Annotated in this window: 53 protein-coding genes (2 of these 53 cut by a window edge); 32 read left to right on the plus strand and 21 right to left on the minus strand. The window is 57.8% G+C overall.

Annotated elements, in window-relative coordinates; translation table 11 throughout:
• Positions 1-576, plus strand: the final stretch of a protein-coding gene (locus AC2FJE_RS02345; protein WP_496753754.1) for an MFS transporter. The gene continues 648 nt to the left of window position 1, outside the view; the window shows 576 of its 1,224 coding nt (coding positions 649-1,224); its start codon lies off the left edge, out of view; its stop codon occupies positions 574-576.
• A 32-nt stretch (positions 577-608) separates the two neighbouring features.
• Here AC2FJE_RS02345 and AC2FJE_RS02350 read toward each other — a convergent pair whose 3' ends face one another.
• Together AC2FJE_RS02350 and AC2FJE_RS02355 are read right to left on the minus strand one after the other, a co-directional pair.
• A complete protein-coding gene (locus AC2FJE_RS02350; protein ID WP_058273807.1) occupies positions 609-2,279 on the minus strand; it encodes a flotillin family protein in 1,671 nt (556 codons plus the stop codon).
• Between the two features lie 34 nt (positions 2,280-2,313).
• Entirely contained in the window at positions 2,314-3,069 is a 756-nt protein-coding gene (locus tag AC2FJE_RS02355; RefSeq protein ID WP_496760572.1) for an OB-fold-containig protein, read from the minus strand.
• Positions 3,070-3,286: 217 nt separating this feature from the next.
• On the opposite strand from AC2FJE_RS02355, the gene metG reads away from it, so the two are divergent.
• The 3 genes from metG (at position 3,287) to AC2FJE_RS02370 (ending at position 9,616) form a co-directional block, all read left to right on the plus strand.
• Positions 3,287-5,032 (plus strand): methionine--tRNA ligase, encoded by a 1,746-nt coding sequence (gene metG, locus AC2FJE_RS02360; RefSeq protein WP_282118638.1) that lies wholly within the window; start codon positions 3,287-3,289, stop codon positions 5,030-5,032.
• 276 nt (positions 5,033-5,308) lie between these two features.
• Positions 5,309-6,475, plus strand: coding sequence for an efflux RND transporter periplasmic adaptor subunit (locus AC2FJE_RS02365; protein WP_472723606.1), 1,167 nt, complete (start codon positions 5,309-5,311; stop codon positions 6,473-6,475).
• 3 nt (positions 6,476-6,478) lie between these two features.
• A complete protein-coding gene (locus AC2FJE_RS02370; protein WP_496753749.1) occupies positions 6,479-9,616 on the plus strand; it encodes an efflux RND transporter permease subunit in 3,138 nt (1,045 codons plus the stop codon).
• Between the two features lie 48 nt (positions 9,617-9,664).
• On the opposite strand, the gene glpD is transcribed toward AC2FJE_RS02370, so the two are convergent.
• The gene (glpD, locus tag AC2FJE_RS02375; RefSeq protein WP_496760574.1) at positions 9,665-11,257 is read right to left on the minus strand and encodes a glycerol-3-phosphate dehydrogenase; all 1,593 of its coding nucleotides are present in this window, start codon (positions 11,255-11,257) and stop codon (positions 9,665-9,667) included.
• Positions 11,258-11,450: 193 nt separating this feature from the next.
• Here glpD and AC2FJE_RS02380 point away from each other — a divergent pair, with 193 nt between their 5' ends.
• The 6 genes from AC2FJE_RS02380 to AC2FJE_RS02405 all read left to right on the plus strand — a co-directional run bounded on the left by AC2FJE_RS02380 (position 11,451) and on the right by AC2FJE_RS02405 (position 16,200).
• Positions 11,451-12,212: a DeoR/GlpR family DNA-binding transcription regulator gene (locus AC2FJE_RS02380; protein ID WP_496753747.1), complete on the plus strand. Its 762-nt coding sequence runs from the start codon at positions 11,451-11,453 to the stop codon at positions 12,210-12,212.
• 115 nt (positions 12,213-12,327) lie between these two features.
• Complete coding sequence (locus AC2FJE_RS02385) at positions 12,328-12,483, plus strand: DUF5993 family protein (protein WP_199528470.1); 156 nt, start codon at positions 12,328-12,330, stop codon at positions 12,481-12,483.
• Positions 12,484-12,492: 9 nt separating this feature from the next.
• Positions 12,493-13,062, plus strand: a complete 570-nt coding sequence (locus AC2FJE_RS02390; RefSeq protein WP_496753744.1) for a disulfide bond formation protein B — start codon at positions 12,493-12,495, stop codon at positions 13,060-13,062.
• Positions 13,063-13,096: 34 nt separating this feature from the next.
• Entirely contained in the window at positions 13,097-13,459 is a 363-nt protein-coding gene (locus tag AC2FJE_RS02395; RefSeq protein WP_113788976.1) for a DUF3302 domain-containing protein, read from the plus strand.
• A gap of 21 nt (positions 13,460-13,480) precedes the next feature.
• On the plus strand, positions 13,481-14,626 hold the full coding sequence (locus AC2FJE_RS02400) for an HlyD family secretion protein (protein WP_058273814.1): 1,146 nt from the start codon (positions 13,481-13,483) through the stop codon (positions 14,624-14,626).
• Positions 14,627-14,637: 11 nt separating this feature from the next.
• Entirely contained in the window at positions 14,638-16,200 is a 1,563-nt protein-coding gene (locus AC2FJE_RS02405; protein WP_496753742.1) for an efflux transporter outer membrane subunit, read from the plus strand.
• 3 nt (positions 16,201-16,203) lie between these two features.
• Here AC2FJE_RS02405 and mprF read toward each other — a convergent pair whose 3' ends face one another.
• Both mprF and AC2FJE_RS02415 read right to left on the minus strand, forming a co-directional pair.
• Positions 16,204-18,813, minus strand: coding sequence for a bifunctional lysylphosphatidylglycerol flippase/synthetase MprF (gene mprF, locus AC2FJE_RS02410; protein WP_496760576.1), 2,610 nt, complete (start codon positions 18,811-18,813; stop codon positions 16,204-16,206).
• A gap of 98 nt (positions 18,814-18,911) precedes the next feature.
• Positions 18,912-19,340 (minus strand): Lrp/AsnC family transcriptional regulator, encoded by a 429-nt coding sequence (locus AC2FJE_RS02415; RefSeq protein ID WP_058277712.1) that lies wholly within the window; start codon positions 19,338-19,340, stop codon positions 18,912-18,914.
• A gap of 86 nt (positions 19,341-19,426) precedes the next feature.
• Here AC2FJE_RS02415 and rocF point away from each other — a divergent pair, with 86 nt between their 5' ends.
• From rocF to ocd, 3 genes are read left to right on the plus strand one after another with little or no spacing between them, the layout of a single operon-like run.
• Positions 19,427-20,347: an arginase gene (gene rocF / locus AC2FJE_RS02420; RefSeq protein ID WP_282118648.1), complete on the plus strand. Its 921-nt coding sequence runs from the start codon at positions 19,427-19,429 to the stop codon at positions 20,345-20,347.
• Entirely contained in the window at positions 20,347-21,267 is a 921-nt protein-coding gene (gene ctlX / locus AC2FJE_RS02425; protein WP_496753736.1) for a citrulline utilization hydrolase CtlX, read from the plus strand. Before rocF ends, ctlX begins: the two co-directional genes overlap by 1 nt.
• Before the next feature lie 6 nt (positions 21,268-21,273).
• Entirely contained in the window at positions 21,274-22,317 is a 1,044-nt protein-coding gene (gene ocd / locus AC2FJE_RS02430; protein WP_282151014.1) for an ornithine cyclodeaminase, read from the plus strand.
• A gap of 52 nt (positions 22,318-22,369) precedes the next feature.
• On the opposite strand, the gene AC2FJE_RS02435 is transcribed toward ocd, so the two are convergent.
• From AC2FJE_RS02435 to dctP, 3 genes are all read right to left on the minus strand, one after another.
• The gene (locus AC2FJE_RS02435; protein ID WP_058273820.1) at positions 22,370-23,773 is read right to left on the minus strand and encodes a TRAP transporter large permease; all 1,404 of its coding nucleotides are present in this window, start codon (positions 23,771-23,773) and stop codon (positions 22,370-22,372) included.
• Between the two features lie 3 nt (positions 23,774-23,776).
• Positions 23,777-24,406, minus strand: coding sequence for a TRAP transporter small permease (locus AC2FJE_RS02440; protein ID WP_058273821.1), 630 nt, complete (start codon positions 24,404-24,406; stop codon positions 23,777-23,779).
• A 63-nt stretch (positions 24,407-24,469) separates the two neighbouring features.
• Positions 24,470-25,486, minus strand: a complete 1,017-nt coding sequence (dctP, locus tag AC2FJE_RS02445; RefSeq protein WP_058273822.1) for a TRAP transporter substrate-binding protein DctP — start codon at positions 25,484-25,486, stop codon at positions 24,470-24,472.
• A 427-nt stretch (positions 25,487-25,913) separates the two neighbouring features.
• Between dctP and acs the strand changes: the two genes are divergently transcribed.
• From acs to AC2FJE_RS02485, 8 genes are all read left to right on the plus strand, one after another.
• The gene (gene acs / locus AC2FJE_RS02450) at positions 25,914-27,878 is read left to right on the plus strand and encodes an acetate--CoA ligase (RefSeq protein ID WP_496722379.1); all 1,965 of its coding nucleotides are present in this window, start codon (positions 25,914-25,916) and stop codon (positions 27,876-27,878) included.
• A 7-nt stretch (positions 27,879-27,885) separates the two neighbouring features.
• Positions 27,886-28,569 carry an adenylate kinase gene (locus tag AC2FJE_RS02455; protein ID WP_282168485.1) on the plus strand — a complete coding sequence of 228 codons (684 nt, stop codon included), beginning with the start codon at positions 27,886-27,888 and terminating at the stop codon, positions 28,567-28,569.
• A gap of 184 nt (positions 28,570-28,753) precedes the next feature.
• A complete protein-coding gene (locus AC2FJE_RS02460) occupies positions 28,754-29,038 on the plus strand; it encodes a DUF4212 domain-containing protein (protein WP_058274238.1) in 285 nt (94 codons plus the stop codon).
• Between the two features lie 5 nt (positions 29,039-29,043).
• On the plus strand, positions 29,044-30,828 hold the full coding sequence (locus AC2FJE_RS02465) for a sodium:solute symporter family protein (protein WP_058273825.1): 1,785 nt from the start codon (positions 29,044-29,046) through the stop codon (positions 30,826-30,828).
• A gap of 110 nt (positions 30,829-30,938) precedes the next feature.
• Positions 30,939-32,762: a DUF294 nucleotidyltransferase-like domain-containing protein gene (locus AC2FJE_RS02470; protein ID WP_496760580.1), complete on the plus strand. Its 1,824-nt coding sequence runs from the start codon at positions 30,939-30,941 to the stop codon at positions 32,760-32,762.
• A gap of 46 nt (positions 32,763-32,808) precedes the next feature.
• Complete coding sequence (locus AC2FJE_RS02475) at positions 32,809-33,327, plus strand: hypothetical protein (RefSeq protein ID WP_058273826.1); 519 nt, start codon at positions 32,809-32,811, stop codon at positions 33,325-33,327.
• A gap of 1 nt (position 33,328) precedes the next feature.
• Positions 33,329-34,741 carry a 3'-5' exonuclease gene (locus tag AC2FJE_RS02480; RefSeq protein WP_496760582.1) on the plus strand — a complete coding sequence of 471 codons (1,413 nt, stop codon included), beginning with the start codon at positions 33,329-33,331 and terminating at the stop codon, positions 34,739-34,741.
• 89 nt (positions 34,742-34,830) lie between these two features.
• The gene (locus AC2FJE_RS02485; protein WP_058278169.1) at positions 34,831-35,331 is read left to right on the plus strand and encodes a flavin reductase family protein; all 501 of its coding nucleotides are present in this window, start codon (positions 34,831-34,833) and stop codon (positions 35,329-35,331) included.
• 3 nt (positions 35,332-35,334) lie between these two features.
• Here AC2FJE_RS02485 and AC2FJE_RS02490 read toward each other — a convergent pair whose 3' ends face one another.
• Genes AC2FJE_RS02490 through AC2FJE_RS02500 form a run of 3 tightly spaced genes read right to left on the minus strand, consistent with a single transcriptional unit; the run spans position 35,335 to position 37,567 of the window.
• Positions 35,335-35,814, minus strand: coding sequence for a DUF6505 family protein (locus AC2FJE_RS02490; protein ID WP_496722363.1), 480 nt, complete (start codon positions 35,812-35,814; stop codon positions 35,335-35,337).
• Positions 35,814-36,509 carry a biotin/lipoate--protein ligase family protein gene (locus AC2FJE_RS02495; RefSeq protein WP_496760584.1) on the minus strand — a complete coding sequence of 232 codons (696 nt, stop codon included), beginning with the start codon at positions 36,507-36,509 and terminating at the stop codon, positions 35,814-35,816. The genes AC2FJE_RS02490 and AC2FJE_RS02495 overlap by 1 nt, the downstream gene beginning before the upstream one ends.
• Positions 36,506-37,567, minus strand: a complete 1,062-nt coding sequence (locus AC2FJE_RS02500) for an Mrp/NBP35 family ATP-binding protein (RefSeq protein WP_058273829.1) — start codon at positions 37,565-37,567, stop codon at positions 36,506-36,508. Before AC2FJE_RS02500 ends, AC2FJE_RS02495 begins: the two co-directional genes overlap by 4 nt.
• A 132-nt stretch (positions 37,568-37,699) precedes the next feature.
• Here AC2FJE_RS02500 and AC2FJE_RS02505 point away from each other — a divergent pair, with 132 nt between their 5' ends.
• The gene (locus AC2FJE_RS02505) at positions 37,700-38,428 is read left to right on the plus strand and encodes a c-type cytochrome (protein ID WP_496753720.1); all 729 of its coding nucleotides are present in this window, start codon (positions 37,700-37,702) and stop codon (positions 38,426-38,428) included.
• Here the strand turns inward: AC2FJE_RS02505 and AC2FJE_RS02510 are convergent.
• Entirely contained in the window at positions 38,422-40,374 is a 1,953-nt protein-coding gene (locus AC2FJE_RS02510) for a 4Fe-4S binding protein (RefSeq protein ID WP_496753718.1), read from the minus strand. The two genes, AC2FJE_RS02505 and AC2FJE_RS02510, sit on opposite strands and share 7 nt — an antisense overlap.
• A 263-nt stretch (positions 40,375-40,637) precedes the next feature.
• Between AC2FJE_RS02510 and AC2FJE_RS02515 the strand changes: the two genes are divergently transcribed.
• The 10 genes from AC2FJE_RS02515 to AC2FJE_RS02560 all read left to right on the plus strand — a co-directional run bounded on the left by AC2FJE_RS02515 (position 40,638) and on the right by AC2FJE_RS02560 (position 49,821).
• Entirely contained in the window at positions 40,638-41,192 is a 555-nt protein-coding gene (locus AC2FJE_RS02515; protein WP_496753715.1) for a DUF3305 domain-containing protein, read from the plus strand.
• Positions 41,189-41,773: a DUF3306 domain-containing protein gene (locus AC2FJE_RS02520; protein WP_496753713.1), complete on the plus strand. Its 585-nt coding sequence runs from the start codon at positions 41,189-41,191 to the stop codon at positions 41,771-41,773. The genes AC2FJE_RS02515 and AC2FJE_RS02520 overlap by 4 nt, the downstream gene beginning before the upstream one ends.
• Positions 41,774-41,777: 4 nt before the next feature.
• Positions 41,778-42,389, plus strand: coding sequence for a TorD/DmsD family molecular chaperone (locus AC2FJE_RS02525; RefSeq protein WP_472723583.1), 612 nt, complete (start codon positions 41,778-41,780; stop codon positions 42,387-42,389).
• A gap of 61 nt (positions 42,390-42,450) precedes the next feature.
• Complete coding sequence (locus AC2FJE_RS02530; RefSeq protein WP_058273834.1) at positions 42,451-42,639, plus strand: ubiquinol-cytochrome c reductase iron-sulfur subunit N-terminal domain-containing protein; 189 nt, start codon at positions 42,451-42,453, stop codon at positions 42,637-42,639.
• A 128-nt stretch (positions 42,640-42,767) separates the two neighbouring features.
• Complete coding sequence (locus AC2FJE_RS02535) at positions 42,768-45,662, plus strand: formate dehydrogenase subunit alpha (protein ID WP_496753710.1); 2,895 nt, start codon at positions 42,768-42,770, stop codon at positions 45,660-45,662.
• A gap of 11 nt (positions 45,663-45,673) precedes the next feature.
• Positions 45,674-46,267 (plus strand): formate dehydrogenase FDH3 subunit beta, encoded by a 594-nt coding sequence (fdh3B, locus tag AC2FJE_RS02540; RefSeq protein ID WP_058273836.1) that lies wholly within the window; start codon positions 45,674-45,676, stop codon positions 46,265-46,267.
• Positions 46,268-46,340: 73 nt separating this feature from the next.
• Positions 46,341-47,546, plus strand: a complete 1,206-nt coding sequence (locus AC2FJE_RS02545; RefSeq protein ID WP_282168495.1) for a formate dehydrogenase subunit gamma — start codon at positions 46,341-46,343, stop codon at positions 47,544-47,546.
• Positions 47,547-48,809 carry a c-type cytochrome gene (locus AC2FJE_RS02550; RefSeq protein WP_496760587.1) on the plus strand — a complete coding sequence of 421 codons (1,263 nt, stop codon included), beginning with the start codon at positions 47,547-47,549 and terminating at the stop codon, positions 48,807-48,809.
• A 13-nt stretch (positions 48,810-48,822) separates the two neighbouring features.
• Positions 48,823-48,948 carry a hypothetical protein gene (locus AC2FJE_RS02555; protein WP_496695140.1) on the plus strand — a complete coding sequence of 42 codons (126 nt, stop codon included), beginning with the start codon at positions 48,823-48,825 and terminating at the stop codon, positions 48,946-48,948.
• The gene (locus AC2FJE_RS02560) at positions 48,949-49,821 is read left to right on the plus strand and encodes a substrate-binding domain-containing protein (RefSeq protein ID WP_496753707.1); all 873 of its coding nucleotides are present in this window, start codon (positions 48,949-48,951) and stop codon (positions 49,819-49,821) included. It abuts the gene before it with no gap.
• A 4-nt stretch (positions 49,822-49,825) separates the two neighbouring features.
• Here the strand turns inward: AC2FJE_RS02560 and AC2FJE_RS02565 are convergent, their stop codons facing one another.
• The 9 genes from AC2FJE_RS02565 to AC2FJE_RS02605 form a co-directional block, all read right to left on the minus strand.
• On the minus strand, positions 49,826-50,641 hold the full coding sequence (locus AC2FJE_RS02565; RefSeq protein ID WP_282168498.1) for an ABC transporter substrate-binding protein: 816 nt from the start codon (positions 50,639-50,641) through the stop codon (positions 49,826-49,828).
• Positions 50,642-50,661: 20 nt separating this feature from the next.
• Positions 50,662-51,396 carry an ATP-binding cassette domain-containing protein gene (locus tag AC2FJE_RS02570; RefSeq protein WP_282168499.1) on the minus strand — a complete coding sequence of 245 codons (735 nt, stop codon included), beginning with the start codon at positions 51,394-51,396 and terminating at the stop codon, positions 50,662-50,664.
• Entirely contained in the window at positions 51,389-52,102 is a 714-nt protein-coding gene (locus AC2FJE_RS02575) for an ABC transporter permease (protein WP_058277689.1), read from the minus strand. Before AC2FJE_RS02575 ends, AC2FJE_RS02570 begins: the two co-directional genes overlap by 8 nt.
• A 153-nt stretch (positions 52,103-52,255) precedes the next feature.
• Positions 52,256-53,245 carry an ABC transporter substrate-binding protein gene (locus tag AC2FJE_RS02580; RefSeq protein ID WP_108859098.1) on the minus strand — a complete coding sequence of 330 codons (990 nt, stop codon included), beginning with the start codon at positions 53,243-53,245 and terminating at the stop codon, positions 52,256-52,258.
• Positions 53,246-53,301: 56 nt separating this feature from the next.
• Positions 53,302-54,147 carry an ABC transporter permease gene (locus AC2FJE_RS02585; protein WP_496760589.1) on the minus strand — a complete coding sequence of 282 codons (846 nt, stop codon included), beginning with the start codon at positions 54,145-54,147 and terminating at the stop codon, positions 53,302-53,304.
• Positions 54,144-55,073, minus strand: coding sequence for an ABC transporter permease (locus AC2FJE_RS02590; protein WP_058277687.1), 930 nt, complete (start codon positions 55,071-55,073; stop codon positions 54,144-54,146). Before AC2FJE_RS02590 ends, AC2FJE_RS02585 begins: the two co-directional genes overlap by 4 nt.
• Positions 55,066-55,863 (minus strand): ABC transporter ATP-binding protein, encoded by a 798-nt coding sequence (locus AC2FJE_RS02595; RefSeq protein WP_496695133.1) that lies wholly within the window; start codon positions 55,861-55,863, stop codon positions 55,066-55,068. The genes AC2FJE_RS02590 and AC2FJE_RS02595 overlap by 8 nt, the downstream gene beginning before the upstream one ends.
• Positions 55,864-55,918: 55 nt before the next feature.
• Entirely contained in the window at positions 55,919-57,373 is a 1,455-nt protein-coding gene (gene hydA, locus AC2FJE_RS02600; RefSeq protein WP_496760591.1) for a dihydropyrimidinase, read from the minus strand.
• Positions 57,374-57,464: 91 nt separating this feature from the next.
• A protein-coding gene (locus tag AC2FJE_RS02605; protein WP_496695131.1) for a Zn-dependent hydrolase crosses the window boundary here: on the minus strand, positions 57,465-57,671 show its final stretch. The gene runs 1,044 nt beyond the window's last position; 207 of the gene's 1,251 nt are visible here — the last part of the coding sequence; the start codon falls outside the window, past its right edge; it ends in the stop codon at positions 57,465-57,467.

Raw genomic sequence — 57,671 nt, forward strand, 5'->3', positions numbered from 1 at the left:
CGTATGGTTGGTCCGGTTTACGGTCAGGAAGTTGGGCTGGACGTGGACCAGATCGCATTCTTCCTGGCTTCCTTTGTTTTGGGTGGGGCACTGGCGCAGTACCCGGTTGGCTGGCTGGCCGACAAATATGACAGGCGCTGGGTGTTGATCTGGCTGTCCGTTGCTGCGGTCGTCAGCAGCGGTGTCACAATGGCGGCCAGCGGAACAGGAACGGTAGGCGTCATGCTGGCTGCCGTTTTCTTTGGCCTGACAACCTTCCCAATCTTCTCGGTCTCTTCCGCTCATGCAAACGACTTTGCAACGGCAGAAGAACGGGTCGAGCTATCCGCGGCACTGATGTTCTGGTTCGCTTTAGGTGCGATAGCCTCACCCTATATCTCATCGACATTGATTCAGCAGTTCGGACCCGGAGCCCTGTTTGCATTTGTAGCGGTCGGCCATGTTTTCCTGATCATCTTTGGCTTGGCCCGAATGCGCTCACGCCCGACGCCCGAAGAGCGGACCAACTATGTCTACGCGCCACGCACGTCGTTCACGATCGGTCGTTTGCTGAAACGGTCGCGTGAAAAGCAATAAAAAAGGGCCGGGAAAACCCCGGCCCCTTTCGATTAGTGTTCTGTCCGCGATCCTTCTTCGATCACGCCGCCTTCTTCGGCAGGTTCAACCGTCGATTCAAGCGCACCGTTGACGACACCCCCGACACCGTTTTCCATCGACAGGCCCAGTTCTTCACCCAGCTTTTTGAGCGCCGGCATCTGCACGGCCATACCCATAATCGAGTCCAGAGCCTGATTGACGACCGGCTTGTCACCGTTCGATGCGCCACCGCCATTGGTGCCACCGATTCCGCCAACCTGGTGGATCTTGATCGAGTCGATCTTCTCAGCCGGCTTGACCATTTCCGCGATGATCGACGGCATGGTTTCGATCCGCGCCAGATCAACCTTCATGCGGATCTGATCCACTGACAGCACGTTGTCTGCTTCGACGATCGCACGCTTACCTTCAGCTTCAGCCAACATGTCGTTCTTCTTGGCCTCAGCCCGAATGTTCAGAGCGTCCGCTTCGGCCTGCGCCTCTTCACGGCGGGCTTCGGCGCGGTCAGCAGCGGCCTCTTTGTCAGCTTGCGCAGCCAGTCGGATAGCCGTCGCCTGACGCTCGGCCTCACGTGTGGCTTCGATCAGTGCGATCTGCTTGATACGCTCGGCCTCGGCCACCTTCTGCGCGGTCGCCACGGCTTCGGTCGCTTTGGTCGCCTCGGCACGGGCCAGATCGGCAGACGCACGCGCGCGGCTTTCCTCTTCGGATTTCTGCGCGATGATGATCTGGCGCTCTTGCTCGGCGACTTCCAGTTCACGCTCTTTCGAGATCTCGGCTTCGCGGATTTTACGCTCACGCTCGATGTCTGCGGCGCGAATGGCTTCTTCACGGCCGATCCGTGCGCGTTCCGTTTCGCGTACCGAGTCTTCGGTCCGGGCTGCAACCTCGGCCTCTTGCGCCACGCGCAGCGTTTCGATCTGCTGCGTCTGTTCGATGCGCGCCTGCTCTTCGTCCTTTTCGATCAACAGCTTCTGACGCTGAGCTTCCATCGCTGCACGGCGCACTTCGACCTCGGCATCGGCATCAATCTGCGCACGCTCTTTCTTTGAGGTCGCAATCACTTCGGCCAATTTGCGCATACCCACAGCGTTAAAGGCGTTGTTTTCGTCCAGCGCCTCAAACGGCGTCTGGTCCAATGCAGTCAGCGAAACAGATTCCAGGGACAGACCGTTCTTTAGAAGGTCTTCGGACACCGCATTCTGCACCTCTTGCACAAAGTCAGCGCGGTTTTCGTGCAGACCGTCCATCGTCATCTGGGCCGCAACAGCGCGCAGACCGTCGATCAATTTGCCTTCGATCATTTCCCGCAACTGTTCGACGTCGAACGTCCGGTCGCCAAGGGTTTGCGCAGCACGTGCGATGCCCTCTTCTGTCGCCATGACCGAGACGTAGAACTCGACGCCCACATCGACACGCATCCGGTCTTTGGTGATCAGAGCAGCCTCGCCGCTGCGCTGAACCTCAAGACGCAGGGTTTTCATGTTGACGGGGCTGACTTCGTGCAGCAACGGCACGACGATGACGCCACCATCCATGATGACTTTCTTACCGCCAGCACCGGTTTTCACCAGGCTGATCTCTCGGGTCGCGCGGCGGTAAAGACGGCCAAGCACAAGGCCGATAAACAAAACTACTGCCAGAATGGTCACAACTGTGACGGCTAGGAATGTGAGTTCCATGCAAAATCCTCCGTGATGGGGTTAGAAATTTTGGTTATTCAGACATGCCGACCAGAACGAACCGGTCGCGCCGTCGGTCGCGCAGCACAAGCACATCGGTGCCCTGCTCAAGCGTGTCCTTGTCCTGCAACGGCTCGGCGCGCAGGTAGTGGGTATTGCCAAATCGATCCATGACGCGCACCTCGGCGGGGCGTCCGCGCGAAGCGGTACCTTGGGTGATCACGCCACGGCGACGGGCAAGCAGGCGCTCCGACATCGCCTCGGTCTCGGTCTTGGGCAGCAGACGAGCAAAGATGCCGCCAAAGCCACGTGCAAACCACAGGCCAAAGGCACCGGCGGGAATCGCGGCCATCCAAGGCGGAAGGTCAAAGCCTAACAGGTCGCGCAGCGTCAGTTGCAGGCCCATACCGGACAAACCGAAGCCTGCCAGCAGAACCACCAGCCAGATCATGAACGGTACTTTGCCGATCCCCAGCCACGCTAAAGGTCCCGCAGAGACCGCGCCTGGCGCGTCTGCCTCGATCTCGGCCAATTCGAAATCGCCCAGATCCATGTCGGCATCAATATCCAGACCGAAATCACCGACATCCAGATCAGGGGCATCCACAACATCCAGATCGACATCGCCCACGCCCGCCATAAGGCTTCCACCCAGGACCAATGCGATCAGTTCCAGCACAAGCAGGCCGAACAGAAGCGCAAGCGCCAAAGTGAAGGGTACAAATGCACCCTCAAGCAAAAAGTCGAACATCAGTTGTTTGCCCTCGTTATTGTATACTGTGGTATACATGATAGATGGGAAGTCATTGCGGAAATTCAAGAGTTTGTGATTCTAATTTACAACTCTGAGGTATTGCATGCGGTGAAGGTGGCGCAATCCTAGGCAGCAAGTCAGGCCGATTTTCCCGGCGACCCGTGCCTAAAACGACGTCCGAACCAAAGCCGGGGTTTTGCTGGCCGGTTACTTAATGTAGACGGGCGCGCAGACAGTTACGCGGAAACGGAACATGGCTCGGATTCTCATCACCTCAGCGATCCCTTACATCAACGGGATCAAGCACCTCGGTAACCTGATCGGCTCGCAATTGCCGGCTGATCTGTACGCACGCTACCTGCGTGGCCGGGGGAACGAGGTCATGTTCCTGTGCGCCACCGACGAACACGGCACACCTGCCGAGCTGGCCGCAGCGAAAGCGGGCAAGCCGGTGGCTGAATACTGCGCAGATATGTACGAGGTCCAGGCGGACATCGCCAAGCGTTTTGGTATGAGTTTCGATCATTTTGGCCGCTCGTCCAGCGAGCAAAACAAGACGCTGACCCAGCATTTCGCCGGGAAGCTGGACGATGCAGGACTGATCCGCGAAGTCAGCGAAAAACAGGTCTATTCGAACGCCGATGGCCGCTTTCTTCCTGACCGCTACATTGAAGGTACCTGCCCCAATTGCGGTTATGAACGTGCGCGGGGCGACCAGTGTGAAAACTGCACCAAACAGCTGGACCCGACCGATTTGATCGAGCCGCGCTCGGCCATATCCGGATCGACCGATCTGGAGGTACGCGAGACCAAGCACCTGTACCTGCGTCAATCTGCGATGAAAGATCAGCTGGACGCGTGGATCGACAGCAAGAAAGATTGGCCGATCCTGACCACCTCGATTGCCAAGAAGTGGCTGCATGACGGTGACGGCCTGCAAGACCGCGGCATCACCCGCGATCTGGACTGGGGTGTACCGGTCAAGAAGGGCGATCAGGACTGGCCCGGCATGGAGGGCAAAGTCTTCTACGTCTGGTTCGACGCGCCGATCGAGTATATCGCCTGCGCCAAGGAATGGGCGAATGCCAACGGCAGGACCGAGGCCGACTGGGAGCGCTGGTGGCGCACCGACAAAGGAGCGGATGATGTCCGTTATGTCCAGTTCATGGGCAAGGACAATGTGCCCTTCCACACCCTTTCCTTCCCGGCAACGATTTTGGGCACCAACACTTACAACGAAGAATCTGGGTCATCCGAACGTTGGAAGCTTGTCGACTACATCAAGTCGTTCAATTACCTGAACTACGATGGTGGTCAGTTCTCGACCAGCCAGGGCCGTGGTGTGTTCATGGATCAGGCGCTGGAAATCCTGCCGGCCGATTACTGGCGCTGGTGGTTGCTGAGCCATGCGCCCGAAAGCAGCGACAGCGAATTCACGTGGGAGAACTTCCAGCAGTCGGTGAACAAGGACCTCGCGGATGTTCTGGGTAACTTTGTCAGCCGCATTACAAAGTTTTGCCGCTCTAAGTTTGGTGAGGCAGTTCCTGAAGGTGGCGCTTATGGCGACCGCGAGCAAGCGCTGATTGATGAGCTGTCCAAACGAGTCCGCGCGTATGAAGCGCATATGGAGGCGATGGAGGTTCGCAAATCCGCGCAGGAATTGCGAGCGATCTGGGTTGCGGGCAACGAATACCTGCAGGCTGCCGCCCCGTGGTCGACCTTCAAGGAAGACCCTGAACAGGCCGCCGCTCAGGTGCGTCTGGGCCTGAATCTGATCCGCCTCTACGCCGTACTCAGCGCACCGTTCATCCCTGAAGCCTCGGCCAAGATGCTAAGCGCAATGAACACTTTGGACACCAGTTGGCCCGACGATGTTGCGGCCGCGCTGGACGCCCTGCCCGCCGGTCACGCGTTCACGGTGCCGGACGTTCTGTTCGCCAAGATCACGGACGAACAACGCGAAGACTGGCAATCCAGGTTCGCGGGGCAGCGCGACTGAGATTTTGGATCACAACACCATAGTTACGGAGGCCATTTGGCCTCCGTTTTCATTTGAAATGGGGCAAAAACCGGGTTTGGGCGCCAAAACTCCATAGGATCTTGGCGTAAGTCCGCTTGAAACCGGAATAATTTCCGGGCGCACCACCCGGCTGACGCATTCAAGAAGCTTGAGATAAAGTTCCAAAACGGCCATCCTGCCAAGAAATCAGCACGACTCGTCGAGGCAACAGAGCCGCCCCGGCGCAATATCCTTAGGTCTAATGAGGCGCCCGCCATGTCCCTTGCATTAAAGAATTCCTTTTTCCGACACAGAGGTCCGGTCTTGGCCATCGCGGCACTGACTAGTTTGGGCGCCTCGTTCACGGCGCTGGCGCAGGATCAAAGCGACGCGCCGCCGCCGAAAGTGTCGATTGCAGCGGCCTATACCGAAGAAATTACCGATGAGGCCGTGTTCATCGGGCGCGCCGAGGCCATTAACAAGGTGGATATTGTCGCCCGCGTGAACGGCTTTCTTGAAACTCAGGATGTGGAAGACGGTGCGCTTATCAAAAAAGACGACCTGTTGTTTACCATCGAACCCGATCTTTATGAGGCGACCCTGGAGGCCCGGAAAGCCGATCTGGACCGGGCCGAGGCCAATCTGGAGCTTGCCAAGGTCGATCTGGCCCGAAAGGAAGAGCTGTACAAACGCGATGCCACCCCGGAGTCCGAGCGTGACATCGCCCGCGCCAATGAACTGGTCGCCGAGGCCGAGGTCAAGGCCGCGCACGCTGCCATCCAACAAGCAGAGTTGGACCTGAGTTACACCGAGATCCACGCGCCATTTGACGGGCGGATTGGACGTGTGGAAACAAGCGTAGGCGACGTTGTCGGACCGACAAACCCTCCGCTCGTCAACCTGGTAAGCGAAGCTCCGATTTATGTAAATTTCTCGCTGAACGAAAAGCAGTTCACCTCGGTCCTCGAACAGGTTGGAGAGAGCGCAGCTTCACTGGCTGAAAGCAACAAAAGCCCGAATGTACACCTGACCCTGCCCAACGGAACCAAGCTCGACGAAACAGGTGAGATTGTTTTTGTGGACAACCGCATTGATCCATTGACGGGCGCGATCACCATGCGCGCCGAGTTCCCCAATGCCGATCGGTTTATCATCGACGGCCAATTCCTGAGTGTTCAAATCGAGGCATTGGAACCGACCCTTCAGGTGCTGGTCCCTCAGGCCGCATTGCAACGCGATCAGCGCGGTGAGTTCGTGCTGGTGGTGAATGACAAGCAAATGGTGGAACAGCGCTATATCACGACGGGCGACGTGGTTGGGACCGCGATTATTGTGACAGATGGTCTGCGCGAAGGTGAAAGCGTGATCGTTGAGGGCCTGCAGCGGGTTCGTCCGGGCGTCGCGGTAGATGCCGTCGTCGCCTCTGAACAGCCGGGAGAATAACGGATGTTCTCAGCCCTGTTCATTAGCCGGCCCAAGCTGGCCCTAGTTATTTCGCTGGTCCTAACGATCATGGGCGGCATCGGCTATTTGGTTCTGCCGGTCGCACAGTTCCCGGACATTACGCCACCGGTGGTCAGCGTGACGACCACCTATACCGGCGCCAACGCCGAAACCGTTGAAAACACCGTCGCCGCACCGATCGAGGCGCAGGTCAACGGTGTGGACGACATGATCTACATGACGTCGACCTCGGCAGATAACGGATCCTATTCGCTCAACGTCACATTCGAAGTGGGCACCGACCCGGACATCGCCTCAGTCAACGTGCAGAACCGCGTGGCTCAGGCCATGTCGTCCCTGCCTGCCGAAGTGACCTCATCTGGCGTGGTTACTCAAAAAGCATCCACCAACATGCTGTTGCTGGTGACGCTGACCTCGCCGAATGAGACTTATGACAGTGTCTTTCTGTCCAACTATGCTTCGATCAACCTGAAAGACGCGCTGGCGCGTGTTCAGGGTGTGGGTAAAGCCGACGTTCTAACCAATCTGGAATACGCCATGCGGATCTGGATGGACCCGGATCAGATGGCTGCTTTGTCCATCACACCCGGTGACGTGATCAATGCAATTCAGGAACAAAACGTCGAAGTTTCGGCCGGTTCCATCGGCGCTCCTCCGGTCCCGGAAGGGCAGACCTTTCAATACACGATCAAAACCAAGGGCCGCCTGACCTCGGCCGCAGAGTTCGGCGACATTGTCATCCGAACCGGGGATGCCGGTTCAATCGTACGGGTCAAGGACATCGCGCGGGTCGAGCTGGGTGCAGAGTATTATGCGGCTTCGGGCTATTTCGACAGTGTCCCGGCCACGGTAATCGGCATTTATCAGGCCCCTGGCGCGAATGCGCTGGCCGTGTCGGACCGTGTCGAGGCCGAGCTTGAGCGATTGTCCCGAACCTTCCCGACGGATGTGGAATACGCCGTACCTTTCAACACCACAGACTTTGTCAAACAGTCGCTGAATGACGTGGTCTCGACCCTGATCCTGACCTTCATCCTTGTGATCTCGGTGGTGTTTGTCTTCCTTGGAAGCTGGCGCGCGACGATCATTCCGGCGGTTGCGATCCCCGTGTCGTTGATCGGGACATTCGCGTTCTTGCTGCTTTTCGGTATGTCGCTGAACACGATCTCTTTGTTCGCGCTGGTGCTGGCCATCGGGATCGTTGTGGATGACGCGATCGTTGTGGTCGAAAACGTCGAACGGATCATCGCCGACGAAGGGCTTCCACCGGCTGAGGCAACGCGCAAGGCGATGGGGCAGATCACCGGTCCGGTTATTGCAACCACGTTGGTTCTGTTGGCGGTGTTCGTACCAGTCACCTTTATGCCCGGCATCTCGGGACGGCTTTATTCGCAGTTTGCTGTGACAATCTCGACCGCTGTGGTGATCTCGTCAATCAACGCGTTGACACTGTCTCCTGCGTTGTGCGGTCTGGTGTTGAAGGCACGGTCCGGCCCGCCAAAAGGGTTGTTGGCGGTGTTCGAAAACTTCATCGGTAGCGTTCGCAGTGGCTATGTCGCCATCGTACGCAAATTGCTGATCCTGCCGATCATCGGTCTGGGCATCATCGTAGCGCTGGCCATGGGCACAGGCACGATCATGTCCAACACTTCGAGTGGTTTCCTTCCGCTGGAAGACAACGGATATCTGTTCGTGGATGTGCAACTGCCAGACGCCGCAACGTTGGAACGGACCGAAACGGTCACTGCACGTGTCGACGCACAGATCCAACAGATCCCCGGCGTCGCAAGCACAGTTCTGATCAACGGGTTCTCGATCCTGAACGGCACAACGACAAACGGCGCCGCGATCTTTGTGAACCTCGACAACTGGGATGAACGAAAAGAAGATGATCTGAGCGCTGATGCAATCCTGCAGAAAGTTCTGGCGATTGCCTATGGTGAAACTGCCGCATCGATAATCGCATTCAACCCCCCCCCCATTCAGGGTCTGGGCAACTCGGCAGGTGTGGAGATGGAGGTGCAGCAGACCGGAGGCGGCACGCCTCAGGACTTGGCGTCTGCAGTCGGCTCTTTCGTCTATTCGGCCAACCAACGACCGGAAATCGGGCAGGCCTACACCACATTCCGGGCCAACGTTCCTCAGTTGTTCGTGGATCTGGATCGAGAAAAGGCCAAGACGCTGCAAGTCTCGGTGGCTGAGGTGTTCCAGACGATGCAGGCGCAGTTGGGGTCCTACTATGTGAACGACTTCAACCTGTTCGGGCGCGTGTATCGCGTGATGATTCAGGCCGACGGTTCTTATCGCGATAATGTCGACGATATCTCGAACCTGTATGTGCGCTCGACCAAGGGTGAGATGGTGCCTCTGGGTACGCTCATTGATGTCGAAAACGTACTGGGTCCGGTCCTGCTGAAACGTCACAACCTATTCCGTTCGGCGACAGTAACGGCGGTTCCGGCGCCTGGGTTATCCACTGGTGACGCGATCAATGTCATGACCGAGGAGTCCACGACTGCCCTGCCCCCGGGCTATGCCTTTGAATGGACCGGGACCGCGCAGCAGCAATTGGCGACCGGTGGTCTGGTAGTGATCATCCTCGGTCTGGCGATCCTGTTCGGATACCTCTTCCTTGTAGGGCAATACGAGAGTTGGACCTTGCCTGTGTCGATCCTGCTATCGGTGATCGTCGCCTTGTTCGGGGCGGTGGCGGCCGTGGCTATCGTGGGCAGCGACATCAACCTCTATACGCAGATCGGGATGATCATGCTTGTGGGTTTGGCCTCGAAGAACGGCATCCTGATCGTTGAATTCGCGATGGAGCAACGCGCCAAGGGATTGTCGGTCAAAGACGCCGCAGCCGAGGCCGCCTTTCAGCGTTTCCGTGCGGTGATGATGACGGCCCTGTCCTTCCTGTTGGGTGTTGTGCCGCTTCTGGCGGCCAGCGGCGCGGGTGCCGCCAGCCAGAAAGCCATCGGTGTCGCCGTGTTCGGCGGGATGCTGGCAGCTACTCTGGTCGGCGTGATCCTAGTGCCGGTCCTTTACGCCCTGCTGCAGGGGATGCGGGAATGGATCAAGGGAACCAAAGACGATCCGGGCCCATCAGAAGAGGCCGCGTGATCCAAAACAACAGCCCCGCCAAACTGGCGGGGCTTTTTACTTCTTTGGTCAGGCGTTCACTGCGACGGGTTCGGTTTTGCGATCCATCCAGCCTTGAATGTCAGCGATCTGCTCGGCACTTAACCGCAGGCCCATCTTGTTTCTGCGCCAGACAGCATCTTCGGCCGTGCGCGCATATTCCTTATTCATCAGCCACGCCAGTTCCCGCGCGGTTAGCGTTGCACCGAAGTCATCGCCCAGATCCGATACGGACTTGGCGTCGCCCAAAATTGTCTTGGCCTCAGTGCCATAGGCGCGAACCAGACGTTGCGCCCAGACACGGTCCAGAAACGGGTAGTCGGCCAACAGTGCCTCGACCAAATCCGGTACGCCACCAACCGGAAAATCACCGCCCGGAAGCGAAACGCCTGCAGTCCAGGGGCCGGGAAGATCGGGGAAATGCTCGGACACTTTGTCCATCGCACTCTCGGCGAGACGCCGATAGGTGGTGATCTTGCCACCAAACACATTCATCACAGGCGCCCCACCCTGCGCGTCAACTTTCAGGGTATAATCCCGCGTCGCCGCAGTGGCGCTGCTGGCCCCGTCGTCATACAACGGACGCACACCAGAATAGGTCCACACGATGTCATCGCGTGTAACCGGTTTCTGGAAATACTTCGATGCAAATGCGCACAGATAGTCCTGCTCGGTCTCCGTACAGATCGGGGGCTCTGCCGGGTCTGGGTGATCCTGGTCCGTTGTGCCGATCAGCGTAAAATCGCGCTCATACGGAATGGCGAAGATGATGCGCCCGTCCTCGCCTTGGAAGAAATAGCACTTGTCGTGATCATAGAGCTTTGGCGTCACGATATGGCTGCCGCGCACTAGCCGCACACCTTCACGAGAGTTGATGTGGATCTTGGTCTGGATGATGTCCCCAACCCAGGGGCCACCCGCGTTGATCAGCATTTTGGCCTGCACCATCCGCGTTTCGCCGCTCTGCTTATCGCGGATGGTGATCTCCCACAGATCATCGACGCGTTTGGCCGCCAGAACTTCGGTCCGTACCAGGATATTCGCCCCGCGTGCCTCGGCATCGCGGGCATTCAGCACAACCAACCGTGAATCCTCGATCCAGCAATCGGAATACTCGTAGGCTGTGTGAAACTTGTTCTGCAACGGCCCGCCTTCCGGCGCGCTTTGCAGATCCAGTGAGCTTGTCCCCGGCAGGATTTTGCGCCCCCCCAGATGGTCATACATAAACAGACCCAGACGGATCAGCCACGCCGGGCGCCGTCCCTTCATCCAAGGCATTACTGTGCTGAGAAGTCGCGAGGTCGGCGTTTCAGAATCGAACCGCATATCCTTGTGATACGGCAATACAAACCGCATCGGCCAGCTGATATGCGGCATCGCCCGCAGTAGTGTTTCACGCTCGATCAACGCCTCGCGCACCAGACGGAATTCGAAATACTCCAGATACCGCAGGCCGCCATGAAACAGCTTGGTCGAGGCCGAAGACGTCGCCGAAGCAAGATCGTTCATCTCGGCCAATGTCACGGACAATCCGCGCCCGACCGCATCGCGCGCTATTCCGCACCCGTTAATCCCACCACCAATGATGAAAAGGTCCGTGACCTTGTCCGTGTGCCGTTCCATGTCCGGATGATTCTCTTTGTTTGAAAAACCGGGGTCATTAACCCGATGAACGCGCGTTTCGTCAATGTTTACTTTCGTTTTTTTTCGCTTTATCACCACAAATCGAAGTGTTTCAAAAGTGTGGCCAAACAGATCTCTTGGAAACCCTTCGAAACTAGAACAAAAACGAACCCACACCGTTTCGGAGCCGATCATGTCCCTTTCCTTTCGTCAGTCAGACATTCTGAACATCGCCAGAAAGGATGGCCGTGTGATGGTGGATGACCTGGCCGCTCAGTTCGGGGTCACGGTTCAGACTATACGCCGCGACTTGTCTGAGCTGGCGGATCTGGGGAAGCTGGACCGGGTTCATGGCGGGGCCGTAATTCGCTCGGGCGTTTCCAATATTGGCTATGAGGATCGCCGCGCCCTGAACGATGAGGCCAAAGCGCGTATTGCGTCGGCCTGCGCCCGAGACATCCCGGACGGCGCGTCGGTTTTCATGAACATCGGTACTTCGACCGAGGCGGTTGCGCGCCAATTGGTGAACCACAAGAACCTGATGGTCGTCACCAACAACATGAATGTCGCCAATATATTGGCGGAGAACGCCGATTGCGAAATCGTCGTCGCGGGTGGTGTCCTGCGCAGATCGGATGGCGGGCTGGTCGGCAATCTGACGGTCTCAACCATCCGGCACTTCAAATTCGATTATGCGGTTATCGGCTGCTCGGCACTTGATGCCGATGGCGACCTACTGGATTTCGACTTTCAAGAGGTCCAAGTGAGCCAGACGATCCTGGCCCAGACACGGCGCACCTTTCTTGTTGCCGATCATTCAAAGTTTCAGCGTGCAGCCCCCGCGCGTATCACCTCATTGGCTGAGATCGACACGTTCTACACCGACCGGCCTCTGACGGACCGCCTAAGCAAGAGGTGTCAGGCGTGGAAGACCGACCTTCGCGTGTGCCAATAACCCCCTAAGTAGTTCTCCTAAAAGGTGAACTGGGTAAGAGTTTTCTTGCCAGACCTCCCAGTGCCTGACAGTATCGCGATATTGCGGTCGTTGCACGGAAGGGGAGAACCGGGCCATGATAGCGCTTTTATTTGCGTTACTTACAGCCACCATGGGGCTGAATTATTTTCGACAAACAACGGCAGCCAATGCTCTATTTTTCTTCACGCTGGCGTTGAGTGTGTACTGGCTGAAATTCCACGCCACCAGTCAACTGACAATTCAGTTGTAGGGGGCGATGATGACACCAGAATTGTCCCGAACCCTGAACGCCATGGGCATGCTGGCCGTCAGTCTAGTGCTGCTTTTGGCCTTTGTTTACCAACTGACGCTTTACGAGCTGCCCTGTCCACTTTGCCTGCTGCAACGCGTTGGCTTTGTCGCCGTGGGCGTTGGGCTGGGCTTGAACCTGCTATACGGCGCGCGGCCGCAGCACTATGCGTTGATGTTAATCGCAGCGCTTTATGGCGGCAGCGTATCGGTGCGTCAGATCCTTCTGCATATTGTTCCGGGCACGGGTCATTACGGCTCGCCCGTGTTGGGGTTGCACTATTACACTTGGGCCGCCATTTGCTTTTTCCTGATCCTGTTGGGCACCGCGGTTATGCTGCTGTTTGATCGCCAATACGCTGACGACACTTCGGATCAGCCTCGTTTCGGTGGAAGCACCTTGGCCAAAGCTGCCTTCTTCATCATGCTTGGTCTGGCTGTTCTGAATGCCGGTTCGACACTGCTTGAATGTGGTCCTGGCATTTGCGCCGACCCGCCAACCAGCTACAAAGTGATTGACGAACTGGGCTCCAACAATTGAGGATGGGAAAACCTTCCCGAACGGAGGCACGAAGATGGGGTTACTTGGGCAGCCGCTTGGCTACTATGACTACCTGACATTTGTTGCGTTGATCTTGCTGCTGGCCGCCGTCATGGCACTATTCCTATTCGTGATGGGACTGCCCGGCCGCATCGCAATTAAACGCAATCACCCTCATGCCGAGGCGATAAAGATCATGGGGTGGATGGGATTTCTCGCCATCGTTCCCTGGGTCCATGCATTCATTTGGGCGTTCCACGATGGAACGGTGGTCGATATCCGCCGCATGCCCGATGATGAGCGTGAGGCGGTTCGCAAAGAAATCAAGCGCTTGGGTGGTGAGTTGACGGAAGAATACCGCGACCCGCTGGATCCGGAAGAGACGCAAAAGAGCTAACGCCAAAGGAAACTACAAAATATGTTTGTCGCCCTCGGCATTACGCTGTTCTACATCATTTTTGTCTGGCTTATCTTCTTCAAGTTCCAGTGGCTGAAGTTCAACATCATGTGGGGCATCGTATCCTTCTGGGTGGGCGCGCATCTGCTGCTGATATTTCTGGTTGCCCTTCGGTTCTTTCAGCCGTTTTCCATCGACAGCCACGTGGTCCGCTCAACCATCCAGATCGTCCCACGGCTGACCGAACCGACGATATTGACTGAGGTACTGGTCGAGCCAAATACCGAAGTCACAAAGGGCGATCCCCTGTATCGGTTCGACGACACTGTGTTCGCGCTTGAGGTTGAGGAAGCCACAGCGCAGCTGGTTGCGGCCGAGCAAAACGCCAAGATCCTTGAACAGGACGTCATTGCCGCAGGGGAAGCCATTGAGCGTGCCAACGCTCAACTTGCCTACGCACAGACGCAGCAAGCCCGATACGAAAACCTCGTACCCGCAGGTGGTGCCCGGCAGGACGAGCTAGATCGCTGGAACGAACAGGTGACTGAGGATCAGGCGCAGGTCAAAGAGGCCACGGCAAATCTGGAAAAGGCTCAGCTTGCACTGGATTCCCAGATTGACGGCGTGAACACCGGCATCCTTCAGGCACAAGCGCAATTAGACAAGGCCCAGTACTTTCTGGACAACACAACGATCTACGCCCCCGAAGACGGCATGATCGTGTCCCAACAGGCGCGTCCGGGTCTGGTCGTCGGCGATATTCGCCTGGGCGCCATCGCCAGTTTTGTCACCAAGGATAACCCTTATATTCTTGCGACCTACCGACAGCAGAACCTGAAATTTGTCGAGGTTGGCCAACCCGTTGAAGTTGCCCTTGATCTGTATCCGGGCGAAATTTTGACTGGTAAAGTCGAAGCGATCTGGTGGGCAACCCGACAAGGACAATACTTGCCGTCTGGCCGCCTACCCGGGTTTGAGCTACCGAAATTACCCGGTCGCATCGCGGTTCAGATCTCGGTCGATATCCCCGACGGGCACACCTTCCCGGCCGGTGGTCACGCGGCCGTCGCGATTTATACCGGTCAGGGCAAAAGCTTTGAGTTCCTGCGGCGGATTAACATTCGTCTCTATTCCTTCGCCAACTTCATTCGACCATTGGATATCTAAGGACGCATATGATGACCCGGGCCAGATTATACCGCCAACTGATGGGCACGGCCCTATGCGCCGCGCTGCTGGTCGCCTGCGCACCAGTTGGCCCGGATTTCGTGCGCCCAAGCTCTCCGATCGTGAAGCAATGGATCGAGGTCAACAGCCCAAGCACTGGTCAAAGCGGTCTGACCTCGCGCAGTGCGCCTGTGGTGAGATGGTGGGAGACGTTCAACGACCCCACCCTCAATAAACTGATCGCCGAAGCCTATGCCCAGAACCTGGACCTGCAGGTTGCCGGTGCGCGCGTTCTGCAGGCACGCGCGCAGTTGGGCATTGCGTTTGGCGAGCTATATCCGCAATCACAGGCCATCGGTGCGTCCATTGAACGCCGTCAGGTTAGCGACAACCTCGGACCGATTTCCGATATCCGCCGGATCATTCCGTTGGACACCGAGTTTTCGACCTCGCAGGTCGGCTTTGATGCCCAATGGGAGCTTGACGTGTGGGGCCAGCAACGTCGTGGCGTTCAGGCCGCGCGGTCCAATCTGGCGCTGCAAGTGGCCAATTATGACGACGCGCTTGTCACGCTAACCGGCGATGTCGCGGCGCTTTATGTCAACATTCGCGCCTTGCAGGAGTCGCTGGCAGTGGCGCGCGACAACATCCAGTTGCAACAGGAATCCGCAGATCTGACCCAATTGCGGTTTGACAATGGCGTGACAACCGAGCTGGACGTGCAGGAATCCACAGCCCTGCTGAACAATACCAAGGCCTTGGTGCCAGAGATTGAGAGTGATCTTCAACAAGCCAAGAACGCATTGGCCGTGCTGCTGGGAACCACCCCTTCCCGCATGACCAGCCTACTAGGCAATTCCGGGCGGATCCCCTCTGCGCGTACGAATGTGTCCGTCGGTGTCCCGGCCGAACTGCTGCGCCGCCGCCCAGACGTTCGCGCAGCCGAGCTGGCAGCGGCCACGCAATCGGCGCAGGTCGGGATCGCTTTGGCCGACCTTTATCCGCAATTTGTCCTGTCAGGTGCTATTGGCCTGCAGGCCTCGGGCGGGCAAGATCTGTTTTCAGCAGGCAGCAACACAGGGCTCGCGAATGCCGGTGTGGTCTGGAACGTGCTGAACTATGGCCGGATCAAAAACAACGTCCGCGCGCAGGATGCGGCCTATCAGGCGTTGATCGCCAATTACCAGAACACTGTCCTGACCGCCTATTCCGAGGTTGAAAGCGCGATGGTGGCCTATGCCCAATCTCGCAAGCAAGTTGGCTTCTATGAAAAAAGCGTCGCGGCGTCGCGCAAAGCGGCTGATATCGCCATCGACCAGTATCGGGACGGTATCGCAAGCTATTCGCGTATCCTGAACACCCAAACAGCCCTGTTGCGATCACAAGCCAATCTGATTCAGGCCCGCCAGCAGGTGTCCAGCAATCTGGTTGCGGTTTACAAGGGATTGGGTGGCGGCTGGCAGATCCGGCAGAACCAAGAATTCCTACCAGAAACCGTTCTGGCCGAAATGGCATATCGCACAGATTGGGGCGATCTTCTGGAGAAAACCCCAACCCGCGCCAGTCTGAACTGAGTGTTACTTCGTCAGCCCGCGCAAACCGCCTGAAATCAGGATGTTCACCTCGTACAGAATACGTGGTGCTGCCAGACCACCGGGGCTGGCGAGGTAATTCGGGCTCCATTCCGGATCGAACTTCTGCTTGAAGGATCGCAGCCCTTCGAAGTGATAGAACTGCTCGCCGTGCTCATATACGAACCCTCCCACGCGGTTCCAGAAAGACGCCAGTTGCCGGTTCTCAATTCCCGAAAACGGTGCCGCTCCTAGCGAGAACCAATGGAACCCCTGCTCTGCCCCCCAGGTCATCATCTCGGCAAACAAGGCGTCCATGATAAAGTTCGACCCGTCCGGCTCATACCGCATCAGGTCCACCGACAATTCGGACTTGTTCCCGCCTTGGAAGAGGTTGGCGAAGGCGACGATCTTTCCCGTATCTGCCTTCTTCAGCACCGCGAAATCGAAATAGGACAGGTATTCATCGTCAAACCCGCCCAAGGCAAAGCCCTTTTCCTCACCAGCCTTATGCTCCAGCCAGTCGTCTGAAATTTTGCGCAGTTCGGGCAATACAGGGCCCACTTTGTCCTTCGGTATAATCTCGAATACGTACCCTTCGCGTTCGGCCCGGTTCTTGGCCTGACGGAACCGCTTGCGAGATTTGCCGTCCAGCGAGAAATCTTTCAACGGCACGCGCGCGACCTCTCCGATCTTCAGAATAGACAGGCCCAGATCCAGAAACGTCGGCAGGTACTTAGTTGATACGCTGTAGAAAGCGCACAACTTGCCCTCACGGTCCGCCATTTCGCGCAATTGCCAGATCAGTTGCTTTCCGGCGGTTTCATCCCCAACCGGCTCCCCCTTGGTGATCAGTGCATTGCCTGTGTCGGCATAGGCCAGAAATGCGTCATCGTCCGGTGAAATCAGGAATTGCTTGTCGCCGGTCAGTGAAATCTGCGATTCGGTGTCTTCGCTTTCCATGACCAAGCGCTCAACAACCTCGGGGATCTCCGTTCGGACCGGTTCCGGAACCTCGCGCTCGAACAAAGAGTTCACGGCCACCACGCCAAGAATAACCGCCACCACAAGACTGGATCGCAAAAAGCGTGAGGCGTCACCGTTCCACGCGAACTCCCACCACAAAGCGTTCTGATATTCGACATGCGAATAGGAAAACAGCCCGACCCAAAAGACGACCAAAAGCAAGGCGATCACGCTGACCAGCCACGGGATGTTCAGGCGGAAAATCGATGCCCCGCTGACGCGGTAAAACGCCCCACGAAACGTGGCCAGCAAGGCGATTGTGCCCAACATGCTGATCGCTTCGTGCGTATCGAGACCCTTGGTCAGCGATGCGACGAACCCGGCAACCATCAGCAGCATGGCCACTATCCATGCGCGGTACAGCTTGCGGAACAGGCCGCGTGAAACAAGGATCAGTAGAACTCCGACAGCGCTTCCGGCAAGATGCGAAGCTTCAACGAAGGACAAAGGCAGAAAGTCCCGCAATGCGCTAAGCTTCTCGCTGCCTGCAGGCAACGCCCCGGACACCAGCAGAATGACTCCCGCCACGGCGGCCACGCCTGCGGCAACCATCGGCACAATCGGACGGATCACGCGGTAAACCCACGTGGCGGCTCCGCTGATGTGATGTCGGTGCGTCAGGGCCGAAGCCACCGCGATGGACAGCGTCGCAATGGCGAACGGCAGGAAGGTATAGATCAACCGGTAAAGCAACAGGGCCGCGATCACGTCAGACCGACCCGAGGCCCCTAGCCCGGCGATCAAAGTTGCCTCAAACGCGCCAATTCCGCCCGGGGCGTGGCTGAGAATTCCCACCGCGATCGCGCCAATGTAAACGGTGAAGAAGAACGGAAACCCGACCCCCAGATCATCCGGCATCAACACGTACAGCGTCATTGACGCCCCAAACAGGTCACCCACAGCCGCCAGCGTCAACAATCCAGGCAACTTGCCGCCCGGCAAATTGAAGCCCAAACCACCGGTGGCCAGTCTGCGTCCGCCCTTGGAGAGCCAAATGAACAGCGTTGCGAAACCCACAAGCAGGCACAGCCCCAGCACGGTTTCCACCGTGTCACTTATTGGTAGAACTTTGGACACGCCATCCGGATGAAAGGTTAGCAACCCACCCAGAAGCAGAATGAAACCTGACCAGAACGCGATCCAAGATGTGGCAATCACCCCCGCAACCCGACCCAGATCAAGGCCCAGGGACGCATAGATCCGATACCGGATCGCCGTGCCAGTAATGTAAGAAAACCCAAGGCAATTCGACACGGCATAACCACAGGCGCCAGCCATGCCTGCGACAGGCAAAGGAACCTCGCCATCTGCCACACTTTGCACGGCAAACACATCGTAAAGTGAGAGAGATAAAAAGCTGACAGCCGTCCAGCACAGGGCGAAAAACATCAGTTTCCACGATGTATTCGCGACGTCGGTTTTTACATCAGCCCATTTGACGTGCGAAGACAGCTCGTGCAGGACGGTCAGGGCAATAAGCGTGACCAGAATCGGTATCGCGATCCGGACAAGGGGCTTTTCAAGAAACCCCGAAACCCGTTCGGCCAGGCGTACAGCCCAGAGTTCTTCGACATTTTCATGAGTTGCCATGCTTTGTCCCTGCTCTCAGGCTCAATCACACTCTGCACGATCGAAACGCGCAAGCCGACTTTTGCACATTTTCGTTCAGGCTCAAAGCACTACGGGCGTCACAACCGACCTTTGCGGGTGGACAGCAGCAGGTTGGTCTCGGACTTAGTGATCCCCTCCATACGGCGAATCTGGAACAGCACCTCGTCCAGCTCGGCCAGTGTTTCGGTCCAGATTTCGGCGATCAGATCCCAGCTTCCGTTTGTGGAGTGAACAGCACGCACCTGGCGCATAGCGGCAATTCGGGCCATCGTGCGCTCGGTTCCGCGGCCTTCGATTTCCAGCATCATCAAGCCGCGCACCGGGCTTTGCGCCACGTCCTGACGGGTGAGTACCGTGAACCCAACAATTTCACCGGACTGTTTGAGGCGCTGCAGGCGGCTGCGAACCGTAGTGCGCGTAACACCCAGCGTTTCGGCGAGTTCGGACAGGGACGCCCGTGCATCCCGGTGCAAGGCGCTGAGCAGCCTGCTATCCAAATCGTCCATGACTGCTTCTCATTTCGTTTATCCGAATGCCATTTTGAACATTTTGCTGTCTTTTCGCAAGCCATCACGAGGGTCTAGATAGTCATATGGATACGCAAAATGTGATATTGGTTGGCGCACCAATGGACGCAGGTAAGCGTCGTCAGGGGTGCCGCATGGGCCCGGACGCCTACCGGGTGGCCGGTCTGGAACAAGCTCTAACTGACCTCGGGCACCAAGTGTCGGATATCGGAAATGTAAGCGCCGATCCGTCAGATGTACCGGAGCATCCACACCTTGTCGCGCTGCCCGAGTGCATCGGTTGGACCAGCGCCTTGAGCCGCGCCGCACAGGAAACCGCGCCAAACGGACTGCCGATTTTTATGGGCGGCGATCACGCTTTGTCCATGGGCACAGTTGCCGGGATGGCAACACATGCAGACAGGATCGGTCGCCCCCTGTTCGTGCTTTGGCTGGACGCGCACAGCGACTTTCATACACCAGACAGCACCGGCAGCGGCAACCTGCACGGCACACCGGTTGCCTATTTCACCGGGCAACCCGGGTTTGACGCATTCCCTCCGCTGGCTGCGCCGATTCCAACGGATCGAGTAGGCATGATTGGTTTGCGTTCCGTGGATCCGGCTGAACGTGCACGATTGGAACAGGATCAGGCCATGCTGGCAGACATGCGCAGCATTGATGAGCACGGTATCAAGGCACCTTTGATCGCGTTCCTCGACCGAGTACGCGCAGCAAACGGTATCCTGCACGTCTCGCTGGACGTCGACTTTCTGGACCCTTCAATTGCGCCCGCTGTTGGCACCACTGTTCCCGGCGGCGCGACCGAACGCGAAGCCCATCTGGCGATGGAACTGCTGCACGAAAGCGGCCTCGTCTGCTCGCTGGATTTAGTCGAACTGAACCCGTTCCTGGATGAACGTGGACGAACCGCAAAACTGATGGTCGATCTGGCCGCGTCCCTGTTGGGCCGCCGCATCTTCGACCGCCCGACCCGGAGTTTCTGATGAATTCCCTTCAATCTCCTTCCGCTGTTGTCATGGTTCGACCGCATGAGTTTGTGTCGAACCCAGAGACTCGCCATGACAATGCGTTTCAGACACTGGCACACCGATCCGCCGAAGCGACTTCAGCAGCTGCGCGCGATGAACATGATCGCGCAGTCGAACAACTGCGCAATGCAGGCGTCACAGTCCATGTATTTGATGATCACGGCCAACAAAACACGCCGGACAGTGTCTTTCCCAACAACTGGTTCTCGACACATCCCGGCGGACACATTGCAATCTATCCGATGTTTGTTCCGTCGCGTCGACGCGAACGTCGCACAGATGTTATCGAGTTGTTGAAACAGGAATACCGCGTTCAGGACTTGATCGATTATTCGGGGCTGGAACAGGACGATCTCGCACTGGAAGGTACCGGAGCAATGGTTCTCGATCACGTCGGCCGCATCGCTTACACGGTCAAGTCAAACCGCGCTGATCCCGTTTTGTTGGAGCGGTTCTGCACGAACTTCAACTACGAACCCATCGCGTTCGAAGCTAGGGACGACGCAGGCCGAGACGTTTATCACACCAATGTCCTGATGGGAATCGGCACACATTATGCACTGATCTGCCTCGACATGATAATCGATGCCGAACGCCGCGCGACCGTGCAGGCGCGATTGGAAGAATCCGGTCGCACCGTAATCGATCTGTCCCATGACCAGATCGCAAACTTTGCTGGAAACACCATCGAGCTTAGTGGTCGTGATGGGCTCGTGCTAGCTCTTTCCAGCCGCGCCAAAGATGCGCTGACGCCCCAACAGACCGACATCATCGAAGACAGCGCCACTCTGCTGCCGTTGTCGGTTCCAACCATTGAAACAGCCGGAGGATCAGTACGTTGCATGATCGCCGGTATCCACCTTTCCCGCCGATAGGAGATCATGATGCAACCTTCTGACAAGGCTCTTGTGCCCTTTGTATCCGTCGACAACATGATGCGGCTGGTGCACCATATCGGGCTTGAAAAGATGATCACTCAGATCGCGGCTCAGATTGAATCCGACTTCAAACGCTGGGAGAGCTTTGACAAGACCCCTCGCATTCCGGCGCATTCTCCCCATGGCGTAATCGAACTGATGCCAACCTCGGATGGTGAGGCCTATGGATTTAAATACGTCAACGGGCACCCCAAGAACACGTCCGAGGGCCTGCAGACCGTGACAGCCTTTGGCCTTCTGGCCGACGTCTATACCGGCTACCCTACGCTTTTGACCGAGATGACGATGCTAACCGCCCTCCGCACGGCGGCAACCTCGGCCCTTGTCGGCAGTTATCTGGCACCCAAGTCATCGCGTGTTATGGCGATGATTGGGAATGGCGCTCAGTCCGAGTTCCAATGCCTGGCGTTCAAGGCCATGTGCGGGATCGACACTGTGCGCCTTTACGATACCGATCACGCGGCCACCGAAAAATGCGCGGCAAACCTCAAGAATTCCGGGCTGACGGTCGTGCTTTGCAAAACACCCGAGGACGCCATCGAAGGCGCTCAGATCATCACGACCTGCACCGCAGATAAGAAAAACGCAACGATCCTGACCGACAACATGGTCGGACCGGGCGTCCACATCAATGCAATTGGCGGTGATTGCCCCGGCAAGACCGAACTACACCGCGATATTCTGCTGCGCTCGGACATCTTCGTCGAATACCCGGAACAAACACGCATCGAGGGCGAGATTCAGGCCTTGGTCGAGGATCACCCAGTGACCGAATTGTGGCAGGTCATGACCGGTCAGGCCAAAGGCCGGCGCGACGACCGACAGATCACTCTTTTTGATAGCGTTGGCTTCGCGATCGAGGATTTCTCGGCCTTGTGCTACGTCCAGTCTGCCATCAAAGGCACTGATTTCTTTGAACCTTTGGACATGTTGGCAGATCCGGATGATCCGCGGGATCTGTATGGAATGCTGATGCGGGCGAGCTGAAGAACCCGCACTTCACGTCGACTGGCCCCCGGTTCACCACCGGGGGCTTTTTCTACCCGGCCAATGACGGCAGGTAGAGTACGATACCGGGAAACGCCACGAGCAGCGCGATCGTTACGCCGTCGGCGATGAAGAACGGCGTAACGCCTTTGAACACGTCCTGAACGCTCAGATCCGGGCGCACCCCGGCAACGACGAAACAATTCAGGCCAATAGGAGGCGTGATCAGGCAAAACTCGGCCATTTTCACCACCAGAATACCAAACCAGATCGCACACATCGGACCTGACATGCCAAAGGCGCTTTCTGCTGCGCTGACAGTCTCACCCCCGTTCAGGGCCATTACCGCCGGGTAAACCACTGGCAGCGTCAGCAACAGCATCCCAATGGCGTCCATGAACATGCCCAAGACCGCATAGGCGAGCAGGATACAGATCAGAATCAGCATCGGCGACATTTCCAACGAAGTGATCCAGTCCGAGAACGCGCCCGGAAGATCGGCAAACCCCAGAAACCGTACGTAGATCAGCACCCCCCAGATGATCGTGAAGATCATCGCGGTTAGTTTGGCAGTTTCCAGCAGCGCCGACTTCAGTTCGGGCCACCGCATTCCGTGGAAAAGGGCGAAACAGAAGACGATGAAGGCACCGATTGCTCCGCCTTCGGTTGGAGTGCCCCAAGCCTTTTCTCCAAACGGGTTATAGACAAAGCAAATGATGATCAGGATTACAGCGACAATCGGAAACGCGCCCGGCAGCGACGCAAAACGCTGCTTCCAAGTGAAACCTGTTACCGGTGGACCAACGTTTTTGAATACAACCGCGATGCCGACGATAAGCAGACCGTACACAACGGCCGAAAATGCACCGGGGATAAACCCGGCAAGCAGCAGTTTGCCCACATCCTGTTCCACGATGATCGCATAGATCACAAGGATCGCGGATGGCGGGATAAGGGATGCAAGTGTACCGCCCGCTGCGACCACTCCGGCTGCGAATTGCTTGTTGTAACCGACTTTCAGCATCTCGGGGATAGCGATCCGGGCGAACACAGCCGAGGTCGCCACCGAGGCGCCAGAAACGGCCGCGAACCCGGCTGTGGCGAACACAGTCGAAACCGCGAGCCCTCCGGGCACCCACGCAACCCAACGTTTAGCAGCCTCGAACAACGCGCGCGTCAGGCCCGCATAATAGGCCAGATAACCGATCAGGATAAAGGTGGGGATCAAGCTGAGTGTATGAGCAGCAACCTTGGAATGGGGCACCTGCCCCGCCGTCTTGACCGCGACGGTTAGTGCTTTGCCGAAGCGATCAGGGTCGTATCCAAACTTGGCCCAGAAAATCCAAACCAACCCGACCAGCCCCGCAAGAGCCGCCGCGAAGGCCACGCGCATTCCGGTCACAACCAGAACCAGTAGGCCACCCGTGACCCACAGGCCAATCTCTATCGAGTCCATGCGCTAGTCCTGCCCTTCGAATTGTTCGGCTTCGGCAGCGGCCTGAGCAGCCGCATCCTGTATCAGTGGAACGGCTACGGGGCTTTCGGCCCCTACGATCAGCGCGCGACCATATCCCCAAACCTGAAGCAGCAGCCGTAGGCAAAGCACCGAGAACGCCACAGGTGCCAGCAGTTTGGCCGGCCAAAGCGGGATACCGATGTCGATTGAACTGTCCCGGCTCCACATCGGCGCGCCAAAGTCGAACGAGCGGTCAAAATGGGACCAACTGCCCCAGACCAAGGCCAGCATCAGCACCAGGATCAGAAGAACCGAAATAAGCTCGAACAGCCACAGCGCCCGGCCGTGCAGGCGTGAGATGACAATGTCCATCCGTATATGACCGCCATCGCGCTGAACATATGAAATGCCCAGAAATGCAATCAGCGGCATCGCCTGTTCGATCCAGTCGACATATCCTGGCAAAGGTGCGTTAATCGCATTGCGTCCGCTGACCGAGACCACCGCCAGAACCATAAGACTGAACACGGCAAGGCCGCTGATCAGAGCCAGAAACCGCTCTAACCTCAACAACTTACGGTCCAAAGAACTCAGGAGGCTGTTGTCTTCAAGCACCGTGGCCTGTCCTGCCATTGCGGTGTTCCCCTGTATTTTTATTGGTGTCCGGATGCCCCGATGGGCATCCGGATTTTGTGCTTAGTTACCGCTACGTTGCTGTTCCAGCGTGGACTGGACCAGATCATACAGGTCCTGCGCAGGAATACCCTGAGCGGACATATCCTCAATCCACTGTGCCCGGATGGGATCGGCCGCTTTGGTGCGGAACTCTGCGATTACCGCATCATCGATCTGTACCTTTGCGACGCCCTTTTCGTCCAAAACACTGTCCCACTGATCCAGCAGCGATCCATAATTGGCCAGATAGTGATCAATCGCTTCGTCGATCGAACTGTCCAGCGCCTCGCGATGCTCAGCCGGCAGTGCCTCATAGGCATCGATATTGACCACAACCGGGCAATTCACAGTGCCGGGGTTCAGGTTGGCCGTCCACCAATCCGCTTCGTTGATGGTGCCAAAGGACAGATGCGCGTGCTGAGCAAAGGCAACCGTGTCAACGACACCGGACTCCATTGCGTTAAAGGCTTCGGTTGCAGGAACCGAAGTCGGCACACCACCTACCGCCTCGAATGCCTTGCCCAGACCACCTGTGGCGCGGACACGCATGCCTTCGAACTCGGCAAGTTCGTCACGCGGGTCGCCGGTTCCGACGATGTTGTACTGCGGCATGGGCGAGGTCATGATGATACGCGCATTCCACTGCGCCATCTCATCCTTAACGGCAGGGTGATCGTAAACCGCGTGGCTGACGGCAACTTCCTCATCCAGATTGTTCACGCCCAGGAACGGCAGTTCCAGAACGGTGATCGCGCGGTTTTTGTCGCGATGATATCCGGCACAGAACTGAGCCATCTCAAACGCACCAATTTCGATTCCATCCAGGTTTTCGCGCGGCTTGGACAGGCCGCCATAGCTGACATTGATGGTGAAATCGCCGTTTGTCTTTTCGCTGACCAACTCAGACAGTTTCTCAACATGCTCGGTGAACGCACGACGTTTGCCCCAGACCGAAGCATTCCATTCAGTTGCGGCTGCCTCGGACACGAACGCAACACACAAGGCGGCCACAGCAGAGCCGCTCAAAATCTTTTTCATACTGATTTCTCCCTTTGCTGCACCCCCTTACCGAGGCGCTTGCGGTCAAAGCTAGCGCCAACATCGGAATGTGCCAACCCCCGGTCAGCATTCATGGCCAGCAAGGAATGGCACCGTTGAGCGCTAACAACCGAAAGGTGAGTCTCAGATGCAATTTAGTCGTAATCGGGCGGCTTATTTCCCCACAAATTTTCATTACATCCAAGGCTATGTAAAAAAACCACTATTCCCAATGACAGCCTCTTTCTTTACAAAATCATTCCGAGTCAAAAAAATAATTTACAAACTAATCGTGATAAATCGGTAATTTATTTCCTTGTTTTCAGCTCTCCGTATTATTGCGCATAAGGAGGAAACAGATCGACATCGCCAGTTCAGCAGGCAAAATCGGTCTGATTCAATATGATCCAGAGGGAGGAGCCTCAGAATGACAACCGCTGCCCAGGCAGAAGCCAATACCTTTCCGCCGTCCGCCGAAACCGTGGCCCGCACGCATGTTAACGCTGAAAAATACACTGAGATGTATGCGGCTTCGATCAACGATCCCGTCGCGTTCTGGGACGAACAAGGCAAGCGGATCGACTGGATCAAGCCCTACACACAAGTCAAAGATGTAAACTATGATTTCGGCTCGGTCGGAATCAACTGGTACGCAGACGGAACGCTGAACGTTTCGGCCAACTGCCTGGACCGCCATCTGAAAACCCGCGGCGATCAAACTGCGATCATCTGGGAACCGGATGATCCAAAAGACGAAGCGCAGCACATCACCTATGCTGAGTTGCACCGCCGGACCTGCCGGATGGCAAACATTCTGGAATCGCTGGGCGTGCGTAAGGGCGACCGCGTCGTGATCTATATGCCGATGATCCCCGAGGCCGCCTATGCCATGCTGGCCTGCGCGCGCATTGGCGCGATCCATTCGATCGTCTTTGCGGGTTTTTCACCAGACGCTCTGGCGGCGCGCGTCAATGGCTGCGACGCAAAGGTTGTCATCACTGCCGACGAGGCCCCGCGAGGCGGCCGCAAGACTGCGCTGAAATCCAATGCGGACGCCGCCCTGTTGCACTGCAAAGACACGGTGAAATGCCTGGTGGTCAAACGCACTGGTGGTCAGACCACATGGATCGACGGCCGCGACTATGATTACAACGAATTGGCGCTTGAGGCCGATGACTACTGCGCGCCTGCTGAGATGAGCGCCGAAGACCCGCTTTTCATCCTCTACACCTCCGGCTCGACCGGACAACCCAAGGGTGTGGTACATACCACTGGCGGCTATCTGGTTTTCGCATCGCTGACCCATGAGATCACTTTCGATTACCACGAGGGCGATGTGTATTGGTGCACTGCTGACGTGGGCTGGGTCACAGGCCACAGCTATATCGTCTATGGCCCGCTGGCCAACGGCGCGACTACTCTGATGTTCGAAGGTGTCCCTACCTACCCCGACGCGGGCCGGTTCTGGGAGGTATGCGCCAAGCACAAGGTCAACCAGTTCTATACCGCACCAACCGCGATCCGCGCGTTGATGGGGCAAGGCAACGAGTGGGTCGAGAAGCATGATCTGAGCGACCTCAAACTACTGGGCACCGTGGGCGAACCGATCAACCCTGAAGCCTGGAACTGGTACAATGAGGTCGTCGGTAAAGGAAATTGCCCCATCGTTGACACGTGGTGGCAGACCGAGACCGGCGGTCACCTGATGACACCCCTGCCCGGTGCACACGCGATGAAGCCTGGTGCCGCGATGAAGCCCTTCTTTGGCATTCAGCCCGTGGTTCTGGACCCGCAATCAGGCATCGAGATCAACGGCAACGGCGTCGAAGGTGTTCTGTGTATCAAGGACAGCTGGCCCGGCCAAATGCGCACCGTCTGGGGTGATCATGAACGGTTCGAAAAGACCTATTTCTCGGACTACAAAGGTTACTACTTCACCGGTGACGGCTGCCGTCGTGACGAGGATGGTGATTACTGGATCACCGGTCGCGTTGACGATGTGATCAACGTCTCGGGCCACCGTATGGGGACCGCCGAAGTTGAAAGCGCGCTTGTAGCGCATGCCGCTGTGGCCGAGGCCGCCGTGGTCGGATACCCCCATGAGATCAAAGGGCAAGGCATCTATTGCTATGTCACTCTGATGAATGACCGCGAGCCGTCGGATGAGCTGCTGAAAGAGCTGCGCACCTGGGTCCGGACCGAGATCGGCCCGATTGCGTCGCCCGACGTGATCCAGTGGGCACCCGGTCTGCCCAAGACCCGTTCCGGCAAGATCATGCGCCGTATCCTGCGCAAAATTGCCGAGAACGACTTTGGCGCATTGGGCGATACTTCGACACTTGCCGATCCATCGGTGGTCGAAGACCTGATCGAAAATCGTGCAAACAAGTGAGGATGTGATGGACGCTGCCACGATCACCACACCCGCTGTTCTGATCCTTCTCGGCCCTCCGGGTGCCGGGAAGGGAACACAGGCCCGTATGCTTGAAGACAAGTTCGGGCTGGTTCAACTCAGCACTGGCGACCTGCTGCGTGCGGCAGTTGCGGCCGAAACCGATGCTGGCAAAGCCGCAAAGGCCGTGATGGAGGCTGGTGATCTGGTCAGCGACGACATCGTCATTGCGATCCTTCGTGATCGCCTAGCTGAACCGGACTGCGCCAAGGGCGTCATTCTGGACGGCTTTCCGCGCACCACGGTTCAGGCCGAGGCGTTGGATGGGCTACTTTCGGAAACCGGGCAGAAGATCAACGCCGCCATCAGTCTTGAAGTCGAAGATGGCGAAATGGTTATCCGCATCTCGGGCCGCTACACCTGTGCCGGATGTGGCGAAGGGTTCCATGACACGTTCAAAATCCCTGCCATTAAAGGCAAATGCGACAAATGCGGCAGCACGGAATTCAAGCGCCGCGCTGATGATAATGCCGAAACCGTCGCCTCACGTCTGGCGGCCTATCATGCGCAAACCGCGCCGCTGATTACCTATTACCAAGACCACGGTGTTCTCAAAGGTCTGAACGCCATGGGCAATATCGACGACATCGCAGGCAATCTGGAAAGGATCGTCAGCGACGCCATGAACTAAGGGAAGACGGCCCGCCCTGAATAAGGGTCCAATTCCTAAAGGAAAACTTCAAAGTACCCGCCTTGGCGGATCGGAGAAGTTTTGCCCGATGCCGTCCGGCATTCGGCAAATCGAAAAGCGGCCCCGCGCGTTGGAGGTTTAAGACAACGGGTCGCCCATGGAAGAAGCGAAGGAGGAACCCGCAATGGCGGATCAATCAACAAACTCCGCGCAGACTGCCGAGGCCGACAAAGGCTATTGGCAGGCGAACCTGCGTCTCATCTACATCAGCCTCGTGATCTGGGCGCTGGTGTCTTTTGGATTCGGCATTCTGCTGCGTCCGCTGCTGTCTGGCATCGCCGTTGGCGGCACCGATCTGGGCTTTTGGTTCGCTCAGCAAGGATCGATCCTGGTCTTTCTGGTGCTGATTTTCAACTACGCCTGGCGCATGAACAAGCTGGACGCCGAATACGGCGTGGATGAGGAGTAAGCGGAATGGACCAGTTTACCATCAACCTGCTCTTTGTCGGCGCGTCCTTTGCGCTGTACATCGGCATCGCGATTTGGGCCCGCGCGGGTTCCACATCGGAATTCTACGCCGCCGGTCGCGGCATTCACCCTGTCACCAACGGCATGGCAACAGCGGCAGACTGGATGTCTGCGGCCTCGTTCATTTCGATGGCGGGCCTGATCGCCTTTACCGGCTATGACAATTCGACCTTCCTGATGGGTTGGACCGGCGGTTACGTGCTGCTGGCACTGCTGCTTGCGCCCTATCTGCGTAAGTTTGGTAAATACACTGTCTCGGAATTCATCGGCGACCGTTTCTACAGCCAGACTGCACGTATCGTTGCTGTAATCTGTCTGATCGTTGCTTCGGTGACTTATGTTATTGGTCAGATGACCGGTGTGGGCGTGGCCTTTGGTCGTTTCCTCGAGGTATCGAACACCTCTGGTCTGCTGATCGGTGCTTGTGTCGTGTTTGCTTACGCAGTGTTCGGTGGGATGAAAGGCGTGACCTACACTCAGGTCGCTCAGTACTGCGTACTGATCACCGCCTACACAATCCCGGCGATCTTCATCTCGCTGCAGCTGACCGGTACGCCGGTTCCGGCGCTGGGTCTGTTCAGCGACACCGCAAGCGGTGAGCCTCTGCTGACCAAGCTGGATGCGATCGTGACCGAGCTGGGCTTTAATGAATACACAGCTCATCACTCGAACACGCTGAACATGGTTCTGTTCACACTGTCGCTGATGATCGGCACCGCCGGCCTGCCGCACGTGATCATGCGCTTCTTCACCGTACCGAAAGTGTCTGACGCACGCTGGTCGGCTGGCTGGACACTGGTCTTCATCGCTCTGCTGTATCTGACCGCCCCTGCGGTTGGCGCAATGGCGCGTCTGAACATCACCGACATGATGTGGCCCAACGGTGGCATCGAAGGTGGCGCTGTCTCGGTCGAAGATATCGACAATGATCCGCGCTATGACTGGATGCAGACGTGGCAGAAAACCGGTCTGTTGGACTGGGAAGACAAGAACGGCGACGGCAAGATCCAGTACTACAACGACAAGAACGCCGACATGCAGGCACTTGCCGAAGAAAAAGGCTGGGTTGGAAACGAGCTGACCAAGTTCAACCGCGACATCCTGGTTCTGGCCAACCCCGAGATTGCCAACCTGCCGGGTTGGGTGATCGGTCTGGTCGCTGCCGGTGGTCTTGCGGCTGCTCTGTCGACCGCTGCGGGTCTGTTGCTGGCGATCTCGTCGGCGGTATCCCACGACCTTGTCAAAGGTGCGATCAACCCGCAAATCTCTGAAAAAGGAGAACTGCTGGCTGCTCGTATCGCAATGGCTGTGGCCATCGTTGTGGCAACCTATCTGGGTCTGAACCCACCGGGCTTTGCGGCGCAAACCGTGGCCCTGGCGTTTGGTCTGGCGGCTGCCTCGATCTTCCCGGCGCTGATGATGGGGATCTTCTCGACCCGCATCAACAATACCGGCGCGGTTGCGGGCATGCTGGCTGGTCTGACCGTAACCCTGGTCTACATCTTCCTGCACAAGGGCTGGCTGTTCATTCCGGGCACCAACTCGTTCACTGATGCTGATCCGCTTCTGGGTCCGATCAAGTCGACCTCGTTCGGCGCCATCGGTGCAATGATCAACTTCGGCGTCGCTTACGTCGTCGCCGGAATGACCAAAGAGACTCCGCCGGAGATCGTTGAATTGGTCGAAAGCGTGCGTATTCCCCGTGGCGCTGGCGCAGCTCAGAACAAGTGAGCATGATGCGGCATATGGTTAACTTCCATGTGCCGCGTCTTTCGACCGACTGTTCCCGCCCGGCATTCCACCGGGCGGGATTTTCAAAACCGGAATCACAGGACTGTACGATGCCCCTGTCTCATGACGAAATCACCCGGTTCCTGAAATCCGTCCACCCCTATGATGCCTTGCCCCCAGAAACACTGGATCAGATCGCCAATCAGGTCGAGGTTTGGGAGGTCGAGGAAGACTTTGCCCTGTACGAACTTGGGCACACCCTGCCCGGCGTATTCGTGATCTATGAAGGGCACGTTGAAATCACCGATGAGAATGACGCCGTGGTATCTCATCTTGGTCTGCGCAATTCGTTTGGTGAGCGTGGGCTACTGAAAGACGGGAAAGCCGCAACCAAGGCGCGCGCGCATACGCCATCCGTTTTGCTGGTTCTGCCGCCAGATCTGGTGCGCGAGTTGATCGATGGGCATGACGTCGTTTCGAAATTCTTCAACCGGACCCGTTCGAACCGATCCGGTCCGCAAAGCCTGGCGACCAGCGCGATTGACGTTCTTATGGCGCATAACCCTGCAACCTGCCCACCGGACACATCAGTTCAAGAAGCCGCCCGGATCATGCGTGACAAGCACATTTCATCCTTGTGCGTCACCGAAACGGATAGCCTGCTGGGCATCGCCACCTTGCGCGACATCTCGGGCAAATACGTAGCCAATGGCATGCCCGCAGAGACACCGGTGTCAGCGATCATGACGGCGAACCCAATCACCCTGTCGCCATCTGATATTGGATCGGACGTTCTGCACGTGATGATGGAGCGCGGGATAGGTCATATCCCGATCAGCGAAGGTGGACGTTTGGTCGGCATCGTAACGCAAACGGACCTGACCCATTATCAGGCGGTGAATTCGGCAGAGCTTGTCCGCCGGATCGCTCAAGCGGACTCGGCAGATCAAATGGCGGTGGTAACGGCTGAAATCCCGCAGCTTCTGGTGCAACTGGTGGCTGCCGGAAACCGGCACGAGATCGTGACGCGGCTGATAACGGATATTGCAGACACAGCAACCCGCCGGTTGTTGGCCTTGGCCGAGGACAAGCTGGGCCCAGCACCCGTTCCCTATCTGTGGTTGGCCTGTGGGTCGCAAGGGCGGCAAGAACAAACCGGAGTATCCGATCAGGACAACTGTCTGATGCTGGACGACAGCGTGACCGATGCCGATATGAAGTACTTCGCCGAGCTTGCCAAATACGTCTCGGACGGCCTGGACACCTGCGGTTATTTCTATTGCCCAGGCGACATGATGGCGACCAACCCACGATGGTGTCAGCCCGTCCGAGTTTGGCGCGACTACTTCAACGGGTGGATCGCCAAACCGAACCCCGAGGCGCAGATGCTGGCCTCAGTCATGTTCGACCTGCGTCCTATCGGAGGGGCCTTTCACCTGTTCGACGATCTGCAGGCCGAGACACTGGCAGCGGCCAACGCAAACTCGATCTTTGTGGCGCACATGATCTCGAACTCGCTAAAACATACGCCTCCGTTGGGTCTGTTGCGCGGGTTTGCGACCATCCGGTCTGGTGAACATCGCAACACGCTGGACCTCAAACATAACGGAGTGGTCCCAGTCGTTGACCTTGCGCGCATCTACAGCCTTCAGGGTCAATTGACCGAAGCCAATACTCGGGCGCGTCTGAAAGCAGCCGCATCTGGCGGTATTCTCAGCCCCTCGGGCGCGCGGGATTTGCTGGATGCGTATGATCTGATCGCAGAAACCCGCCTTGAGCATCAGGTCAGGCTTGTGAAGGGCGATCAAAAGCCGGACAATTTCCTGCCGCCCTCAGACCTGTCGGATTTTGAGCGAAGTCATCTCCGGGATGCGTTCGTTGTGGTAAAAACCATGCAATCGGCAGTAGGTCACGGCAAGGGAATGCTGGGTTAAGGCGGCGATAACTATTGGCGACTACGCCAGACATACGGAGAGTCACATGTTTCTGGAACTGATCGGCACCATATTTGCAGGCTTTGCCTTTGCCGGCATCGTAATGGTTCTAAACAAATTGACGGGTGGCCGCCTGCCCCGCTGGATGACGCCCGTTGCCGCAGGTCTCGGCATGATCGGCATGACGATTACCAGTGAATATTCCTGGTACGACCGCACACGCGATACCCTTCCCGAAGGTATGACCGTCATTCAAGAGGTTGAAAGCCGCGCCTTCTATCGCCCCTGGACCTATGCTGTGCCCTTCGTAGACCGCTTTGCCGCCATTGATGCCGGTTCCGTTCGCACAAATGAACAGGTTCCCGAACAACGGTTGGTGGAACTGTATTTCTTTGGTCGCTGGGCCCCGGTCTCAAAACTGCCGGTAGTGGTCAACTGCAAAGAGTTCAGCCGCGCCAATCTTGCGGATGGGGCAGAATTCGCGGATGACGGGCGGCTGCTGAACGCCGACTGGATCGACGTCACCGCCAGTGACCCAATCGTCGAGGCAACCTGCGGAGTGTGACATGCTGAACCGGTTAAGCCTGCGTCTGCGCATTTTCCTGTTCTTCTGCCTGTTGGCCTTTGGCGCTCTGACCGTCAGCTCTCTGGCGCTGTGGATCAGCTATCGACGCGTTGCTGATCCTGATCTGCTTGATTCATTCATCTTTGCCGAAATCCTGATGGGTTTTGGCTTTCTGGCTTTGACTGCGGCGGTTTGGTTATTATTCGACGACAATGTCGCCAAGCCAATCGAACGGATATCCGCCCAACTTAGGGCCCGCGCGCATGCCGGAGTTAGCACCGAATTGGACACACAGGCCGCGCGATATCTGGGTGATCTGGCACCAGCCGCGGCCGGACTGGCCGACCAATTGTCCGGTAAAACCATGGACGTAGCACAGGCCGTGGCCGAAGAGACGGCACATCTGGCGGCAGAAAAGCAACGTCTGACGGCCTTATTGACCGAAATTCCAGTTGCGATGCTGTTGGCGAGCCCAAAACACAAGATCGTTTTGTACGATGGTCAGACGGCCGAGGTTCTGGCACAGATTGCCCATCCCCGGCTGAATGCTTCGTTGTTTGAATACTTGCAATCTAATCCGCTGGAGGAGGCTCATGCCAAACTGATGAAGACCGGGCTGGAGGTCTCCTGCACGCTAACCAGCGTCGATGGTACGCAGAGTTACCGCGCTCGCATGAAGCCCCTTGGCGGCGCACCCGGATACATGCTGATCTTCGAGGACAGTGCCGCGAACATCGCACCCGAAGCCGCGCGGCCTTTGGTGTATGACTTCGACTTGCTGAACACCTCGACGGACGAGACCGTCGAAAACCTAGCTCTGCAGGATTTGTGTTTCGTCGTGTTTGACACCGAAACCACCGGGCTGCTGCCACACAAGGACGAAATCGTTCAAATCGGAGCTGTGCGGGTTGTCAACGGGCGCATCGTGGACGGAGAGCAGCTGGACATGCTGGTTGATCCTGGCATCCCGATCCCTCCATCCTCAACCAAGGTTCACAAGATCAGTGATCGCATGGTTCAGGGCGCGCCGGACATTGCAGAGGCCGGGCGCGCGCTGCATCAATTCGCCCGCAATGCAGTGATCGTGGCCCATAACGCGCCATTCGACATGGCGTTTCTCCGGCGGCATGCAAAATGCATGAATGTCGCTTGGGATCACCCCATTCTGGATACGGTTCTGTTGTCCGCCGTGCTGTTCGGGGCAAGTGATAAACACACGCTGGATGCTCTGTGTGAACGGTTGGAAATCACCATCCCCGAACAACTGCGCCATACCGCCCTGGGTGATGCGGTTGCTACCGCCGAAGCGCTGGTCAGAATGCTACCGATGCTGCAGGCGCGCGGCATGACAACCTTTGGCCTAGTCGTTGAGGCAACGCGCCAACATGGCCGTCTGTTGGAAGACCTGAACTAGTTCAGAAAACACGCATACCGGACGCAGCTTTTCATGGACAAACCCCGCGCGTCGTGGCACCTGAGGCACGGCCACGGGATTAGCGCGCAATGACGGAAAAACAATTCACTCCAACCCCGGATCAAAGCACCGCTTTTCGCGAAGCGTTGGGGTGTTTCGGAACCGGTGTGACGGTGATCACCACGAACACCGATCAGGGCCCTCGAGCCATTACGGTCAACTCGTTCGCGTCGGTATCGCTGGACCCGCCACTTGTTTTGTGGTGCTTGGCCAAAGACTCCAACCGGTTCGACGATTTCAACACCAGCCGACATTATTCGATCCACGTGATGGGACAGGATCAACAGGAACAGGCCCTGCGCTTTGCTCGCGACGGCAAGGATTTTTCGCACGCGGAATGGGCCCACGACCCGGCGCGCCGGCCCCAATTATCCGGTTGTCTGGCGCGGTTCGATTGTCAGGTGCACGCCCAACACGATGCGGGGGATCACCTGATCATTGTTGGTGAGGTTCAAAAGGTCATGTACCGCACCGGCAAAGGTTTGATCTTTAAGCGCGGTCAATTTGGCGGCTTTGCGGATCTGATCTGACGGTTATTCGTCCAATGACCCATGTACGGCCAGAGCCTCTAGCTGAGTCTCTTGCGGCGTGATCACACGGAAAGCCTCACGCACTCCGGCGTCTGACAGCTCACGCGAGACGGTCAGCAGCGTGTTTGGGTTATGCTCATCACACAGCTCGGACATGTGGGCGATCTCGGCCTGTGCGACGTCCATGGCGGCTTCGACCGACGGTGCCCCGTAAAGCTGCACAAAGTGTTCAGCAAGGCTCTGCGCGATCTGATCCAGTTCGGCCTGTTCCACCTGCGTGACCGCGACGAATGTCACCCGCCCAAAGGTTTCCACGCCCAACCAGCCATTCGCAAAAGCCTGACGCGCCTTGCCTTCAAGATCGCCTTCGCCCCAATTTGAGAACTCGAATCCGCCCGAAATACACCATTCCCCGGTTCGCGCCGGGGAGTGGAACACATTCATGTCGCTTTCGTCGAAATGGATTGCGCGCGCTAGTTTCATCATCCGTTCTCCAACAATTCCGTCAGCGGGCGAAGCTGTGTATCTGAACCTTGCCGGATCAGCATGCCGAACCGTTCATCCGTTCCCAGAAACACGCCCGCTTCACCGAAGGGCTCTCCCACTCCGCGCAGCAGGCCTATCCATTCTCCGTGCACAGGCGCGTTGCCGTCCTCTTGCCAGCGATTCAGCCATGTCATTATGTGCCGCGACCAGCTTTCGACAAGCTGCGTTGCCGAGACATCCGCGCAGCCCTCGTCGTAAAGTGCGGTGACATCCGGGTTTTCGCCCGGTGCCTGACTGGTTTGCAGCAGCGCCAAATCCCAACCGACGATCAGCCAATCCGGTTCTGCTTCTGGATCTGCATCCGAAGCTGCCACACGGAACATTCCGCATTTGGCCCCATTCACGCAGATCAGCCCGTCCCAGCCCAGATGAACCGCGACCTCAGGCGGGGCCAGCGCGCCCAGCGCGTTCTGGAACCCAACAGCGCAAAGCGGCACCATTGCCATCGCATCGCGCAAGACAACCTCGGGGGCAAAAACGATGGCCACACGCAGACGATCGGCCTGAATGTTATAAACCACGGTGCCGCCATCACAGCCCAGCGCAGCCATGGCCTGCGCGCGCTCGAACGGGTCTTCCCCACCCTGCACCGGGTGGCCCGTCAGCAAAGGGGGAAAGACCGGCTCGTTCATGCGTTGCCCTTGGCAATCATGCCGCGCGCAATTTGGCGAAACGCTTCGGCTTGCGGACTGTCGGGCTTGCTGACCACGATCGGTGCACCGCCATCAGCGGCAACTCGGATATCCAGATGCAGCGGGATTTCACCCAGCAAAGGAACGCCCAGCGCCTCGGCCTCGGACTTTACGCCGCCATGGCCGAACACGTGCTCTTCATGGCCGCAGTTCGAGCAGATATGCGTCGACATATTCTCAATCATCCCAAGGATGGGCGTCTTGAGCTGGTTGAACATGTCGATCCCCTTGCGGGCATCGATCAGAGCCACGTCCTGAGGGGTCGAGACAACAATGGCGCCGTCCACGTTGAACTTCTGGCTCAGCGTCAGCTGCACGTCACCTGTGCCGGGCGGCAGGTCGACGATCAGCACATCCAGCGCGCCCCATTGCACCTGACCCATCATCTGTTGCAACGCGCCCATCAGCATCGGACCGCGCCAGACAACAGCCTGACCTTCATTGGTCATCAGGCCCATCGACATCATGGTGACGCCGTGGTTGCGCAATGGCAGGATCGTTTTGCCGTCAGGACTGGCCGGACGGCCCGAAACACCCAGCATCCGCGGCTGCGACGGCCCATAAACATCCGCATCCAGCAGACCAACGCGTCGCCCTTCAGCCGCCAAGGCACAAGCCAGGTTGGCGGAAACCGTGGACTTGCCAACGCCACCCTTACCAGAAGCCACAGCAATAATCCTGTCCACACCCGGCACGGCCTGCGGCCCGGTCTGCGAGGGTTTCGGTTTCGGCTTCAGATCTGGCGGTGCCTTTTCGGAATGTGCGGTCAGCATGGCCGAGACCGTGGAAACACCGTCGACCAACTTTGCGGCCTGTTCGGCTGCGGCACGGACGGGTTCCATCTGCTCGGCCTGCTTGGGGTCGATCTCAAGCACAAAGCGCACTGTGTCCCCTTCGACGTTCAGCGCGCGAACAACTCCAGCGCTGACGATGTCCTGTCCAGAGACGGGGTCAGTGATCTTTCTCAGGTTTGCAAGAACTGCGTCACGAACACTCATGCGTCATTCTCCTTTTGGAACCCGCTGGCCAGGGCTCTGCGTATCGACAAGCTGTGGTTGCCGTTCATTGCACGTGTCTCCGTCTCATTCAGTTCATTTGACGCATTTGGTGCCGTGCCGTTAGGCTGTGGCATGCGCTTTGTCCTCTTGTGCCTGAGCCTGACGCTCTCTGCCACCCCCTCTTGGTCGCAAGAGGCGATTGGTCTTGCCGCGCCGGACGAGGTTGCTGACTCTGGTCTGCTGCAACATATCCTTCCTCGCTTTTCTCTCAAGACCGGGATCCGGGTTATTGCAGATGATGCCGGCGTTTTGGTGCTGGAAACCGCCCCTCCGGGTGATCCTGTGTTCGCGCGCAACGGTGTGATCTATCACCTTCGGATCGAAGAGGACGTCAAACATGAGCGATTCCGCGACTGGCTGCTGTCCGATATCGGAAAACGGACGGTAGAAAGCTATGCGCCAGAGCAAGGCACGCCTTTCTCGGCCAGTTTCGATATCGTGGCCGTGAAAACCGAAACAGTGATCGACGGCGATACGCTGCGCGGCGAGGAATTGTCGATGACCCATTGCGGACGGTGCCATGTGATCGGGCCCAAGAACCGGATGAATGGTCTGGGTTCGACCCCCTCTTTCGCGGTGCTGCGCGCCATGCCGGACTGGTCAGAACGGTTCGAGGCGTTCTTCGCCCTCAACCCGCACCCCTCGTTCACACAAATCGACGGGCTGACACCTCCGTTTGATCCACAGCGTCCATCGCCCATCTATCCCGTCGAGATGACGCTGGATGACCTGGAAGCCATCCTTGCCTTTGTCTCGGTCATAACTGCAGCGGACTTGGGTGCGCCCTTACAGCTTCAGTGATCCTTTCGTTTTGAGAAATAATCCTCGGTCGTAACGACACGAGGCTTCGGGTTAGACTGGAACGGGTTGTCCTCTTGCTGGAACTGTGCGTTTACGCGGCAATTGTCACACATCTGGATCATCCGCGCCTTGTCTGAGGAGGCAAACATCGGATGTGTACCCGCAAGCTTTTCCATGATCCGTTCCACGGTGGACTTAACTCCAAACAGTGCCCCGCATTCTACACAAGCGAACGGCTCCTCTTCATTCAACACCTGCTGAGACAGGGCTGCATCGCTCAGGTCAAGCTGCGGGACAAGAGCAATCGCATCCTCCGGGCAGATGCCTTTGCACAACCCGCATTGCAGACAAGCATCCTGCTGGAAGTTCAATTGCGGCTTGTCCGGGTTATCGATCAAAGCACCCGACGGGCACAGCGACACACAGCTGAGGCACAAGGTACAGGCATCCGTGTTGACAGCGATCGCCCCATAGGGCGCGTTTTCCGGCAAGGGCAGCGGCTCTTCGGCTTTAGGGTTCAGCGCCTGCGCAGCCAAACGGGCGATCTGGCGGCGGTTGCCCAATGGCAGCACCGGGTCGGCCAATGGCTGAGGGACATCTTGGGCATAAAGGACATCAGACAGCGCATCCGGGTCGGCCTCATCCAACAACCCCAGGGCATTCGCCCCCGCTATTGCCTGCGCCAAGGCCAGTTCACGGTCCAACGCATCGCGCTCGGTCGTTGGGGATTGCAAGACGTCCACTCGCGCGAAACCATGCGCCAAAGCAGCCAGCATCTCGGCATGGCCAAATCCTGAAATCACACTTAGCTCCAGTGGGATCACATCGGCAGGCAAACCACGTCCAAAACGGGCGGCCAGTCGGATCATCTCGGCCCCGTGGGCATTATGCACCAGCAAGCGTGGCGCGGCTCCACCAGCACGGCGATAGGTGCGCGCCAGGATGTGCATCCGCGATAGCAACGCCGAAACCGGCGGATCTTCGTAGGTTATTGCTGTTGAGGGGCAAACTGCCGCGCATTCTCCGCACCCGGCGCAGATCATAGGGTCGATTTCCACATGCTCACCCGCGGGTGTGATCGCCCCTGTCGGGCAGATATCCAGACAGTTCGTGCAAGCAACCTGTTCGGCCCGAGAATGGGCACACAGCGTTTCTTCCATCCGCACATAAAGTGGCTTTTCGAAGGTGCCGACCAATTGGGCCGCCTCAAAGGCCATCCGTTCGACGGACAATGGATCTTTGGGATCAGCCCGCAGATAGCCTTCGCGCTTGGCCGGAGCCTGAACCAAGGGTGTGTCGCTGGTCAGGTCCAGAACGATGTCACAAGCCGACTGCGCCCTGTCTCGGACCTCAGTCCAGGCAAAAGCTCCGCGACCGCCGGGCTCAAGCTGCTGAAACGCGTCAAGCTGCAGGGTAAACCCACCCAATGCACCGTTCAGCGATTTGATGCGACCGCGCACGACGTCGAACGCGCGCGACATAGGCTCAGCCTCATCCGTGACCAGTACCGTAACCGCCAGTGTGACGGCCAGTTTTTCAGCAAGTGCGAATGCAACGTCGCCGGGACCGATGATCAGGCATGTGCCTTCGCTATAGACGTCTACGCTGGGCGTTACCGGCTGCGGCAACAAGGCTTCGGCGGCCAGGGCGGCCATCTTGGGGGCCGCATCCGCGCCCTCATCAGACCACCCGGCCCTGTCACGAAGATCAACAAAGCCCGGGGCGTCCACATTCAGTTCTTCGGCCAGGGCCTGAAATACTTCCTGCTCTTGTCCGCAGGCAATGATGGTGTCCCCCTGTTGTATCTCCGCGGCCGCCGCTTCCAACTCTCGCGTGCAAAGCGCTGTGAATACCTTGGAACATTCCATCTCGCAGGCCGAACCGATCTTGTCGGAATTCAGAGGTTGAGACCCGGCGCAGTCGCATAAAAGTAGTTTGGTGCCCATGATCCTCCCCCGGATACTTCTCCACCTCTTCGCATCGCAGGCTGTATCCCCGTTGCTGGAATGTAAACCCTTTGGGACAGCGGGCCATTTGGCCACGGAAACCCCTTTCTTTACAATAAACAAAGGCGTCCGTTTGCGGGGATCACTATTTTGCTACCAGCCATTACGACTAAGGTCGTACGACGCGGGCTTGGCACCTGAGCGCTTTGTGTACCATAGTGGACCTATGGGAAGGCATGGGAGAGCCTTCCGGGGAGGAGCCAGTGGCCAAGGCCGCAAGCCAGATTGAAATGCCAATCGGCGTCGTCGTGCGCAAAACACCCGGTGTAACCCGCTGGGCGAAATGGAATTGGCGCGCCATTGCTGTGTTGCCCGGCGCCGGACCTGCGGACTGGCACGAAATGCGACGTGAAGGCGAGGCCATTGAGTACCACGCAGCGACCTTGCCCCTGACACTTTGGGCAGATGAAACCGAAGCCTATATGGTGAACCTTTCGGACGGCCAACCGTCGATCTACCTTGTCCTTCGTGATGCGCTGGATGGCGAAAGGCCGATGGATGCGGTCCTGGTCACCGCGTCGCCTTTCGAAGGTCAGGACTACGCCGATACCGGCGAGGAGATCGTTGAGAAAATTCCGATGACCGATGGGTTGATCGCCTGGGTGCGCGACTTCGCTCTGGAACATCATAACGACGAAGTCTTCGTGAAACGCCGCCGGGACAAAAAGCGGATCGATTTGGTCGAGGACGGCAAGGGCGATGCACGCATCCGGCAAGAGTCAGACGTGTACCGCGCCCCGCGGAAGATCGTGCAGTGACCCAAGCCCGCGATTTCTGGTCCCGCCGCAAAGCGGCAGTACAGGCCGAAGCCGAAGCTGAGGTCATCGCGATTGAAGAACAGGCCATTGCCGCCCAACACGCCGAACTGGAAGAAAAATCCGATGCGGAGATTCTAAATGAACTCAACTTGCCCGACCCTGACGAATTGCAGGCGGGCGATGATGTCTCGGGCTTTATGGTCAAGGCAGTTCCCGACCGTCTGCGCCGTCGAGCCTTGCGACGGCTGTGGCGGCTGAACCCGGTATTGGCCAATGTCGATGGCCTTGTGGACTACGGCGAGGACTATACTGACGCCGCCTGCGTGATCGAAAACATTCAGACAGCGTATCAGGTTGGCAAAGGTATGCTTGCACATGTCGAGGCGCTGGCGGCTGAGGCCGAAGACAGCGAGACGGACGAAACAATTGAACCGGATGAACCGCAGGACGAACCTGCGTCACCCGAAACCGCGACACCAGAGCCCGTTTTGATGGCCGAGGTGGACATAGCGCCGGACCTGTCTGAGGAGGCTGAGGTCACCCCTGCCCCGCGCCGCATGAAATTTGAATTCGAAGGATAACCTGATGACCGCAAGTGAAGCGCAACAGATGAATGTCTCGGCAGAGGATCGTATGCGCGCGGATTTCTACAACTTTCTGGGGCTGCTTCTGTCTGCGCCGCCCGATCAGATGCTGCTAGATCAAGTATCCGGTCTGACTGGCGATGAGACCGATCTTGGACAGGCCATTCAGGCCATGGCCCGCGTCGCCAAAGTGACCAAGCCCGCCGCAGCGGAACGCGAATTCAACGCGCTGTTCATCGGGTTGGGACGCGGCGAGCTACTACCTTACGCCAGTTTCTACCTCACTGGGTTCCTGAATGAGAAACCCCTGGCGCAGCTGCGCAACGACATGGCGATGCGTGGCATTACCCGAGCCCGGAACGTTTTTGAACCGGAAGACAACATCGCCTCATTGATGGAGATGATGGCGGGCATGATCGTTGGTCGCTTCGGCGCAGCTGCATCTTTGGAAGACCAGAGGGCATTCTGGAACAAACATATCGGCCCTTGGGCCATGCATTTTTATTCGGATTTGGAAGGCGCCGAGAACTCGGTTCTCTATGCCTCGATCGGCACAGCCGGTCGGGTGTTCATGGAGATTGAGCGCGAAGCCTTCCGAATGACGGCAGCGTGAACCGCTGTCACTCGCCAGCGCCCTCACGGGTGCTAATTCGCAAATGGGAGAGGAGAAACCCATGAGCAAGACCAAGGAAGAAGGCGCAACGCGCCGCGACTTCCTCAAACTGGCTGGAACCGCAGCGCCCGCTGCCGTTGCCGCCGCCAGCCTGAGCGGAAAAGCCGAGGCAGCCGAGCTGCCTACGGATGAGAACCGCATTCAGGATACCGCGCACACGCGCGCGTACTTGAAAAGCGCACGCTTCTAGCGCGACGACAGCGCCCGGTTCAAACCCGGACGAGGTCACACCCGACTGACGGTTGCGATTGGCCCTGACGTCGGCACCAGCAGTACCAAGCCAGCCGTGGCTCACACGGCGCGCAAGGGAGGAAAGAAATGCTTAGGAAAAAGACCAACGGGGTTGCGAGACGCCCCCAGCGGACAAGTATCCTGTCCCAGGTCGGCGAGAAAACCGTCGATCGCCGCGCATTCCTGCGTGGCTCGGGCCTGACGATCGGCGGCCTTGCCGCGATCAGCGCCACGGGTGGAACCGTGACGCCAGCCAGTGCCCAGACAGCGGCCAATCAGGCCGTCGAAAATATCAAATCCATATGCACCCACTGCTCGGTCGGCTGTACCGTCGTCGCCGAAGTGCAGAACGGCGTCTGGATCGGGCAAGAGCCCGGTTGGGATAGCCCGTTCAATCTGGGCGGACATTGCGCCAAGGGGGCCGCAGTTCGCGAGCACGCCCATGGCGAGCGTCGCCTCAAGTATCCGATGAAAAAGGAAGGCGGCGAGTGGAAGCGCATCAGCTGGGAAGAGGCGATCAACGAGATCGGCGACGGCATGATGAGCATCCGCAAAGAATCCGGACCGGACAGCGTGTACTGGCTAGGCTCGGCCAAGCATAACAACGAACAGGCCTACCTGTTCCGCAAGTTCGCCGCCTATTGGGGCACGAACAACGTGGACCATCAGGCGCGTATCTGCCACTCAACCACGGTTGCGGGTGTTGCGAACACATGGGGCTACGGCGCCATGACCAATTCGTACAACGACATCCATAACTCTCGGGCCATCTTCATCATCGGCGGCAACCCGGCCGAGGCGCACCCTGTCTCGCTGTTGCATGTTCTGCGCGCGAAAGAGCAGAACAACGCGCCACTGATTGTCTGCGACCCGCGCTTTACGCGCACCGCGGCCCATGCCGATGAGTATGTCCGCTTTCGCCCCGGCACAGACGTTGCTTTGGTCTGGGGTATTCTGTGGCACATCTTCGACAACGGATGGGAAGACAAAGAGTTCATCCGCACCCGTGTCTGGGGCATGGATCAGATCCGTGAAGAGGTTGCCAAGTGGAACCCGGAAGAGGTTGAGCGCGTCACCGGCACCCCCGGTTCGCAGCTAAAGCGTGTTGCACGCACCATGGCCAACAACCGTCCCGGTACGGTGATCTGGTGTATGGGTGGCACGCAGCATACCAACGGCAACAACAACACCCGCGCTTACTGCGTACTACAGCTTGCGCTTGGCAACATGGGCACCTCGGGTGGTGGCACCAATATCTTCCGCGGCCATGACAACGTTCAGGGCGCAACGGACCTTGGTGTCCTGTCCCATACCCTGCCCGGCTACTACGGCCTGTCAAAAGGTGCATGGGGCCACTGGGCCCGTGTCTGGGGTGAGGAACCGGAATGGCTCGCTGGTCAGTTCGCCACGATCAAGGACAAGGAAGGCAAGGACAAACCGCTTCAGAACGAGCGCGGCATCCCGGTCTCCCGCTGGATCGATGGTGTTCTGGAAGACCCGGCAAACATGGATCAGGATAACAACGTCCGTGCCATGGTGCTGTGGGGCCACGCGCCTAACTCGCAGACCCGGATGACGGAAATGAAGACGGCGATGGAGAAGCTGGACATGCTGGTCGTGATCGACCCGTATCCTACAGTTTCCGCCGTTTTGCATGACCGTACCGATGGTGTCTACCTGTTGCCCGCCTGTACGCAATTCGAAACCCGCGGCTCGGTCACGGCATCGAACCGCTCGCTGCAGTGGCGTGACAAGGTGGTGGAACCGCTGTTCGAAAGTCTGCCGGACGAGGTCATCATGGCCAAGTTCGCCAACAAGTTCGGCTGGGCGGACCGTCTGTTCCGAAACATCGAAATGGACGACCCGGAAACACCGAATGTTGAAAGCATCACACGTGAGTTCAACTCGGGCCTCTGGACCATCGGTTACACCGGTCAGTCACCGGAACGTCTGAAAAGTCACATGGCCAACCAGCACACGTTCGACAGAACCACTCTGCAGGCCATTGGTGGACCCAACGACGGCGAGTATTACGGTCTACCCTGGCCTTGCTGGGGAACGGCTGAGATGGGTCATACGGGGACACCAAACCTCTATGACATGTCCAAACCGGTGGCCGAAGGCGGCCTGACCTTCCGCGCCCGTTTCGGCGTGGAACGCGATGGTGACAACCTGCTGGCCGAAGGGGTCTATAGCGTTGGGTCGGAAATTCAGGATGGATACCCTGAATTCACGATGCAGATGCTGATGGACCTTGGCTGGGATGGCGATCTGACGGCCGAGGAACGCGCGGCCATCGACGCCGTCGCGGGACCAGAGACCAACTGGAAGACCGACCTTTCCGGCGGCATCCAGCGGGTCGCGATCGAGCATGGCTGTGCGCCCTTCGGGAACGCCAAGGCCCGCGCGGTTGTCTGGACCTTCCCGGATCCGATCCCAATCCATCGCGAGCCGTTGTATACTCCGCGTCGCGATCTGGTAGAGGACTATCCGACCTACGAGGACCGTCAGGCCTATCGCCTACCCACGCTCTATGCATCGATTCAAAAGAACGACTTTTCAAAGGATTATCCGATAATCCTAACGTCTGGTCGTCTGGTCGAGTATGAGGGCGGCGGCGATGAGTCACGGTCGAACCCGTGGCTGGCCGAGCTGCAGCAAGACATGTTCGTCGAGATCAATCCGCGCGATGCCAACAATCTGGGCATTCGTGACGGGGCACAGGTCTGGGTCGAAGGTCCCGAGGGCGGCAAGGTCAAGGTGATGGCGATGCTGACCAACAGGGTCGGTGCCGGCGTGGCCTTCATGCCGTTCCACTTTGGCGGCCATTTTCAGGGCGAAGACCAGCGGAATAAATACCCTGCTGGTGCCGACCCCTATGTCTTGGGTGAAAGTTCCAACACCGCCCAGACCTATGGCTATGATTCAGTGACCCAGATGCAGGAGACCAAGTGTACTCTCTGCAAGATCTCGGCAGCGTAAGGAGAACGATAATGGCTAGAGCAAAGTTTCTCTGCGACGCTGAACGCTGCATCGAGTGCAACGCCTGCGTAACCGCGTGTAAGAACGAGCACGAAGTGCCTTGGGGCATCAACCGCCGCAGGGTGGTGACGATCAATGACGGCAACCCGGGCGAACGCTCGATCTCGGTGGCCTGTATGCATTGCTCAGACGCGCCTTGCATGGCGGTGTGCCCGGTCGACTGCTTCTATCAGAACGAAGAAGGCGTCGTCCTACACTCCAAGGACCTGTGCATTGGCTGCGGCTATTGCTTTTATGCGTGCCCCTTCGGTGCGCCGCAATACCCGCAGGCGGGCAACTTCGGATCACGTGGCAAGATGGACAAATGTACCTTCTGCGCCGGTGGTCCCGAAGAAAACAACTCGACCGCAGAGTTCGCAAAATATGGTCGCAACCGGATCGCTGAGGGCAAACTGCCCATCTGCGCCGAGATGTGTTCCACCAAGGCCCTGCTCGCCGGTGACGGCGATGTGGTCTCGGCCATCTACCGTGAACGCGTCGTGGCGCGCGGATTTGGATCGGGCGCATGGGGTTGGGGCACCGCCTACGACCAGAAGGACGGGTAAACCCGCCTTCATGAACCAAACAGACGACCCGCATCCGTGGGTCGTCTGAACAGGGATTTTGACCGAGGTTCAGATGTTCCGCTTACTCGCCATATTGCTGCTGACATTTTCGATGGCCCAAACCGCCATTGCCCAATCAAGTGAAACCGAAGCCGCCGCACCAGCCGACAGGACGGCGACTGGTGGTGCGACTACGCTTGAGGATATCATGGCGCGCCAGCGCGGCGAAAAGGTGGATGACAGCTATCGCTCGGACAATACCGGCCAAAGTAACGCCGAAGGCCTGCTTGGCCAGTTGGGCACGCGCGGAATTGCCTCGGACAGCGATGTCTATCGCGCACTTCGCTACGGTTCGGCGGATGTGACCGTGTCATCTCATGGACCGGCCGCAACTGTACTGATCCAGGACGGCGGCATGTGGTGGCTAAATTTTCGCACCGGTCCTTTGCGTGAATACGGATCTTACATCATCGGCGGTATGCTTGTTCTGTTGCTGCTGTTTTTCCTGATCCGCGGAAAGATCAGGATTGATGGTGAAAAGACCGGGCGGAAGATTCTGCGTTTCAACGGGATCGAGCGGTTCGGGCACTGGTTGTTTGCCGGGTCCTTCCTGATACTAGGCGTCACCGGCCTGTTAACTTTGTACGGTCGTGATTTCCTGATCCCCGTTTTCGGCAAAGAGGGGTTCGCGACGATCGCTCAGGGTTGCAAATGGCTGCACAACAACCTGGCTTGGGCCTTTATGCTTGGGCTGATTATCGTGACCGTGAACTGGATTTCTCACAACATCCCGAACCGCACCGACCTGAAATGGCTCGCTGCCGGTGGGGGGTTATTCACCAAAGGCAGCCACCCGCCCGCCAAAAAATTTAACGCCGGGCAAAAGATCATATTCTGGCTTTGCATTCTGCTGGGCGTCTCGATCAGCCTGTCCGGTCTGTCGTTGCTGTTCCCATTTGAAATGCCACTGTTTGCCAAGACCTTTTCGATCGCGAATTCGACCGGTATTCCGCAGATGCTTGGGCTGAACCTGCCCGTGCAGATGTCCCCGCAGGAAGAGATGCAATACGCCCAGATCTGGCACGTCATGGTCGCCTATGCATTCATCGCGATCATTCTGGCCCACATCTATCTGGGCTCGGTCGGCATGGAAGGTGCGTTTGACGCTATGGGAACCGGAGAGGTGGAAGAGCAATGGGCGCGCGAGCATCACTCGCTGTGGCTTGAAGAGGTGCAGGCAAAAGAGGCCAGCGAAGGAGCGGCCTCGCCCGCCGAATAAATGCGCAAGCTGGTTCTGGCACTGGTGCTGCTGCCCCTGCCCGCGATGGCCGAGTTCTTCACTCTCAAAGGCCACGGCGGGCCCATCATGGGGATCGCCACCGCGCCAGACGGGCGGATCGCAACAGCAAGTTTTGACAACTCGGTTGGCATATGGACCGGGCAATCGCCGAAATGGCTGGAAGGCCACGAGGCCGCAGTCAATTCCGTCGTATTCAACGGTACCGCGATCTATTCGGCTGGGGATGATTTTACCCTGCGCCAATGGCCCGGCGGTCAGGTTGTTGGTCAGCACAAAGGCAAGATTGTAGGCGTCGCCGCGTCGAAAACCCATGTGGCAACGGCCAGTTGGGATGGGACCATCGGGCTGTGGCCGGTCGATGGCTCGGCGCCGTCGATGCTCGGGCCGACTGGAAGCGGTGTGAATGCCGTCGAATTCTCTGCAGACGGTTCGGAACTGTATTCCGCAGGTATCGATGGTTCACTGCGCATATGGGACGTTGCCAGCGGACAGGAAACGAACCGGTTCGTGGAACATGGCTTTGGTATCAACGAACTAGTACTGAACGAGCAGGACAACTGGATTGCTTATGGTGCAGTCGACGGTGTCACCCGCATCCTTGACCTGACAACCGGTGATGAGCGTGATTTCACCTTGGAACGTCGACCGATCCTTGCATTGGCGCTTAGCCCGGATCGCAGCATGCTGGCCGTCGGAGATGGCGAAGGCTATATCATGGTGATCGACACGGTCGAATGGCGTATCGCGCAGGATTTCAGGGCCACATTACGCGGCCCGGTCTGGGCGCTGGCCTTTTCGCCTGATGGGCAGAACCTACACGCGGGCGGGATTGACGAAGCCATGTACAGCTGGCCAGTCGCCTCGCTTGGCGACCAGAAACAGATGGCCGCGACAGAACCCAGCTTTCTCAAAAACCCTGAGGAAATGGAGAACGGAGAACGCCAGTTTACCCGCAAATGCTCGATCTGCCACAGCCTTACACCGGATGGTCAACGCCGCGCGGGCCCGTCGCTGCATGGTGTGTTCGGGCGAAAGGCCGGTACGCTTACCGGATATTTTTATTCGGACACGCTGCAAGACTCTGATATCATTTGGAATGAAGAAACGATAAACGCTCTGTTTGACGAAGGGCCGGACCATTACATTCCGGGGTCGAAGATGCCGATGCAGCGGATCACCGAACCCAGGGACAGGGACGACCTTATCGCCTTTCTACGCCGCGCCACGGCACTGGAAAACTGAGCTGGAGGAGACTATGAAAGCCTTTCTTGCCGCTGTCGCTGCCATGGTGGTGATCACAGTCGCTGCGCCCTTTGCACTGCAACAGATCGGTTTCAGTGCTGCGGATTCCGGCACCAGCTCGGCTGTGCGTCTCGACTGAATGTCCGAATATCTGACCACCAAGGAACTGGCCGATCTGCTGCGCATTGGCGAGCGGAAGGCCTATGATCTTGCCTCATCGGGTGAGGTGCCTTGCGTGCGTGCCATGGGCAAACTGCTGTTCCCTCGGGCCGAGGTGATCGCCTGGCTCAACGCATCACGATCCGGCCCGGAAGTGGCCGAACCGCCCCTGCCCCCGATTGTCGCTGGCAGTCACGATCCGCTGCTGGACTGGGCGCTGCGCGAAAGCGGTTCGGGGTTGGCGACCTATTATGATGGCTCATTCGATGGACTAACCCGCCTGAAAGACCGGAACGCGCAGGCGGCAGCGCTGCACATTCATGAGGATGGCGGGTTCAACACCCAGACCCTGAAAGACTCTTTGGGTGAGGCTCCGGTCGTTCTGTTCGAAGTCGCGCAGCGCCAGCGTGGTTTGCTGCTGGCACCGGGCGCATCGGAAATTCAGGGTTTTGCGCAGCTAAAAGGCCGACGTGTCATCCTGCGTCAGGACAGCGCGGCCAGCCAACGGTTGTTCGACGCACAGCTTGAGGCCCACGAAATAACCCGCAACGATCTGGAAACCCTGCCCACTTGCGCCCGCACAGAAGAAGAGTTGGCCATTGCCCTGCATGACAACAAGGCCGAGGTCGGGTTCGGACTAGGCGCATTGGCTGGGCTGTACGATCTGGGATTTGTTCCCACGCATACCGAACGCCTGGACCTGGCGATTTGGCGTCGGGCCTATTTCGATGACCCGATGCTGAAATTGCTCAGCTTTGTGCAGTCCGACCGGTTCCTGACCCGCGCCGATGAGTTTGGTGGGTATGACCTGTCCGGTCTGGGAACGATCCACCACAATGGCGCCAGCGGGTGATCCCCTATTTCGCGTTCGGAAAGAACAGCTGCTGACCATTCAACTCAAAGGCCTCGATGGCTGCCTGCCCGTCCGGGCCGATTAGCCAATCGACAAACCGCTGCCCTGCCGCCGCCCTTACACCCGCGTGTTTTTCGGGGTTCACCAGAATAACGCCGTACTGGTTGAACAAGCGCGGGTCACCTTCGACCAACACTTCAAGGTTTCCACGGTTGCCGAAGGACTCCCATGTCGCACGATCCGTCAGGGTATAAGCATCCATGCCACTGGCGACGTTCAACGTCGCGCCCATGCCTGAACCGGTTTCCCTGTACCACGTACCCGATTCCGCAGCCGGACCTACTCCGGCGTCGTTCCAGTGGCGCATTTCAGCCTTATGGGTTCCGCTGTCGTCCCCGCGTGATGCAAAGGGAACTTCGGCCTCAGATACCGCGGTCAAAGCGGCCACGATATCCGATCCGCCCTTCACCTTGGCCGGGTCTGATTTGGGACCTACAAGAACGAAGTCATTATACATCACGTCAAATCGTTCAACGCCCCAGCCGTCTTCGACAAACTGCTCCTCGTCGGCCTTTGCATGGACCAACAGAACGTCACCATCCCCATTGATTGCGTTACGGATCGCCTGCCCGGTGCCCACAGCAACAACGCGCACGTCGATCCCGGTTTCCGCCTCGAACCATGGAAGGATGTAATCCAACAGTCCCGAATTTTGGGTCGAGGTCGTTGATTGTACCACGATAAATGGTTCTTCGGCCAAGGCCGGACCTGTAAACAAGCCAAGTGAAACCAATGCTGCCCGAATGAAATTCCGGATCATTCTAAACTCCAGATTTTTTGTTATGTCACCAATCCGCCTGCAAGATACCTGCGCGAGGCATCACTTTTGGGATCGTCCAATACCTGACGCGCATCGCCATGTTCAACCACATGACCGCCCTGCATCATGACGACATCCGATGCCAGCCGGCGCGCCTGACCGATGTCATGGGTCACCATAACAATGCGCACCCCCCCTTCTGATGCGCGCAGGATCATCCGCTCAATCACCTGAGTGGCGCCGGGGTCCAGCGCGCTGGTCGGTTCGTCCAGAAACAAGGTATCCGGGTCCAGCGCCAGCGCGCGCAGGATGGCCAGCCGCTGCGCCTCACCTCCCGACAGCGATCTGGCCGCTTGCCGTGCTTTGCCTTCAAGCCCGCCTTGGGCCAGCAAATCAGCAATACGCGTCTTGCGAGCAACGCGCTGCAGGCCCTGCCGTTTCAGGACAAAATCCAGATTGGCTGCAACGGACCGGCGCAGCAAGACGGGTTGCTGAAACACCATCGCCTGCCGGGCCTTGTGATCAGCATTCAAAGGAACTCCATCTTGCTCCACGTACCCTTTGTCCGGCGCAATCAACCCATGCAGGCACCGCAGCAACAGGCTTTTGCCCGCGCCGTTCGGTCCAAGGATTAAGGTCGGCCCCGGCCCGCTCAATGTCAGGTGCGGAACGTCCAGCAATGCGGTGCCATTACGCGCAATCTGCAATCCGTTAACGGTGATACGCCGCGCCATTTCCGAGACCAGATCACGCATGGCGCAACCCTTCTCTCTCAGCCCGCAGGCTAAGCGTGCTGACCATGGCGTTCACCGCTATGGCAATACCGATCAGGATCGCGCCGAGCGCCAGGGCCAGCGCAAGATTTCCCTTGGACGTTTCCAGCGCGATGGTCGTCGTCATCACCCGCGTCACGTGATTGATGTTTCCGCCAACGATTATGACCGCCCCAACCTCGGCAATGGCGCGGCCAAATCCGGCCAGCAAGGCCGTGACCAGCGCCAAACGCGCATCCCACAGAAGTACTGGCACAGACGCCAGCCGCGACACGCCCAAGGATCGGAGCTGTTCCGAGTACTCCTCGGCCAGCATCTCGACCACCTGCCGCGTCAACGCAGCGACGATGGGCGTCACCAAAACAACCTGCGCAATGATCATCGCGGTCGGTGTGTAGAGCAGTTCAAGGACGCCCAAAGGCCCGGATCGCGACAACATCAGATAAACCAGCAAGCCTACGACCACCGGCGGGAACCCCATCAGCGCGTTCATAAGAATGATCAAAACCCGCCGCCCCGGAAAGCGTGCAACGGCCAGCGCAGCGCCAACAGGCATGCCAATCAGTGCAGAAATCAGGACGGCAAAAACGGAAACTTTCAGGGAAAGCAGCACAATCGCCCAAAGCTCTGGATCCCCATTCAGGATCAGAGTGAACGCTGTATTGAATTCTGATGCAAATCCCTGCATTTTCTTCGGACTATCGCCAGTATCGTATGAAATGCGCTGTTATTCATAGAATTCTACGCCATTTCGATCTCAAGTACAGACACATTTCCGACATAAGAAACAGGAAACGCGGCCCCGTTTGGGACCGCGCCTTTTCAGTCAGTGCGAAGCGGATCAGTTCAGAGCCGCATCCGTGATCTGGTGCGTCCAAGCGCCGTCTGGCTGCTTGGTGATCACAGGATCGGAACCGCCCGCCAACAGGGTGGCAACGGTACGCTCAAAATCGGCAGGGTCCAGCGAACCGTTCGAACCTGAGGTCAGCTTCGCGATCTCGCCCATCATGCGTTTCTGATGCTCTTCGGTCTGGGCGCCGGTCTCATCGTTTTCCAGCACGATATCGGCTGCCTCATCCGGGTGTTCTTCGGCGTATTTCCAACCCTTCATCGAGGCGCGAACGAAGCGTTCCATCTTGTCGACAAACGCTGCGTCCCCAAGGTTCTCTTCCAGAACATACAGGCCGTCCTCCAATGTCGCGACACCCTGATCTTCGTACTTGAAGGTCACCAGCTCATCCGGGTTGACGCCGGAATCGATGACCTGCCAATATTCGTTATAAGTCATGGTGCTGATGCAATCGGCCTGACGCTGCAGCAGCGGGTCGACGTTGAAGCCTTGCTTCAGAACTTCCACACCGCTTTCGCTTTTGCCACCCGTGTCGATACCCAGTTGGCTCATCCAGCTCATGAATGGGAATTCGTTGCCAAAAAACCAAACGCCCAGCGTGCGGTTCTTAAGGTCTTCGGGTGCCTCGATCCCGGCATCTTTCCAGCAGGTCAGCATCATACCCGAGCTTTTGAACGGCTGCGCGATATTGACCAAAGGCAAACCCTTTTCGCGTGCGGCCAGCGCGGCGGGCATCCATTCGACGGTCACGTCAGCGCCGCCACCTGCGATCACCTGCGTCGGTGCAATGTCTGGTCCGCCGGGCAGAATAGTGACGTCCAGTCCCTCTTCCTCGTAGAACCCCTTGTCCTTGGCAACATAGTAGCCCGCGAACTGAGCCTGCGTGACCCACTTCAGTTGCAATGTCACCTCATCCGCAGCGAAAGCCGAACTGGCGGCCAGACTAAAGGCGGCTATCGCCCCGCTGAGTAGCTTATTCATCTTCATATCTCCTAGTTGCTGTTGGTGCCCCTTTTGGGGTCTGTTGAATTATTGTTTTATCCACGTTGCGACGGGTGCCAGAAGGTCACCGCCTTTTCGATCATTGCGACAAGACCATAAAATGCGGTTCCGGCCAAAGCGGCCACCACAATCTCGGCCCAGACCATATCCAGCGATAATTGCCCCACGCTGGTGGATATCCGAAAGCCCATGCCTAGCGTGGGCGAGCCAAAGAACTCTGCCACGATAGCGCCGATCAACGCCAGGGTGGTAGAAATCTTTAAGCCGTTGAAGATAAAGGGCATCGCGGCGGGCAATCGCAGCTTCAAGAAGCTCTGCCAATAGGTGGCCGCATAGGTCTCCATCAGGTCGCGCTGCATGGCTGCAGCCTCGCGCAGACCAGCCACGGTGTTGACCAACATTGGGAAGAACACCATCACCACGACAACGGCAGCTTTGGAGTGCCAGTCGAACCCGAACCACATCACCAGGATGGGTGCGGTCCCGACGATTGGCAGCGCTGCGACAAAGTTCCCAACGGGCAGCAACCCAAGTCGGAGGAAATCCCAGCGATCCACCGCAATTGCCATCAGGAATGCGGCGAAGCACCCAATGATGTACCCGCTGAACGCGCCTTTGATGATGGTCTGAACGAAGTCCTCCCACAGGATCGGCAGGCTATTGGCAAAGCGCACCGCAATTACGGATGGCGCCGGCAGTATGACCAAAGACACGTCTAGCCCTCTGACCAGCAGCTCCCAAATGACAATGATCGTTACGCCAAATATGAACGGAGCCAGAAATCGCACCATGCGCGTGTCCGCATAAGGCCCGCTGGCCAGACGACTATTCAGCCACCAACCCAGGACCCAAACGACGATTGCAAACAGCACTAGTATCATTGCGCCATCCCCATTCTTTTCAGGACCTTCCGTTCTACAAGCCCCAGCAACCCGACCAGGCAAGCCGCCAGAATGGCCGCTGCAAACAAGGCCGACCAGATTTGCACGGTTTGCCCATAGTAGCTGCCTGCCAGCAGACGCGCACCCAAACCGGCCACCGCCCCTGTTGGCAATTCACCAACGATGGCGCCGACCAGCGAAGCCGCAATGCCGATCTTCAGGGACGTAAACAGATATGGCATCGATGCAGGCAAGCGCAGCTTCCAGAACCCCTGCGACCGGCTAGCGCTGTAAGTGCGCAGCAGGTCCAGTTGCATTGCATCCGGGCTGCGAAGCCCTTTGACCATACCGACAACCACAGGGAAGAAACTCAAATAGGCCGAGATTACCGCCTTGGGGATGATCCCCTGAATGCCCACCGAGTACAGCACCACGATAATCATTGGCGCCAAAGCGATGATGGGAATCGTCTGGCTGACGATGGCCCATGGCATCACCGAGAGGTCCATGACTCGGCTGTGCACGATCCCTACAGCCAGCAGAATGCCCAATCCAGTACCGATCACAAAGCCCAGCATCGTTGCGCTCAGCGTGACCCAGCCATGATAGATAAGTGACCGCTTCGAAGTGATTTTTTTCTGTACAGTGGTCTCCCACATCTCGACGGCGACCTGATGCGGCGCCGGCAGGCGAGGCCGGTCCTGCTCCCACGTGGCGGGGATGGCAAAGCTGTTATTCAACACCAATCCGAATTCGGACATATCCCGACGATCTTTAGCCGAAGGTGGCTGAACTTCGGCCCCTGCACGCTCCTGTTCCGTCAAAACACCTTTGATGTTCATTGGAATGCAGGCCGCATACCAAAAGACGACGATCACCGCGAGAACGGTCAGAACTGCCCAAAAAGCTTTGAACCCATCATTCATCGTCCGCATGCCCCGCCCGCAGACCCTCGCGCACACGATGAGCCACTTCGATGAACTCAGGCGTGTCGCGGATGTCCAATGGACGTTCCTTCGGCAACGGGCTGTCGATCACATCCGTTATCCGCCCCGGTCGCGGGCTCATCACCACGATCTTGGTGCTCAGATACACCGCCTCGGGGATCGAGTGCGTGACGAATCCGATAGTTTTTTCTGTGCGCGCCCAAAGCGCCAAAAGCTGTTCGTTCAAGTGATCGCGCACGATCTCATCCAACGCCCCAAAGGGTTCGTCCATCAATAGTATATCAGCGTCAAATGCCAGCGCCCGCGCAATACTGGCGCGCTGCTGCATGCCCCCGGACAGTTGCCACGGAAATTTGCCGCCAAACCCTTCAAGGTCAACAAGTTCCAGAACGCTTCTCACACGTTCATCCTGCTCGGCAGGCGAATATCCCATGATCTCCAGCGGCAGCTTGATGTTCTTGGCAATGGTGCGCCAGGGATAAAGCCCCGCCGCCTGAAACACATAGCCATAGGCCCGGTTCCGCCGCGCCTCATCCGGGGTCATGCCATTGACCGTCAGGGTTCCCCCGGTTGGTGTTTCGAGCGCAGCAATACATCGCAAAAAGGTGGTTTTCCCGCAGCCTGAGGGACCGATGAAACTGACAAATTCACCCTTGTCGATCGTCAGGTTCACGTCTTTCAACGCGTGGATTGGTCCGTCATTGGTTTGGAAGGTCAGATCCAGCTGCCTTGCCTCGATAACGGGCTGGGTAGTGCTTTCAGTATTCATTCCATAGCCTTGAAAAGATTTGATTTTGGGCCGCATGAATTGCGGCCCGCACGCATCATACACCCGTTGCCGGGATACCCGTCCGTTCAACCGGCCGAGGCGCGGTCAGCTCTTTCCAGGTGCTTAGCGCTTTGTTCACAGTGGTATTGGCCTCACGTGCAACAAAATCGCCGTGGCCTTCCTGCGTGCGGATTTCCCCATCATGCACAGCCACGTGCCCACGAGTAAGGGTAAAGCGCGGCAGGCCTTTAACCTCTTTGCCCTCGAATACATTGTAGTCGATCGAGGATTGCTGCGCATCGGCACTGATCGTCTTGGACTTTTCAGGATCCCAAACCACCAGATCCGCATCAGCGCCAACCAGAACGGCTCCTTTTTTCGGGTAACAATTCAATATCTTGGCGATATTCGATGAAGTCACCGCGACGAATTCGTTCGGCGTCAAACGCCCGGTGTTTACCCCATGAGTCCACAGCATCGGCATCCGATCTTCAAGCCCGCCGGTGCCATTGGGGATCTTGGTAAAGTCGCCCACACCATAGCGCTTTTGTTCGGTGGTAAAGGCACAATGGTCTGTTGCCACAACGCTCAACGATCCCGATTGCAGACCGTTCCACAAGCTGTCCTGATGCTGCTTGTTCCGGAACGGAGGGCTCATAACCCGACGTGCCGCATGATCCCAATCTTGGTTGAAATACTCGCTCTCATCCAACGTCAGGTGTTGGATAAGGGGTTCGCCCCAGACCCGCTTGCCCTGCAATTTGGCCCGCCGGATCGCCTCATGCGCATCCTCGCAGGACGTATGCACCACATAAAGCGGCACGCCCGCCATGTCAGCTATCATGATGGCGCGGTTTGTCGCCTCGCCCTCAACCTGCGGCGGGCGGGAATAGGCGTGCGCCTCGGGGCCATTGTTCCCCTCGGCCAGCAGCTTAGCACTGAGTTCAGCCACCACATCGCCATTCTCGGCATGCACCATCGCAATACCGCCCAGTTCGGACAGGCGCTTGAACGAGGCGAACAGTTCGTCATCATTCACCATCAGAGCGCCCTTGTAGGCCATGAAATGCTTGAACGTGTTGATCCCCCGCGTTTCAATCACCGTTTTGATGTCATCGAACACCTGCTCGCCCCACCAGGTCACGGCCATGTGGAACGAGTAATCGCAATTCGCACGGGTGGATTTGTTGTCCCAGCGTTTCAACGCATCCAAAAGGCTTTCCCCGGGGTTTGGCAGCGCAAAATCAACCACCATGGTGGTGCCGCCTGCCAGCGCAGCCCGCGTACCGCTTTCGAAATCATCGCTGGAATAAGTGCCCATAAACGGCATCTCCAGATGGGTATGCGGATCAATCCCACCCGGCATGACGTAACATCCCGTGGCGTCCAATTCCTTGTCACCCTTCAGATCCATCCCGATCTCTGTGATGACGCCATCTTCGACCATGACATCCGCCTTGTAAGACAAGTCGGCGGTCACAACGGTTCCGTTCTTGATAACAGTGCTCATTCTAATCTCCCTGACGCGGTCTGCGCCGATTGCTTGATCTGGCCAATATATCCCGTGGGAGTCGCCCATCAGGCGACGGGGGCAGCGCCCCTTATTCCACAATCTCGGCCGTTTCGACGACCGCATGAAACAGAACATCCGCCCCGGCTGCGGCCCAATCCTTGCTGATCTCTTCCGCCTCGTTGTGGCTCAACCCGTCAACGCAAGGGCACATGACCATGGCCGTCGGGGCCACCCGGTTGATCCAACAGGCATCGTGCCCCGCCCCTGAGATGATATCGGTGTGCGAATATCCCAG

Source organism: Ruegeria sp. CDSC002 (genome assembly GCF_059610905.1).

Coding starts and splice junctions, on each gene's coding strand:
- AC2FJE_RS02580 (WP_108859098.1), bottom strand. CDS start 53,245: ATGAATAAGCTACTCAGCGGGGCGATAGCCGCCTTTAGTCTGGCCGCC.
- AC2FJE_RS02530 (WP_058273834.1), top strand. CDS start 42,451: ATGAGCAAGACCAAGGAAGAAGGCGCAACGCGCCGCGACTTCCTCAAA.
- AC2FJE_RS02565 (WP_282168498.1), bottom strand. CDS start 50,641: ATGATCCGGAATTTCATTCGGGCAGCATTGGTTTCACTTGGCTTGTTT.
- AC2FJE_RS02395 (WP_113788976.1), top strand. CDS start 13,097: ATGGGGTTACTTGGGCAGCCGCTTGGCTACTATGACTACCTGACATTT.
- AC2FJE_RS02525 (WP_472723583.1), top strand. CDS start 41,778: ATGACCGCAAGTGAAGCGCAACAGATGAATGTCTCGGCAGAGGATCGT.
- AC2FJE_RS02390 (WP_496753744.1), top strand. CDS start 12,493: ATGACACCAGAATTGTCCCGAACCCTGAACGCCATGGGCATGCTGGCC.
- AC2FJE_RS02490 (WP_496722363.1), bottom strand. CDS start 35,814: ATGAAACTAGCGCGCGCAATCCATTTCGACGAAAGCGACATGAATGTG.
- AC2FJE_RS02385 (WP_199528470.1), top strand. CDS start 12,328: ATGATAGCGCTTTTATTTGCGTTACTTACAGCCACCATGGGGCTGAAT.
- AC2FJE_RS02365 (WP_472723606.1), top strand. CDS start 5,309: ATGTCCCTTGCATTAAAGAATTCCTTTTTCCGACACAGAGGTCCGGTC.
- mprF (WP_496760576.1), bottom strand. CDS start 18,813: ATGGCAACTCATGAAAATGTCGAAGAACTCTGGGCTGTACGCCTGGCC.
- AC2FJE_RS02370 (WP_496753749.1), top strand. CDS start 6,479: ATGTTCTCAGCCCTGTTCATTAGCCGGCCCAAGCTGGCCCTAGTTATT.
- AC2FJE_RS02470 (WP_496760580.1), top strand. CDS start 30,939: ATGCCCCTGTCTCATGACGAAATCACCCGGTTCCTGAAATCCGTCCAC.
- AC2FJE_RS02405 (WP_496753742.1), top strand. CDS start 14,638: ATGACCCGGGCCAGATTATACCGCCAACTGATGGGCACGGCCCTATGC.
- dctP (WP_058273822.1), bottom strand. CDS start 25,486: ATGAAAAAGATTTTGAGCGGCTCTGCTGTGGCCGCCTTGTGTGTTGCG.
- AC2FJE_RS02455 (WP_282168485.1), top strand. CDS start 27,886: ATGGACGCTGCCACGATCACCACACCCGCTGTTCTGATCCTTCTCGGC.
- AC2FJE_RS02400 (WP_058273814.1), top strand. CDS start 13,481: ATGTTTGTCGCCCTCGGCATTACGCTGTTCTACATCATTTTTGTCTGG.
- AC2FJE_RS02505 (WP_496753720.1), top strand. CDS start 37,700: ATGCGCTTTGTCCTCTTGTGCCTGAGCCTGACGCTCTCTGCCACCCCC.
- AC2FJE_RS02480 (WP_496760582.1), top strand. CDS start 33,329: ATGCTGAACCGGTTAAGCCTGCGTCTGCGCATTTTCCTGTTCTTCTGC.
- AC2FJE_RS02465 (WP_058273825.1), top strand. CDS start 29,044: ATGGACCAGTTTACCATCAACCTGCTCTTTGTCGGCGCGTCCTTTGCG.
- AC2FJE_RS02495 (WP_496760584.1), bottom strand. CDS start 36,509: ATGAACGAGCCGGTCTTTCCCCCTTTGCTGACGGGCCACCCGGTGCAG.
- ctlX (WP_496753736.1), top strand. CDS start 20,347: ATGAATTCCCTTCAATCTCCTTCCGCTGTTGTCATGGTTCGACCGCAT.
- AC2FJE_RS02595 (WP_496695133.1), bottom strand. CDS start 55,863: ATGAATACTGAAAGCACTACCCAGCCCGTTATCGAGGCAAGGCAGCTG.
- AC2FJE_RS02350 (WP_058273807.1), bottom strand. CDS start 2,279: ATGGAACTCACATTCCTAGCCGTCACAGTTGTGACCATTCTGGCAGTA.
- AC2FJE_RS02460 (WP_058274238.1), top strand. CDS start 28,754: ATGGCGGATCAATCAACAAACTCCGCGCAGACTGCCGAGGCCGACAAA.
- AC2FJE_RS02550 (WP_496760587.1), top strand. CDS start 47,547: ATGCGCAAGCTGGTTCTGGCACTGGTGCTGCTGCCCCTGCCCGCGATG.
- AC2FJE_RS02435 (WP_058273820.1), bottom strand. CDS start 23,773: ATGGACTCGATAGAGATTGGCCTGTGGGTCACGGGTGGCCTACTGGTT.
- AC2FJE_RS02575 (WP_058277689.1), bottom strand. CDS start 52,102: ATGCAGGGATTTGCATCAGAATTCAATACAGCGTTCACTCTGATCCTG.
- AC2FJE_RS02570 (WP_282168499.1), bottom strand. CDS start 51,396: ATGCGTGATCTGGTCTCGGAAATGGCGCGGCGTATCACCGTTAACGGA.
- AC2FJE_RS02500 (WP_058273829.1), bottom strand. CDS start 37,567: ATGAGTGTTCGTGACGCAGTTCTTGCAAACCTGAGAAAGATCACTGAC.
- rocF (WP_282118648.1), top strand. CDS start 19,427: ATGGATACGCAAAATGTGATATTGGTTGGCGCACCAATGGACGCAGGT.
- AC2FJE_RS02355 (WP_496760572.1), bottom strand. CDS start 3,069: ATGTATACCACAGTATACAATAACGAGGGCAAACAACTGATGTTCGAC.
- AC2FJE_RS02415 (WP_058277712.1), bottom strand. CDS start 19,340: ATGGACGATTTGGATAGCAGGCTGCTCAGCGCCTTGCACCGGGATGCA.
- AC2FJE_RS02485 (WP_058278169.1), top strand. CDS start 34,831: ATGACGGAAAAACAATTCACTCCAACCCCGGATCAAAGCACCGCTTTT.
- fdh3B (WP_058273836.1), top strand. CDS start 45,674: ATGGCTAGAGCAAAGTTTCTCTGCGACGCTGAACGCTGCATCGAGTGC.
- AC2FJE_RS02380 (WP_496753747.1), top strand. CDS start 11,451: ATGTCCCTTTCCTTTCGTCAGTCAGACATTCTGAACATCGCCAGAAAG.
- AC2FJE_RS02440 (WP_058273821.1), bottom strand. CDS start 24,406: ATGGCAGGACAGGCCACGGTGCTTGAAGACAACAGCCTCCTGAGTTCT.
- ocd (WP_282151014.1), top strand. CDS start 21,274: ATGATGCAACCTTCTGACAAGGCTCTTGTGCCCTTTGTATCCGTCGAC.
- AC2FJE_RS02535 (WP_496753710.1), top strand. CDS start 42,768: ATGCTTAGGAAAAAGACCAACGGGGTTGCGAGACGCCCCCAGCGGACA.
- hydA (WP_496760591.1), bottom strand. CDS start 57,373: ATGAGCACTGTTATCAAGAACGGAACCGTTGTGACCGCCGACTTGTCT.
- AC2FJE_RS02510 (WP_496753718.1), bottom strand. CDS start 40,374: ATGGGCACCAAACTACTTTTATGCGACTGCGCCGGGTCTCAACCTCTG.
- AC2FJE_RS02585 (WP_496760589.1), bottom strand. CDS start 54,147: ATGATACTAGTGCTGTTTGCAATCGTCGTTTGGGTCCTGGGTTGGTGG.
- AC2FJE_RS02475 (WP_058273826.1), top strand. CDS start 32,809: ATGTTTCTGGAACTGATCGGCACCATATTTGCAGGCTTTGCCTTTGCC.
- AC2FJE_RS02545 (WP_282168495.1), top strand. CDS start 46,341: ATGTTCCGCTTACTCGCCATATTGCTGCTGACATTTTCGATGGCCCAA.
- AC2FJE_RS02555 (WP_496695140.1), top strand. CDS start 48,823: ATGAAAGCCTTTCTTGCCGCTGTCGCTGCCATGGTGGTGATCACAGTC.
- glpD (WP_496760574.1), bottom strand. CDS start 11,257: ATGGAACGGCACACGGACAAGGTCACGGACCTTTTCATCATTGGTGGT.
- metG (WP_282118638.1), top strand. CDS start 3,287: ATGGCTCGGATTCTCATCACCTCAGCGATCCCTTACATCAACGGGATC.
- AC2FJE_RS02590 (WP_058277687.1), bottom strand. CDS start 55,073: ATGAATGATGGGTTCAAAGCTTTTTGGGCAGTTCTGACCGTTCTCGCG.
- AC2FJE_RS02560 (WP_496753707.1), top strand. CDS start 48,949: ATGTCCGAATATCTGACCACCAAGGAACTGGCCGATCTGCTGCGCATT.
- acs (WP_496722379.1), top strand. CDS start 25,914: ATGACAACCGCTGCCCAGGCAGAAGCCAATACCTTTCCGCCGTCCGCC.